The sequence below is a fragment of the Streptomyces sp. NPDC050617 genome (assembly GCF_040654795.1).
Classification (GTDB): domain Bacteria; phylum Actinomycetota; class Actinomycetes; order Streptomycetales; family Streptomycetaceae; genus Streptomyces.
Genome location: NZ_JBFAIS010000042.1, coordinates 1 through 56,872, shown reverse-complemented (window position 1 = coordinate 56,872; position 56,872 = coordinate 1). Strand labels below are relative to the sequence as shown.

Sequence of the window (56,872 nt, the reverse complement as noted above, 5' to 3'; positions counted from 1 at the left end):
GGGGTGGCCTCCGGCAACGGCAAGGGCCAGATCTTCGTGAAGGGCGAGGTCATCAAGACCGTCCCCGAATCGAAGATCGTCGAGACCCTCATCGACGAGGCGATGAAGATCGCCGAGCAGATGGAGAAGGACGGCGTCATGTCCGGCGAGCCCGCCGTGAGCGTCGGCTGACCTTTCGCCGGCCGACGCCTTCGGGGGCCCTGGTTCCGGCCCCGTGAGCCTTCGCCTGCGCGACGGTACGGGCCTCCGCCCTTACGGGCACGCCGGGCCCGGACCGGGCCTCCTACGCGCCTCCGTAAGGCCACCGGCCCGTACGCGTTCCGCTACGAGGACCGCGGCGTACGAGCCGCGGTACGGCCCCCGCGGCCGCACACGGGTCGGCTACGGGCCACACGGCCGTACTGACGCCCGTAACGGCCCCCCGTGGCCCATGCGCCCCGCGCCCACCGCGCGGGGCGCTCTCGCGTCCGGCCGCGCGCCCGGTGCGCCGCCGGAATCGCGAGGTACAGTGCCAAGACCTGATCCCCCATGGCCCGCGGCCCGAACCGGTGAGGCAATCCGACACGTGTTGACGACGACCACCACCAGGGTCCTGGAGCCCGCAGAGCTCGACGCGGCGCTCGCCGTACTGGACCGCGACCCGGTCGCCAACGCCTTCGTCGCCGCACGCGTACAGGTCGCCGGGCTCGACCCGTGGCGGCTGGGCGGCGAGATGTGGGGCTGGTACACGGACGGCAGGCTGGAGTCCCTGTGCTACGCGGGCGCCAACCTGGTGCCCATCTGCGCCGGCCCCGCCGCCGTACGGGCCTTCGCCGACCGCGCCCGCCGCAGCGGCCGCCGCTGCTCCTCCATCGTGGGCCCCACCGAGGCCACCGCGGAGCTCTGGTCGCTGCTGGAGCCCAGCTGGGGACCGGCCCGCGAGGTCCGCGCCCACCAGCCGCTGATGGCCACCGAGACCATGCCGCCGGACATCGCCCCCGACCCGCTCGTCCGCCGCGTCCGCAAGGACGAGATGGACGTGATCATGCCGGCCTGTGTGTCGATGTTCACCGAGGAGGTCGGCGTCTCGCCGCTGGCCGGCGACGGCGGGCTCCTCTACCAGGCGCGCGTCGCCGAACTCGTCAGCGCCGGCCGGTCCTTCGCACGCGTCGAGGACGGCCGCGTCGTCTTCAAGGCCGAGATCGGCGCGGCCACCCCGCGCGCCTGCCAGATCCAGGGCGTCTGGGTCGCCCCCGAGTTCCGCGGCCGCGGCCTCTCCAAGAGCGGCATGGCGGCCGTCTTGCGGTACGCCCTGCGCGACGTCTCCCCGGTCGTCAGCCTCTACGTCAACGACTTCAACACGGCGGCCCGCGCCACGTACCGCGGCGTCGGCTTCCAGGAGGTCGGCGCGTTCATGAGCGTGCTGTTCTGAGGCGCCCGGCCGGAGCGCCCCGCAGGCGGGGCCGCGGGGCGGACGCGCACGGCGCCGCACCGGTAGCCTCCCCGCATGGATGACATCGTGGTCGGTCCACTCGACCTCGCCGCGCGCGTGGACGACGCCCTCGCCGTGCAGGCGCTCGCCTTCGGGCTCACCGACGACGAGATCGGCGTACGCCGCCAGATCGTGCTGCGGCACCTGCTGAACCCCGGGGCCCGCGCGCTCGGCGCGACCAGAGAGGACGGCCGGCTCGTCGGCTTCGTCTACGGGATGCCCAACGACCGCCACCACTGGTGGGCGACCGTCGTCGAACCGTATCTGCGCGGCGAGGGCAACGACGCCTGGCTGGACGACGCCTTCGTCATCACCGAACTGCACGTGCTCCCCGCCTACCAGAAGCGGCGCATCGGCCGGACCCTGATCACCGCCATCACCGACGGCGCCGACGAACCGCGCTCGATCCTCTCCGCCATCGACGCCGACAGCCCCGCCCGAGCCCTCTACCGCAGGCTCGGCTACCGCGACCTGGCGCGGCCGGTGCACTTCCCCTCCGCGCCCAGCGCCTACGCGGTGATGGGCGCGCCGCTGCCGCTGCCGAGATGAGATGAGGGGAACCCATTTCCCGGCTGTCGGCGGCGGCGGCTAATCTCCTGGGAATCCCACTTCGCACGCAGGAGATCACCATGGCCCACGTCCAGCGCATGTCCACGATGATGCTGAAGACATTGCGCGACGACCCGGCCGACGCGGAGACCGCCAGCCACAAGCTGCTGGTCCGCGCCGGTTACGTCCGCCGCACCGCCGCGGGGATCTGGACCTGGCTGCCGCTCGGCAAGAAGGTGCTGGAGAACGTCTCGCGGGTGGTGCGCGAGGAGATGGACGCCATCGGCGGCCAGGAAGTGCTGCTCCCCGCGCTGCTGCCCAAGGAGCCGTACGAGACGAGCGGCCGGTACGAGGAGTACGGCGACCTGCTCTTCCGCCTCCAGGACCGCAAGGGCGCCGAATACCTGCTCGGCCCCACCCATGAGGAGATCTTCACCCTCACGGTCAAGGACCAGTGCACGTCCTACAAGGACCTGCCCGTGATCCTCTACCAGATCCAGACGAAGTACCGCGACGAGGCCCGCCCCCGCTCCGGCGTGCTGCGCGGGCGCGAGTTCCAGATGAAGGACTCGTACTCGTTCGATGCCTCGGACGAGGGGCTGGCCGAGGCGTACCGCCTGCACCGCGAGGCGTACACCCGCATCTTCGCCCGGATCGGCCTGGACTACCGCATCGTCTCCGCCGTCTCCGGCGCGATGGGCGGCTCGGCGTCAGAGGAGTTCCTGGCCCCCGCCGCGGCCGGCGAGGACACCTTCGCGGACTGCCCCGCCTGCGACTTCTCCGCCAACACGGAGGCGGTCACCGCGGTCGTGCCGCCCGTGCCCGAGACCGAGCACGGCCCGGTCGAGGAGCTGGACACCCCCGACACCCCGACCATCGAGACCCTCGCCGAGCACCTCGGCGTGCCGGCCTCGGCGACGCTCAAGAACCTCCTCGTGAAGGTGGACGGCGAGATCACGGCCGTGGGCGTGCCGGGCGACCGGGAGGTGGACCTCGGCAAGCTGGGCGAGCACCTCGCGCCCGCCGTCGTGGAACTGGTCACGGCCGAGGACTTCGTCGGCCGCCCCGACCTCGTGCGCGGCTACGTCGGCCCGCAGGGGCTGGCCGGCAAGGCGTTCCGCTACATCGCCGACCCGCGCGTGGCGCCCGGCACGTCCTGGGTCACCGGCGCCAACAAGGCCGACACGCACGCCCGCAACGTGGTGTGCGGCCGGGACTTCGACGTGGACGAGTACCTCGACGTGGTCGTCGTCGAGGAGGGCGACCCGTGCCCCCGGTGCGGCGCGGGCCTGAAGCTGGACCGGGCGATCGAGATCGGCCACATCTTCCAGCTCGGCCGCAAGTACGCCGACACGTTCGGGCTCGACGTGCTCGGGCAGCAGGGCAAGCCGGTGCGCGTCACCATGGGCTCGTACGGCATCGGCGTCTCCCGTGCCGTCGCCGCGCTCGCCGAGCAGACCCACGACGGCTCCGGGCTCTGCTGGCCGCGCGAGATCGCCCCCGCCGACGTCCACATCGTCGCGGCCGGCAAGGCCCGGCAGACCGAGCTGGCGCTCGACCTCGCGGAGCGGCTGAACGCGGCCGGGACGCGGGTGATGGTCGACGACCGGGCGGGCGTCTCGCCCGGCGTGAAGTTCACCGACGCCGAGCTGATCGGCGTGCCGACGATTCTGGTCGTCGGGCGGCGGGCGGCCGAGGGCGTCGTGGAGCTGAAGGACCGGCGCACGGGGGAGCGGGAGGAGCTTCCGGTCGCCGAGGCCATCGCCCGCGTGACGGGCTGACGACGACCTGACGGGCGGGGTCGGGGCGCTGCCCTGGCCCCGGCCCTCCGGAAGGCGCCCCCGACGGGCCGGAGTCCATGCGGGCGGCTACAGCAAACCCGCGAACTCCAGCAGGAGTTCGCCCTGCTGGCGGTGGCCCTGGGAGAGTCTTCGGAGGGCGGCCTCCGTGGTGCGGAAGTGCGACCAGCCGCGGAGGCGGTCGCGGTCGATGTCGAGGGAATCGGCCAGTTTGGAGACGCGTCGGCGGGCGGCGGAGGCGGCGCCCGAGGAGGCCAGGAGGGTGTCCGAGCGGTCGCGTACGAGCCGGGCCAGGTCATACGCGCGCTCACCCACCAGCGGCTTCGGGTCGATGGCCAGCCACGGGACGCGGTCGCCCGCGAGCACGTTCCCCTGGTGGTAGTCGCCGTGCAGCAGCGCGTCGCCGGGCGCGTCGGCGATCAGCGCGTCGCGCAGCTCCAGCGCCTCGTCGATGACGGCCTCGGCGTCCGCCGCCCACGGCTGGGCGCGGTGCTCGCGCACCGCGTCGGCCAGCGCGGCCGTACGGCCGGCGACGGAGGCGAAGCGGTGCCCCTCCTCCGGGTTCACCCACAGCCGCTGCAACGTGGCGGCGGCCTCCAGCATGGCCTTCGGGTCCGGCAGCGAACGCAGGCTGACGTCCCCGTGCAGCCGCTCCAGGAGCAGCGCGCCGCCCTCCGGGTCCGCGCGCAGCAGCCGCGCCGCGCCCCAGCCGTTCCACTGGGTGAGCGCCGCGTGCTCCTGGGCGGTCTCCTCGTCGAGCAGGCCGAGCTTGAGCGCGGCCGGCGTGCCGTCGGACTGCCGGACGAGGACGACCATGCTGGCCCGGCCGCCGGGCCGCTGGACCCGCTCGGGCGTCAGCTCCCAGCGCTCCAGGTAGTGCGCGGCCCGGCCGGGCAGGGCTTCGAGCCAGTCCCGCGCCGCGTCGCCGGCCGGTCCCCGGCGGGCGCTCAGGGTGCGTACCAGCCGCTCCGGCGGTTGGAGGCGGTCGTTCGCGTCGGTCATCCCTGAGCTGTCCCTTTCAGACGGGTCGGTTTCGGACGGGTCGGTTTCGGACGGGCCGGTTCCGGGCGGGTCGGGTGCGACAACGGCCGGTCGCGACGGGGTCGGGCGGGGCGGCGGGGCTCACATCGCGTCGGCGCTGCCGCTCGCGGAGCCGGGCGTCGCCGACGCGTCCGGCGTACCGGCCCGTTCGGCGAGCCCTGGGAAGGCTACGCTCCCGCCCCGCCACCGCACCGCACGCACCGTCGCCTCGCGCATGGCGTCTGCGGCGCTGCGGCGCAGCCCGCCCGTGGCGGCCCGTACGAGGTCGGCGTAGACGCCCGTGACCCGGTTCTCCAGCTCGGCCGCGAGCCGCACCGCGGCCTGCGCGTCCGGCACGGCGAAGGGCAGCGTGTAGGCGGCGGCCGCGGGCTCGGGCGTGCCGCCGAGATCCTGCACGGTGCGCCGCATCGCGTCCCGCCGGGCGCGGTGCGCGTCGTACCCCTGGCGCGCCTCGACGGCGCGCGCGCTGTCCACGCGCCCCCCGACGACGCCGTAGCCGTACACGGCGGCGTGCTCGGCGGCGAGGGCGGCCTGGGCCGCGGCGAGGGCCTCGGCCTCGGGGCCGCCGGAGGGGCTTCCGCTGGGGCGCGGTGTCGCGTCGGCCATGTCAGCTGCCCTCCGTGAGGAGATAGACGTGCGCCGCGCCTGCGGCGGCGACGGAGGCGAGGAGGCGGGCCAGCTCCGGGGGCGCGTCCGCGAGAGCCGCCAGCCGGGCGTCGGCGGTGCGCCGCTCGGCGGCGACGAGCGCGCCGAGGGCGCCCTTCTCGTCCTTGGGCACGTCCGTACGGGCTGTGGGGGAGGCGGTCGAAGAGGGCGAGGCGGACGCGGACGGCGCGGCCGATGCCGTCGCGCGCTTCTCGGGCGCCCCGAACGCCCGCGCGTGGAGCGCGACTTCGGCGCGCAGCGGCGCCAGCCGCCCGGCGAGCCCCGCGTGCGCGGCCAGCGTCGCCTCGTAGCGGTCCAGCAGCGCGTCGGAGTCCCGCGCGGCGCGTGCGCGCAGCCGTTCGCCGGCCCGGGCGCGCTTGTCGCCGCCGGTCTCCCCGTGCTCGGAGCAGCCGGCGAGCAGCGCCGCCGCCCCGAGGGCCGCGGCCCCGGTCAGCACGGTGCGTCTGTGCGGGCCGGCCGGGCCCCGCGTCGTCGTCGTGAGCGGCACGTTCCTCTTTCCGCCTCGGTCAGGAATGATCTCGGGAATGATCCGGGAATGATCACCGCACGTGAGCGTACCGGCGCGGTGACAGGGGTCCGGGGAGCGGCCGCCGAATCGTCAGCCGGCTGCCGGAACAGCTAGGCTCTGTCCTGACACGCGACTTTCCCACAACAGCACACGCGGCCGAGGAGTCACCCGGATGAGCACCACCCAGAGCGAGAGGCTGCGCGCATTGCTGGCACCTCTCGTCAGCGCGCGAGAGCTGGATCTGGAAGAGGTCGAGGTGACGCCGGCCGGGAAGCGGCGCGTACTGCGCATCGTGGTGGACTCCGACGACGGCGTGCTGCTGGACACGTGTGCCGAGCTGAGCCGGGCGGCCTCCGAGCTGCTCGACGAGACGGACGCGATGGGCGGAGCCCCGTACTCCCTGGAAGTCACCTCACCCGGCGCCGACCGGCCGCTGACCGAGCCGCGCCACTACCGGCGCGCCGTCGGCCGCCTCGTCAAGGCGCAGCTGACCGCCGGCGGCGAGCTGATCACGCGCATCATCGCCGTGGACGACGAGGGCCTCGACACCGAGGTGCCGGGCGTGAAGGGGCGCAAGCCCACCGCCCGCCGCCTGGAGTTCTCCGAGATCGCCAAGGCACGGGTCGAGATCGAGTTCAACCACAAGCACAGCAGGACCAACAACAGCGACGCCAACGACACGGACGACGCGAACGACACCGTCGACGCGGGCGACGACGCGAACGACGAGAACCAAGAGGAGGCGTAGCCGTGGACATCGACATGAGTGCCCTGCGGGGTCTGGTACGGGAGAAGGAGATCTCGTTCGACCTGCTGGTCGGGGCGATCGAATCGGCCCTCCTCATCGCGTACCACCGCACCGAGGGAAGCCGCCGCCGGGCCCGCGTGGAGCTGGACCGCAACACCGGCCATGTGACGGTGTGGGCGAAGGAGAACGCCGAGGACCTCACGGACCTGGAGGAGGGGCAGGAGCCCCGCGAGTTCGACGACACCCCCTCCGGCTTCGGCCGGATCGCGGCGACCACCGCGAAGCAGGTCATCCTGCAGCGGCTGCGCGACGCCGAGGAAGAGATCACGTTCGGCGAGTACGCGGGGCGCGAGGGCGATGTCGTCGCGGGCATCGTGCAGCAGGGCAAGGACCCGAAGAACGTGCTGGTCGACATCGGCCGGCTGGAGGCCATCCTGCCGGTGCAGGAACAGGTGCCGGGCGAGGAGTACAAGCACGGCACGCGGCTGCGCACCTATGTCGTCCGGGTGGTCAAGGGCGTGCGCGGCCCGTCCGTGACGCTCTCGCGCACCCACCCCAACCTGGTGCGCAAGCTCTTCGCCATGGAGGTCCCGGAGATCGCGGACGGCTCCGTGGAGATCGCGGCCATCGCCCGCGAGGCCGGTCACCGCACGAAGATCGCCGTCCGGTCCACCCGGTCCGGGCTCAACGCCAAGGGCGCCTGCATCGGCCCGATGGGCGGCCGGGTGCGGGCGGTCATGGCCGAGCTGCACGGCGAGAAGATCGACATCGTGGACTGGTCGGACGACCCGGCCGAGCTGGTGGCGCACGCGCTGTCCCCGGCCCGCGTCTCCAAGGTCGAGGTCGTGGACCTGGGCGCCCGCTCCGCGCGGGTCACCGTCCCCGACTACCAGCTCTCGCTCGCCATCGGCAAGGAGGGGCAGAACGCCCGCCTCGCCGCCCGGCTCACCGGATGGCGCATCGACATCCGGCCGGACACCGAGCAGCCCGGCGACCGGGACGGCGACCGCGACCGGGATCAGGACCGGGACCGGGACTGAGCGCGGCCCCGTACGAGCGGGGCCGGGCACGGGACGACCGTACGGCCGGAGCCCCGCGGCCGGGGTCCGTACGGCCGGGACCGGGAACGGACCGAAACGAATAAGCGCGCGATCAGTAACCCGAAGGGGTTATGTCGTCGCGGGGAGGTAGACTTAAGCAGTGTCTGGTCGGACGCACGCCCGAGCATGCCCAGAGCGAACCTGTGTGGGTTGCCGGGAGCGAACGGCCAAGAGCGAACTGCTGCGCATCGTGGCGGTCGAGGGCGCTTGCACCCCCGATCCTCGCGGTACGCTGCCCGGCCGGGGTGCCTATCTGCACCCCACAGTGGTCTGTTATGACCTGGCGGTCCGCCGCCGGGCGCTGCCCCGGGCCCTCCGCTATCAGGGGGACCGGGGACCGCTCGACACCGCGCGAGTGCGTGGTTTCGTCGAGCAGGCAACGCCGTAAGAAGAGAACGGCACGGGAAAGCCGTGCGGTCAGGTACCTCGCGAGTCGGAAGTAGGTCGAGATTGCGATGAGCACTCGATGAGTACGCGATGAGTACGCCCATGAAGTAGCGACGGTCCGGCGTGAACCCGGACCTAAAAGGAGCGAAGTGGCTAAGGTCCGGGTATACGAACTCGCCAAGGAGTTCGGAGTGGAGAGCAAGGTCGTCATGGCCAAGCTCCAAGAACTCGGTGAATTCGTACGTTCGGCGTCCTCGACGATCGAGGCGCCGGTTGTTCGCAAGTTGACCGACGCACTGCAGGGGCCCGGCGGCAACGCCGGCAAGTCCGCTGCGAAGCCCGGGGCGCCCCGCAAGGCGTCCCCCGCCAAGCCGGCCGCACCCGCCCCGGGTCCGTCGGCGCGTCCCGCTGCCCCGGCTCCCAAGCCGGCCGCGGACGCCCCCGCCAAGCCCGCCGCGGCCTCGGGAACCGGCTCCGCGCCGACGCCCGGCCCGCGTCCGGGTCCGAAGCCCGCGCCGGCCAAGCCCGGCCCGGTCGCCCCGGTGCCCGCCGCGGAGTTCTCCGCCCCGGCTCCGGCCCAGCCCGAGCGCCCGGCCCAGCAGGAGCGCCCGGCCCAGCAGGAGCGCCCCGCCGCGCCCGCCCCGCGCCCCGGCGCCACCCCCGGCCCGCGCCCCGCGCGCCCGGCCCCCGGTGGTCAGCAGGGCGGCGGCCAGCAGCGTGACGGCGGCCAGCAGGGCGGCGGCCGCCCCGAGCGGGGCCCCCGCCCCGGCGGCCAGAACCAGGGCCCGCGCCCCGGCGGCGCCCGTCCGTCCGGACCCCGTCCGGGCAACAACCCCTTCACCTCCGGCGGTTCCACGGGCATGGCCCGTCCGCAGGCCCCCCGTCCCGGCGGCGCCCCGCGCCCCGGCGGCCAGGGCGGTCCCGGCGGTGCTCCGCGTCCGCAGGGCGGCCCCGGCGGCGCCCCGCGTCCCCAGGGCGGTCAGGGCGGCGCCCGGCCGACCCCGGGCGGCATGCCCCGTCCGCAGGGCGGCGCGCGTCCCGGCCCCGGTTCCGGCGCTCCCGCCGGCAACCGTCCGAACCCCGGCATGATGCCGCAGCGTCCGGCTGCCGGCCCCCGTCCCGGCGGCGGCCCCGGCGGCGGCCGCGGTCCCGGCGGCGCGGGCCGTCCGGGCGGCGGCGGTCGTCCCGGTGGCGGCGGCGGCTTCGCCGGTCGTCCCGGTGGCGGCGGCGGTGCCGGTCGTCCCGGTGGCGGCGGCGGCTTCGCCGGTCGTCCCGGTGGCGGCGGCCCCGGCGGCTTCGGCGGTCGTCCCGGCTTCGGCGGGCGTCCGGGCGGTCCCGGCGCCCGTGGCGGAACGCAGGGCGCCTTCGGCCGCCCCGGCGGTCCCGCGCGGCGCGGTCGCAAGTCGAAGCGGCAGAGGCGCCAGGAGTACGAGGCCATGCAGGCCCCGTCGGTCGGCGGCGTGATGCTGCCGCGCGGCAACGGACAGACCGTCCGCCTGTCGCGTGGTGCGTCCCTCACCGACTTCGCGGAGAAGATCAACGCCAACCCGGCGTCGCTCGTCGCCGTGATGCTCAACCTCGGCGAGATGGTCACCGCGACCCAGTCGGTCTCCGACGAGACGCTGCAGCTGCTCGCCGACGAGATGAACTACGTCCTCGAGGTCGTCAGCCCGGAGGAGGAGGACCGCGAGCTCCTGGAGTCCTTCTCCATCGAGTTCGGCGAGAACGAGGGCGGCGAGGAGATGCTCGTCTCCCGCCCGCCGGTCGTGACCGTCATGGGCCACGTCGACCACGGCAAGACCCGACTGCTGGACGCGATCCGCAAGACGAACGTCGTCGCGGGCGAGGCCGGCGGCATCACGCAGCACATCGGTGCGTACCAGGTCGCCACCGAGGTCAACGGCGAGGACCGCGCGATCACCTTCATCGACACCCCGGGTCACGAGGCGTTCACCGCCATGCGTGCCCGCGGTGCGAAGTCGACCGACATCGCGATCCTCGTGGTGGCGGCCAACGACGGTGTGATGCCCCAGACGATCGAGGCGCTGAACCACGCCAAGGCGGCCGACGTGCCGATCGTGGTCGCGGTCAACAAGATCGACGTCGAGGGCGCCGACCCGACCAAGGTGCGCGGCCAGCTCACCGAGTTCGGGCTGGTGGCCGAGGAGTACGGCGGCGACACGATGTTCGTCGACATCTCCGCCCGCAAGGGCGAGAACATCGACGCCCTCCTGGAGGCCGTCGTGCTCACCGCCGACGCCTCGCTCGACCTGCGCGCCAACGCGGAGCAGGCCGCGCAGGGCATCGCGATCGAGGCCCACCTCGACCGCGGCCGCGGCGCCGTGGCCACCGTGCTGGTCCAGCGCGGCACGCTGCGGGTCGGCGAGACGATGGTCGCGGGCGACGCCTACGGCCGCGTCCGGGCGATGCTCGACGACAAGGGCAACAACGTCGAGGAAGCGGGTCCCTCGACCCCCGTCCTGGTCCTGGGTCTCACCAACGTCCCCGGCGCCGGCGACAACTTCCTCGTCGTCGACGAGGACCGTACGGCCCGGCAGATCGCCGAGAAGCGCGCGGCGCGCGAGCGCAACGCGGCCTTCGCCAAGCGCACCCGCCGGGTGTCCCTCGAGGACCTCGACAAGGTGCTCAAGGCCGGCGAGATCCAGCAGCTCAACCTCATCATCAAGGGCGACGCGTCCGGTTCGGTCGAGGCTCTCGAGTCCTCGCTGCTCCAGCTCGATGTGGGCGAGGAGGTCGACATCCGCGTGCTGCACCGCGGCGTGGGTGCGGTCACTGAGTCCGACATCAACCTGGCGTCCGGCTCCGACGCGATCGTCATCGGCTTCAACGTCCGCGCCGAGGGCCGTGCCACGCAGATGGCCGAGCGCGAGGGCGTCGACGTCCGGTACTACTCGGTCATCTACCAGGCGATCGAGGAGATCGAGGCGGCCCTCAAGGGCATGCTCAAGCCGGAGTACGAAGAGGTCGAGCTGGGCACGGCGGAGATCCGCGAGGTCTTCCGTTCGTCCAAGCTGGGCAACATCGCCGGTGTCCTCATCCGCTCCGGCGAGGTCAAGCGCAACACCAAGGCGCGCCTCGTCCGCGACGGCAAGGTCATCGCGGAGGACCTCAACATCCAGGGCCTGCGCCGCTTCAAGGACGACGTCACCGAGATCCGGGAAGGGTTCGAGGGCGGTATCAACCTCGGCAACTTCAACGACATCAAGATCGACGACGTCATCGCGACGTACGAGATGCGCGAGAAGCCTCGCGGCTGATCGTCCATGAGCGACCCGGGGCCGGTCGGCGGAGCGTTATTTCCGTCGATCGGCCCCGGCCGTTGCGTGTACGGTTCGAAGAGCTCGTACACCAAATGCCTCACGCCTCCCGGGTGGGCTTCACCCGCACCGCATGTATGTAGGGACGCTCTCCTTCGACCTGCTCCTGGGCGACGTACGGTCGCTGAAGGAGAAACGCTCCATCGTGCGCCCGATCGTCGCCGAACTGCGCCGCGCGTACGCGGTCAGCGTGGCGGAGGTCGGCGACCAGGACCTCTACCGCAGGACCGAGATCGGCCTCGCGGTGGTCTCCGGGGACACGGGACACCTCGTGGACGTGCTGGACCGCTGTGAACGCTGGGTCGCCGCCCGTCCCGAGGTGGAACTGCTGTCCGTGCGGCGGCGGATCCACGGCGACGACGAGTGACGACTGATGAATGAACCGAAGAAGAAAGAAGTAGGCGCATGACCGACAACGCGCGGGCGCGCAAGCTGGCCGACCGCATCCGGGAGATCGTCGCGGAGACCCTGCAGCGCCGGATCAAGGACCCGCGGCTCGGCTATGTGACCATCACGGACACCCGGGTCACGGGCGACCTGCGGGAGGCGACCGTGTTCTACACGGTCTACGGCGACGACGAGGAGCGCGCGGCCTCCGCGGCCGCCCTGGAGAGCGCCAAGGGCGTGCTGCGCTCCACGGTCGGCCGGGAGACCGGGGTGCGGTTCACCCCGACCCTGACGTTCGTCCCCGACGCCCTGCCCGACAACGCCCGCACCATCGAGGACCTGCTCGCCAAGGCCAAGGCCAAGGACGCGGAGGTCCGCGAGGTGTCCTCCGGCAAGTCGTACGCCGGCGACGCCGACCCCTACCGCAAGCCGGGTGAGGACGGCGCCGACGCCGACGCGGAGACCGACGGCGACGCGCAGGGCAAGGGGACCGCCGCCGAATGAAGCGCGCACCATCCACCTGTCCGGACGGCCTGGTCATCGTCGACAAGCCGGCCGGCTTCACCTCCCACGACGTCGTGGCCAAGATGCGGGGCATAGCCCGGACCCGCAAGGTCGGGCACGCGGGCACGCTCGACCCGATGGCGACGGGCGTCCTCGTGCTCGGCGTCGAGCGGGCCACGAAGCTCCTCGGTCACTTGGCGCTGACCGAGAAGGAGTACGTCGGCACGGTCCGGCTCGGCCAGACGACGGTGACCGACGACGCGGAGGGCGAGCTCATCGCGTCCGCCGACGCCTCCGGCATCGCGCGCGAGGCCGTCGACGCCGGGGTCGCCAAGCTGAGCGGCGACATCATGCAGGTGCCGTCGAAGGTCAGCGCCATCAAGATCGACGGCAAGCGGTCGTACGCGCGGGCGCGCGAGGGCGAGGACTTCGAGATCCCCGCGCGGCCCGTGACGGTCTCCTCCTTCGTCGTGCACGCGGTGCACGACGGGGTCGCGGAGGACGGCACGCCCGTACAGGACCTGCTGGTCTCCGTGGTCTGCTCGTCCGGTACGTACATCCGCGCGCTCGCCCGCGACCTGGGCGCGGACCTGGGCGTCGGCGGCCACCTCACGGCGCTGCGGCGCACCCGCGTCGGCCCGTACGGACTGGACGCGGCCCGCACGCTGGAGCAGCTCCAGGAGGAGCTGACGGTCATGCCGGTCGCCGAGGCCGCCGCGGCGGCGTTCACCCGCTGGGACGTGGACGAGGAGCAGGCCCGGCTGCTGGCCAACGGCGTACGGCTGCGGATGCCGCCGGCCGTCGCGGACGGGCCCGGTCCGGTCGCCGTCTTCGGGCCCGACGGCGCGTTCCTCGTGCTCGTCGAGAACCAGGGCGGCAAGGCCAAGAGCCTGGCGGTCTTCGCCTGACGCGGGGACCGCCGCGGCGGTACCCCAGGCGGCTCGGTCCCCATCCGTGGGGCGGGCGGGCGCGGTTCGCGCGCTGCCCGCCCCACGATCCCCCTCACCGGCTCTCTATCCGGCCCACGGCCCTGATTCACCCCATCGAGCAGGCGCTCGGAGTGAACCGCGGGGGTGCGAGGGGGCGCGTTCGCGGTGCGAGGTGTTTCCGGCGATCACTCGCCGCATACCGTCTGAGTACGGGCGGCGGGGCGCGGGGAGGCACGGCGGATGGCGTTGCGGCGTACGGATCCGGACGAGGCGCTGGTGCGCATCCGGGACCTGGCCGGGCGGCCGCGCGGCACCGGCTTCCTCGCGGACGGCCACGGCACCCTGATCACCAGCCACGAGGCGGTCGACGGCCTCGCGCGCGTCGTGCTGCACGCCTCCGGCGAGCAGACCTGCCTGGTCGGCGACGACGCCGTGCTCGCCCTCCCGGAGGCCGATCTCGCGCTCGTACGGACCGAGGGGCTGAGCGCGCCGCCGCTCGCCGTCTCCGCGTCCGCCGCGATCGAGCCGGGCGCGGGCGTGCGGCTGCGCACGCGGCGCTGGCTCGACGCCAGGGTGGTGGGCGGCGCGGCCGTCACCTACACCGCCACCGACCGCTTCCACCTGCTGGGCTCGGCGCTGGAGCTGACCGTGGGGGACCGGGAGGGGGTGCGGCTCGGCGAGCGGGCCGCGGGCGGGCCCGTGCTCGACGCGCGGACCGGAGCGGTCGTCGCCGTCCTCGGTACCGCCCTGCACACCGGCCGCCGGGCGGGCGGCTTCGCGATCCCGCTGCGCGCCACCGCCGAAGCGGACCCCGGAGGCCCGCTCGCCGCGCTGCTGACGCGCAACGGCGCGACCGTGCCCGCGTACGGGCCGGACCTCAACCTCGCGGGCGCGCTCCAGCTCACCGCCCTGTCGCTCGGCCCGGCGGCCGGCCCGCGCCCCTGGGGCGAACCGGCCGAACGCTCCGACACCGCCGAGGAGTTCACCGCCTTCCTCGACGGCGACGCCCCGGTGCTGGGACTCGTCGGGGACCCCGGCACCGGCCGGACGACGGAGCTGGCCGCGCTCGCGGCGCGCCGGGCCCGAGGCGCCGCGCCCGCCCCGACGGTGTGGCTGCGCGGCGCCGACCTGTGCGCGGGCGACGCGGGCGTACGGGACGCCGTCGCCCGCGCCCTGACAGCGGCGGGCCGCGTCGTCACGGCGTCGGCGGGGGCGGCCGGGACGGTCGGCGACACGGCGGCCGTGACCCCCGAGTCCATCGCACGGCTCACGCGCGCCGCCGGGCGCCCGCTGCTCGTACTCCTGGACGGGCCGGAGGAGATGCCGCCCGCGCTCGCCCGCGAGTTGTCCGGCTGGACGGCCGCGACCGCCGAGTGGCTGCGCGCCTCGGGGGCCCGGCTGATCGTCGCCTGCCGCCCCGAACACTGGGAACAGGCCGGCGCGCTCTTCCCGCCGGACGCCCTCCACCACCCCGCGCACGCCGCTTCCTCCCTCTCCCGCGCCCTCCCGCCGTGCGCCCGGCTCACCGATCTCACCCCGCGGCAGAGGGACCAGGCGTACGTCCGGTACGGCCTGCCGGTCGGCGCCGTGGCCTCGGCGGACGACGGCCATCCGCTGACGCTGCGGCTGGTGGCGGAGGTACGGGCGGCTCTGCCGGGTGCTGAAGGGGAAGGGGAAGGGGACAGCGCGGGGCGTGCGCCGGCGCACGAGGCGCACGCCCCCGGCGCGTGCGACGATCCGGGAACGGTTCCGGAGCCGGGCGCCCCCGACCGGTGGGAGGTCTTCTCCGCTTACCTCGACCTGCTCTGCCTGCGCGTCGCCGTTCGGCTCGCCGCCGACGAACGGCCCCCGAAGTGCGGCCCGGCCGTGCGCCGCCTCGCCGCCCGCGTGGCCGGACAGGCCCACGAGGCCGCCCGGCGCTGCCTCGGCCCAGGCCAGGGCGAACTGGACCGTACGTCGTTCGAGGAACTGTTCCCCTGGCGCACGGGCTGGGCCGCCGCCGTCCTGGCGGAGAACCTCCTCGTCCCGGCCGGCTCCGGCTACCGCTTCGCCCACGAGGAGTTCGCCGACTGGCTGCAAGGACAGCACCTCGACCTCGACATGGCGCTGAACGCCTTGGTGCACCGCTGGTGCGAGGTGAGAGGTGAACGGGGCGACGCGCGGGCTTGGCCGGGGGAGGCGCCTGTTGGCCGGGGGGAGGTGCGGGCCGGGTGGGGGGAGACGCAGGTCGGTCAGGGGGAGGTGCGGGCTGGTTGGGGTGAGGCATCGGCAGGGCAGGGGGAGGTGCGGGCTGGTTGGGGTGAGGCATCGGCAGGGCAGGGGGAGGTGCGGGCTGGTTGGGACGGGGCATCGGCAGGGCAGGGGGAGGTGCGGGCTGGTTGGGACGGGGCATCAGCCGGGCAGGGAGAGGCGCGGGCTGGTTGGGACGGGGCATCAGCCGGGCAGGGAGAGGCGCGGGCTGGTTGGGGTGAGACATCGGCAGGGCAGGGGGACACGGGGGCTCGGTGGGGTGAGATGCCTGGCCGTCAGGGAGACGCGCGGGGGCGGTGGAGTGAGACGCCTGGCCGTCCGGATGACGCGCGGGGCCGGTGGAGTGAGACGCAGGCCGGACACGATGACGCGCGGGACCGGTGGGGCGAGACGCCGGTCGGGCAGGGCGAGGCGCGGGCCCGGTGGGGCGAGGCACTGGCTGGTCAGGGCGGTACGCGGGTTCGTCGGGACGACACGCCGACCCGTCAGGACGACACGCCGACCCGGCGGGGTGGGGCGTCGGTTCCGGAGCCGGAGGTCGCCGTCCGGCTGCCGTCCCGGCCGGGGGCGGCCCCCGCGCGCCCGGAGGAAGCCGCCGCCCCCGCGCCCGTACGCAGATGGGGCAGGCGGTCCGCCCGCCAGCGGCCCGCCCCTGCCCCGGCACCCGCGCCGCCGCGCCCCCTGCCCGTACCCCGGCACCGCATCGGCCCCGTACTCCACGCCCTGCTCCTCCTCGGCCGCCGCTCCGGCCCGGCCGAACTCGCCCGCCGCCTCACGGAGCTGGTCCACGCGGTGGACGCGCTCGGCGCGCCGTTCCCGCAAGCGCCTCCGGCCGCCCGGCCCGCCGAGTGGGGGGAGCCCCCGCCCGCGGACGGCGCGGCTGCGGAACGGGGCGGCGACGCGGACGGGGGTCCGGGCCGGGCGCAGGACGGGGCCGACGCGTGGGACGTTTCCGAGAGCGGGGACGCACGCCGAGGGGCGGCGACGGGCGACGGACCGCCCGTACGTCCCGACCAGCGGTCCGCCTCGCTCGCGGACGATGCCTGGACTGTGACCGCGGACGGCCGTCTGCGCCGGGCACCGGGCGGCGGCGCATGGGCTGATTCCGTGGGCTGGGGAGCGCGCCGAGGGGAGGCGGTCGGCGACGGTCCGCCCGTACACCCTGATGAGCGGGCCGTACCGGCTACGGATGGCACCGCCGCGGAGCGACCCGGCGGTGCGCGACCCGCCTCTGCGGGGTGGGGAGCGCGTCGACGGGCGGCGGGCGGGGGCGATTCGTCCGTGCGCGCCGACGGGCGGGCCGCCCCGGCTGCGGACGGCGCCACCGCGGAGCGGCCCGGCGGTGCGCGAGCTGCTTCCACGGGCTGGGGCGCACGCGGAGAGGCAGCGGCGGGGGACGGGCCCGCCGGTCAGGCCGTGGCAGCGGAGCGGCGCCGCAACGCCTCCTGGTGGGCCGCCCACCTCCTCGGCGAAACCTTGCTGCGGGTGCCCGACGCCACGCCCTACCTCGGGGTGCTGCGGCTCCTCGCCGGCCGGGTGGCGGCGCGCTCGCTGCGGCACGGCGGGTTCGGCGAGTTCGGCCCGTGGTTCTGGCTGCGGCTCGGGCTCGCCCTGCCCGACCGGCTCGAACTGCTGCGGCTGCTGCTGCCCGCCGACGCGCCGCCGGGCAAGGACCCGGCCGGGGCGCCGGAGCGGTTCCTGCCCGCCGTCGCGACGGTACTGGCCGAGGACCCCTGCGCCGCCCAGCTCCTGCTCTGCCGTTGGTTCACCGACGACCGTCCGCTGCGGGCCGGCGCCGCGCCGGACGGCGATCTCCCCCTCCGGCCCACCGTCGCGGTCGCGGCCCAGGCCCTGCTCCACACCCACCGGCGGCACGCCGTGGACGATCTCGCCGAGGCGCTCGTGGCCGCCGCCCATGCGCTCGCCGACGAGCTGCTGGCCGCGCTCGCCGAGGACGAGCCGTCCGCCGTCTGCCGCGCCGTCGACCGCTGGGCGCACGACCCCCGCGGCGAGCGCCACGTGGCCGCGGCCACGTACGGGCTCCTGGCCGCCCCGCACATCACCACCGGCGCCGACCGCGAACTGCTGCGCTACGCCGCCCTCGCCCTCCTCGCGCGCCCCGCCGACCACTCCCTCCACGGCGCGGCCCTCGCCCTGCTCGTACGGGACCCGGAGACCCGCGTCAGACATCTGGAGCAGGCCCTCGCGCGGTTCGACGAGGGGGATCCGCACCTGTCGCCGAGTGCCCTCGCCGCGGCCCTGCCCACCCACCCCGAACCCGTGCTCCAAGCCCTCCGGGCCCGTCTGCGCAGGTCGGGCGAGGACCCGGACAGCACGCTGGAGACCATGCGCACGCTGGCCGACGTGACGGTTCCCGCGCTCGCCCGCCGCGCCGCCGAGCTCGTGCGCGAACACGCCGAGCACCGCCCGCAGGGCGCCCGGCACGCCGCGGCCTTCGTGGACCGCAGGCTCGAACACGGCCCGCCCGCCCGAGCGCTGCTCTTCCCGCTCGTCTCCGACATGCTGCGCGCCAGGTCGCCGCAGGCGCGCCGCGCCCTCGCGCCGGTGCTCGCCGCCCCCGGCACCCGCCTCTCGCGCCCCCTGCGGCACGAGTTGCTGGAGGTGCTGCTGGAGCACGAGGGGCACGGGCAGTACGGCCGGTACGGGCAGTACGTGCCCGACGCCGACACCCTCGACGCGCTGCTCCGTACGGCCGCGGAGGGCGCGGCCGAGCGGGGCCCGGCCCGTACCCGCGATCTCGTCCACCGCACCGGCCTGCTGCTGGCCCGTACGGCGGAGGGCGCGGCCTGTTTCGACCGGCGGCTCCTCCAGCTGGCCTGCGACGTGCCCGGCTTCGCGGCCCTGGTGCGCGGCTGGCTGGAATCCGCCCCCGCCGAATGGGCGGCGGTCGTGGGCCCGCGGGCCCGCGTCCAACTGGCGGGCGCAACGCCCGATGCGTGACGCGAGGACCCGGCATGGCACTCTTAGACCTGCGTATTGGACAGACAAAGGTTCGGGCGAGGAGCGGGCACAGTGCAACGCTGGCGTGGCTTGGAGGACATCCCCGAGGACTGGGGACGCAGCGTCGTCACCATCGGCTCCTACGACGGGGTGCACCGCGGACACCAGCTGATCATCGGCCGGGCGGTGGAGCGGGCGCGCGAGCTCGGCGTGCCGTCGGTGGTGGTCACCTTCGATCCGCACCCCAGCGAGGTCGTACGGCCGGGCAGCCACCCGCCCCTGCTGGCCCCGCACCACCGGCGCGCGGAGCTGATGGCGGAGCTGGGCGTGGACGCGCTGCTGATCCTGCCCTTCACCACCGAGTTCTCGAAGCTGTCGCCCGCCGAGTTCGTCGTCAAGGTGCTGGTCGACAAGTTGCACGCGCGGCTCGTCGTCGAAGGGCCCAACTTCCGGTTCGGACACAAGGCGGCGGGCAACGTCGAGTTCCTCATCGAGCTCGGCTCCACCTATGACTACGAGGTCGAGGTCATCGACCTGTTCGTGAGCGGCGAGGCGGGCGGCGGTCAGCCGTTCTCCTCGACCCTGACCCGGCGGCTGGTCGCCGAGGGCGATGTCGCGGGCGCGATGGAGATCCTCGGGCGGCCGCACCGCGTCGAGGGCGTCGTCGTGCGCGGCGCGCAGCGCGGCCGCGAACTGGGCTACCCGACCGCCAATGTGGAGACGCTGCCGCACACCGCGATCCCGGCCGACGGCGTCTACGCCGGATGGCTGACCGCGGACGGCGAGACGATGCCCGCGGCGATCTCGGTCGGCACGAACGTGCAGTTCGATGCCACGGAGCGGACGGTCGAGGCGTACGCCATCGACCGCGTCGACCTCGATCTGTACGGGCTGCACGTGGCCGTCGACTTCCTCGCCTACCTGCGGGGGATGGAGAAGTTCGACTCCATCGACACGCTTCTGGAGCGCATGGCGGGCGACGTGAAGCGGGCCCGGCAGCTGGTCGAGGCGGAGGACGAGGACGAGCGGTAGGCCGCTCAGAGCAGACGCAACTGGGCGGGGGCCGCGCACTCGATGCGCGGCCCCCGCCTGTTTCGTTCCCTGTGAACTGCTACTGCTACTGCTGCTGCGGCGGTGCCGGGGGCGGCGGGTAGCCGTAGCCGGGCTGCGGCTGCTGCTGCGACGGCTGGGGCTGCTGAGGCGACTGCTCGGGCTGGGGCTGCTGTTCCGGCTGTCCCTGCTGGCCCGGCTGCGCGCCAGGGTAGGCCGGGGGCTGCTGCGGCTGCTGTGCCTGCTGCTGCGGCCAGCCCGGCATCTGCGCCTGGCCCGGCTGCGGCTGGTACGGGGGCTGCGCCTGAGGCTGCTGCTGCCAGCCGGGCGGTACGGGGCCGGGCCGGCCCTGACCGGGTACGGGCGCGGGCCCGGCGGGCGCTGCCTGCTGCCAGCCTCCGGGCTGCCCCGGCTGCCCCGGCTGCTGGTACGGCTGGGGCTGCTGAGGCTGCTCGCCGTACGGGTTGCCATAGGGGTTGCCGCCGTACGGACCGCCGGGCGCACCCGGCGCCTGGCCGGGTGCCTGGCCCTGGCCGGGGAACTGCCCCGGGAACTGGCCGGGGTGCTGGCCCTGATCGGGGCCGGGCGCGTAACCGCCCTGCACGGGCGAACCCACGTGCCCCGGCGGGTTGTTGGCGTCCCCGGTCCACAGCCCTTGCTGCTGCTGGGCCCGTACGAAGTCCTCGGCGACCATGGCCGAGAGATTGAAGTACGACTCGCGCGTCTTCGGCCGCATCATGTCGAGATCGACCTCCGCGCCCGCCGCCAGGTGCTCGTCGAACGGCACGACGACGACACCGCGGCAGCGCGTCTCGAAGTGCGACACGATGTCATCGACCTTGATCATCTTGCCGGTCTCGCGGACCCCGGAGATCACCGTGATGCTGCGCGAGACGAGATCGGCGTAGCCGTGCGCGGAGAGCCAGTCCAAGGTGGTGCTGGCGCTGGACGCGCCGTCGACCGACGGCGTCGAGATGATGATCAACTGGTGCGCCAGGTCCAGGACCCCGCGCATCGCGCTGTAGAGCAGGCCGGTGCCCGAGTCGGTGAGGATGATCGGGTACTGCTTGCCCAGCACGTCGATCGCGCGCCGGTAGTCCTCGTCGTTGAAGGTCGTGGAGACCGCCGGGTCCACGTCGTTGGCGATGATCTCCAGTCCGGAGGGCGCCTGCGAGGTGAACCGGCGGATGTCCATATAGCTGTTCAGGTGCGGGATCGAGTGCACCAGGTCGCGGATGGTCGCGCCGGTCTCGCGGCGCACCCGGCGGCCGAGTGTGCCCGCGTCCGGGTTGGCGTCGATCGCGAGGATCTTGTCCTGGCGCTCGCTCGCCAGCGTCGAGCCCAGGGCGGTGGTGGTCGTCGTCTTGCCGACGCCGCCCTTGAGGCTGATGACGGCGATGCGGTAGCAGGAGAGGACCGGCGTACGGATCAGCTCCAGCTTGCGCTGCCGCTCGGCCTCCTCCTTCTTCGCCCCGAACTTGAACCGCGAAGCCGCGTTGCCGCCCTGCTTCTTGGGCTTCTGCTTGCCCCTGATCAGCCGGTCGGAGGAGAGCTCCACCGCCGCGGTGTACCCGAGCGGCGCCCCGTGCACGGAACGCTGCCGTTGCTCGGGGGTGACGGTCGGCCAGCCGCCGGCCCGCGGGTCGACGGGCGAACCCGGCTGCGCCCCCTCGTAGCCGGGCCCCGGCTGCGCCGGGTCGGCCGCTGGGGGCATGGCGCCGGGCTGTTGGGCGCCGGCCTGCGGCTGCGGGTAGCCGTAACCGCCGGGCGCGGCAGGGGCGTTGGCGGCGGCTGGGGGCTGCTGTGCCCCCGGCCCGGGGTAGCCGTAGCCGTCCTGGGGCACCGGAGCCGGGGCCTCTGGCGGCGCGGCCGGGGCGGGGGGCTGCTGGGGAGCGTACGGGCCGGGCTGGGGTGCGGCGGGAGCGCCGGGCGTGCCGTGGGCGGCGGGCGTGCCGGACTGGGGGAAGCCGTAGCCGCCCTGCGCCGCGGGCTGACCGGCTGCCGGGCCCGGATATCCGTAACCAGCTTGTGGGGCAGGGGAGTTGGGGCCAGAAGCCGCCGCCGGGGCGGAGCCGTCGGCGGGCGGGGGCGGCCAGGGGGAGCCCTGCTGTACGGGACCGGAGCCGGGAGCGCCCGTCGGCGCGTACGGCCCCGGCGCCGCCTGACCCGCCGCGCCCGGCTGCTGTTCCGGGGCGGGCTGCGCCCAGGGGGCCCCGCCGGTCGGAGCGGCGGCGGCCGGAGGGGCCGGCGGGGACTGAGGGGGCTGGGAGGACTGAGGGGGCTGAGGGGCTTGAGGGGCCGCGGGCTGGAAGTCCGGCGGCAGGGGCGGCAGCCCGCCGGGCGGAGCGGGCGGCGGGGCCCATGCCTGCGGGGGAGCGGGGGCGGCGGGGGTGTTCGCGTCCTCCGGGGCGGTCGGAGTGGGCGGAGGTGTTGGAGAGGTCGGAGAGGTCGGAGAGGTCGGTGTGGGGGCGTCCGAGGGCTCGGCGACCGGCTCCTCATGGCGCGGCGCCGCGGCCGAGAACTTCATCGTCCCCTCGCTGCGCACGTCACCCTCGTCGCGCTCTCCCTCCTCGTCGCCGTCGCTCTCCTTGACCGGGGTGGTGCCGGGGGAGGCGTCGGAGGGAGCGTCGGATGCGGCGGCGTTCAGCGGGGTGCGGTCGGCTGGTTCTCCGTCGCTGTCGCCCGTACGCTCCGCGGCCTCACGACGCAGGTCGGCGCTGGAGAACCGCATGGTGGAGCCGCCGAGCGGCACCCCGCCGCTACCGGCATCGTCATCACGATTGCTGCCGCTGCCGCTGGCAGTTCCACGGCCGCCGCCGTTGCCGCCGTCGGGTGCCTCTGCGTCCTGCCGGCCGCGGCTGGGGGAACTGTCGGAGTCGGCGGCGCTCCCGGAGCGTTCCGTATCCCCGGCGTTCTCCTCGTAAGCCCCGTTCCTTCCGTTCACCGCCGCCTGCAACTCGGCGAAGCTGGGCAGCTTCTTCTCCTCCGCCTCTGGCGCGGGCGCAGGAGGCGGAGGTGTGGACGCGGGCGGCGAGGCCGGCACGGGCGGTGCTGCGACCGGAGGCGTCGACGCGGAGTTCGCGGGAGCCTGCGGCGGCACGGGCGGCTGCGCCACAGGGGGCTGAGGGGCAGGCGGCTGAGGCGCGGGCGGCTGCTGAGCGGCCGGCGGCTCGGCGGCCGGCTGCGGCGTCCACGCGGGCTGGAACCCCCCGCCCGGCGGTGTCCCCGGACCCGGCAGCGGCATGCCGGACGGGGGCGGAGGCGTCGACGCCCCGCCCTGATCGCCCGACGCGTTCTGCGTGTACCAGGCAGGCGGCGTGTAGTCGATGGTGAACTCGCCCGTGTGCTCGTGCTCGGCGTCGGACCGATCCTCGCCGGCCGTCTTCCCGCCAGCGCGGCTCTCGTCCCGATCGCTGCTCACAATGCCTCCTGCTGGTGTGGTCTAGCGCCCTTGAATTTCTTGTCGGGGCCGACCGTTCCCGTCGTCCGACTGCCCGGGTTTCCCCCGTATGTGACGCAGAAGCCCTGCACTCGGACTCTCCTGCGCGTACGTACACCAAGACTAATCATCATCAGCGGTGCTATGGCAGGCCCGCCCCCGCCCTTACCGGTATCCGATGATTCACCTGCCCGCGTGCGGCCGTTCCAGTGCGACCCAGGGGGCGAGTAGTGGCAATTGGTGCACATCGGAGCGCGGAACCGCCGCTTCACTTCCGTAACTTGGCGGTATTCCTGCCCGATTCGGGTATTTCCGGTGGTTTGCGCCGCGCGCTGTCGGCGCACTCGGTCGTCCGGGCAGCAGGCGGCGCACACCCCTGACCGAATACGACCGGCCCGCCGCCCAGCCGACCGCCCCCATGCCACGTACCGCGACGGAGCCATGCACCACAGGGGAGCCGGCCACCACGGCGGAGCCGCCCACCCCCACCGAAGAGCAGCCCCTCGCCCCGAACCCTCACCCCGTACCCCCGTACCCCTGCCCCAGTACTCCGCGCTTTCGCCCCCCAATCGGGTGCGAGGACGGACCCCTCAGTCCATCCGGCGAGCCCCGCCCAGCAGCCCCGTCTCGGGATCGGTCGGCTGCGTCGCCACGTACACCCGCGAGCGGCGCGTGCACCAGAGCGTGACCCCGTCCTGAAGTGTGGACAGCGCCTCGACATCGGCCTGCGGCAAGGCCATGGCCCTGCCGATCTGACGCGCCTCGTCCGGCGAGACCCGCTGGATGCCGACCAGGCCCGCGCTCTCCATCAGCCGGGGCGCGACGGGGCTGAGATAGGGCAGCAGCGTCAGCACCGACTGCCAGGGCGCGGCGCTCACCCGGCCGCGCGGCGGCCGCATGCCGCAGTCGCGGACGATGAGCACCGGGCTGTGCACCGAGGGCCCCTGCGGCGGCACCCGTCCCACATCGTGCAGCGTGACGCACTGCTGGCCGCTGTTGGCCGCCTGCGCGAGCGCCGTCCACATCTGCTGGCGGCCCGTCTCCACCGTGACCCGGGCGCCCGTGCCGACCGTACGCAACGCGATCACCTGCGACGTCCACAGGCCGCCGATCAGCAGCACCTCGAAGGGCGTCGGCCGGCTCAGGCCCAGTACGGACGCCTGGCCGCGCGCGTCCTGCCCGATGACCACGCCGTCGTCGCCCACGGGCAGCGCCAGCGACTCGAACTGCTCCGGGGTCAATTCGTGCCGCTGGCGGCGCGGCCCGATCAGCCCGAACCCGAAGCGGGACGTCCGTATCCGCGGGGCGGGCGGCGCCGGCGCCGGGCTGAGCGCGTCGGTGCGCCCGGCGCCCGGGAAGCCCTGCGGGCCGCCGGCGGGCTGAGCGGCGGCCGGGGCGGTCATCGGCGTGGCCATCAGCGGGTACCTCCGAGGGGCAGTGTGGCGAGGACGCCGGGAACCTGTTCGCGATCCAGCCGTACGAGCCCGACCTTCACCCCGCGCGCGGTGCGCTCCATCTCCCGCCGCACGGCGACCAGTTCATCGGCGCTGCGGCCCGTGATCCGTACGTGGCCGGTCACCGTCGGGGCGTGCCGCCCGCTCTGCGTGCCGCCCCGCCCCAGGGTGAGGCTCAGCGTCGTGGACAGCGCGGGCAGCGAGGTCAGCAGCGCCGCCAGCTGCGGCAGCGGCGTCGCCGACGGCCCCAACTGCGGCCAGCGGCCGACCCAGTACGTGGTGTGCCACCGGTCGTCGCAGCGCCAGGTGCGCGAGCTCTCGACGGTCCGCCGCGTGGGCGCGTTCGTCCGCCCCGCCTGCGCCGTGGCCATCGGGTTCGCGCTCGCGGCGGTCGCTATCGCCGCCGTCAGCCCTTCCTCCGTGAGCACCGTCACCCCGAAACCGGCCCCCTGCAACCGGCTCGCCAGCTGATCGGCGGCTCGCAGCACACACCGTCGCGCGCCCTCCAGACCGCCGCCCCTGGCCTCCACGGCCTCCGGGCAGAGCTCGGGGTTGAGCTTCAGCGCGATCCAGGTCAGCCGCACCGCGGGGGCCCCGGTCTGCGCCTGCAACGGCACGTAGTTGCGGGCCGCCACCGCCTGCTCCGGCAGATGCGGCGCGGGCGCGGGCAGCGCGCTCTGCACGATCTGCACGGACTCCAGCCGGACGCCGTCCACCTCCATCGCGTCCCGCAGCAGCGCCAGCGGCAGGGGCCGCTGCGTGCGCTGCGGGCGCAGAGGGGAGTCCACGGCCTCGACCTGGAGGACCGCCGTCAGGAACGTCCCGTCCCCGACCATGCCGACCGACCGCCGCTCCCGGTCCGTGAAGGTGCTCGTCGCCAGCGCGGGCTCGCACTCCACGGCGGGCGCGAAGCTCGGGTCCGTACCCGCGTCGAGCGGCTGCGCCGCCTGCCGCTTCCGCCGGCGCAGCGCGAGCGCCGTCGCCAGCCACTCCGCGATCGGCCGGCGCCCGCGGCGTACGAGCGCGAGCAGCACCAGCACCACGGCCACCACCGAGGCCGGGATCAGCGCCATCTTGTCGATGGCCCAGCCCACGAGGACGACCGCGGCCGCCACCTCGATCAGCACGAGCTGCTGTAGCCGCAGCGGCCCCATGCTGCCGGGCCGCGAGGAGGTCCGCGGGACCACCGCGCCCGTGGAGGCGGCCGGCGCGGAGGCGGCCGGAGCGGTCGTCCGCGACGAGCCCCGGCGGCCCGGCCGCCGCCCCGGAGAGCCTCCCGCGCCCCCCGTGTTCCGCGAAGTCCGTACGCGCGTCCCGGCAGTCATCCCCGCCAATGCCCCCTCAATGTCCGAATCGCACCAGCCTGGAGCAGTCGCTGTCCGTATCGAGACGGTCCCCCGGCACCATGCGTCAATCGTCTACGGGCATAGTAGAGGGTCCGTATGACAGGGGGACCGAGGGCGGCGCCCGTCAACCGAGGCCGAACAACGGGGAGAAACGGCTAGACATGGCATCACGGCGGGACGAGCTCAATGCCTACACCTTTGCGAAGAAGCGGACAGTCGCCGCGTTTCTGCAACCCTCGCCCACCGGCACCGAGGAAGGAGCCCCACGCCCGCTGCGCACGGTCCTGCCGAGCGTCGTCGTGGGAGCGCTGATCCTCGCCGGTTTCGGCGCCTGGGGCATGTTCAAACCCACCGCCCCCAAGGGCTGGGACGACGTCGCGGCGCACGTGATCGTCGGCAGCGACTCGACGACCCGCTATGTCGTACTGAAGACGGACAAGAAGAAGCAGCTTCACCCCGTCCTCAACCTCGCCTCCGCCAAGCTCCTCCTCACCCCCGACAAGTCCAGTGTGATCAAGGTGAAGGAGTCCGAGCTCGACAGCGGAAAGATCTCCCGCGGTCCCACGCTCGGCATCCCGTACGCGCCGGACCGCATGCCCAGCGCCGACGAGGCGGGCAAGAAGAAGCAGTGGGCGGTCTGCGAGCAGCCCGGCGGCAACGGGAAGACCACCCAGAAGGCCGTCTTCCTCTTCGCCGACCGTGACCCCAAGGCGAAGCAGCTCAACTCCCACCGCCTGCACGGCAGCCAGGCCCTGTACGTGGAGGGCCAGGACCACGCCCGCTACCTGGTCGACCCGAGCGGCACCAAGTACCTCCTCGGCGGTCCCGACTGGAGGACTCTGTCGAACGCCGACTACAACCTGCTGCTCCGCTCGATCTTCCGGGACGGCACCCAGCCGCAGCACGTCACCAAGGACTGGCTGGCCACCTTCCACGACGGCGCGCCCATCACCTTCCCCGAGGTCCCCGGCCAGATCGGCGCCCCGGCCGGAGTGTCCACCCTCGACGCCAAGGCCAACCGCGTGGGGATGGTCCTGGAGGCGCCCACGGGCACCGGCACCCAGAAGTACGTCGTGCTCCAGGGCAAGGTCCAGCGCGTCTCCGACTTCGTCGCCAACCTGCTGCTCAGCAGCCGCGGCCTCAGCAAGTTGGGGCAGGCGGGCACGGCCGAGCGGGTGGGGGCCGCGGACTTCACGCCGGACACCGACGAGTACTACGGCCAGTACCACTGGCCCGCCGCGATCCCCGACAAGGCGAACTCCATCGACCCGGCCGCCGGCAACGGCGCCAAGAACACCGTGTGCAGCATCTTCAACGGAGTCGACGCCAAGGGCACCCCGCAGCTCGCCGCCTGGGCCGGCACCGACTACCCGGCCACCCTCCCCGACGGCGCCACCAGCGCGTACGTCACTCCGGGCGCCGGCATCCTCTACCGTCAGGTGACGGGGCGTCAGACCAAGAGCGGCTCGGTCTTCCTCGTCACCGACACCGGCCTGCGCTACGCCGTCCAGTCGAACAACGACAGCGGCACCGACAAGTCGAAGATCGGCAACGACGACGACGCCAAGAACGGCGGTCAGCAGGCGGGGGACGCGGGGGAAGCCGAGGAGGGCGGCGAGTCCGCGGCCCCCGAGCAGCCGGCGGCCAACCAGGCCCAGACCCGGCTCGGCTACCAGAACGTCAACCCGATCCCCGTACCCGCCAACTGGTCGGAGTTCCTGCCGACCGGGCCGCGGCTGGACACCAACAGCGCCAAGCAGCCGCAGGGCTCGTAGGGGATGGGCATGAGGACAGCCAACATGACGACGCCCGCCGCCCTCCTCGCGACAGCGGCGACTCTGACCGTGCTGACGGCGACCGGAACGGCTGCCGCCGCCGAGCCGGCCGGCGCACCCGCGCCCGCGTCCCGGCTCGACGGCAGCGGCCAGTGCACCTACCCCGCCAAGCAGATCAAGGGCACGCCCTGGTCGCTCCAGCGCGTCCTGCTGGACCAGCTCTGGAAGGACACCACGGGCAAGATCCTCACGGGCAAGGACAAGGGCAAGCCCGTGCGCGTCGCCGTCATCGACACCGGCGTGGACATCAAGAACCCGCAGCTGAAGGAGGCGGTCGACGCCAAGAGCGGCGCCGACCTGCTCCCCAAGCCGAAGGACAAGAACAAGGAGAGCCCGCCCGGCGGCGCCACGACCGACGTCGTCGGCCACGGCACCAAGGTCGCCGGCATCATCGCGGCCCGCAAGGCGCCCGGCACCGGCTTCGTCGGCATCGCCCCCGAGGCGACGATCATCCCGATCCGGCAGAACGACGAAAAGGGCACCGGAAACACCACCACCATGGCCACCGGCATCGAGAAGGCCGTGGCCGCGGGCGCCGACGTCATCAACATCTCCCAGGACACCGCCACCCCCCTCAAGGCCGACAGTGCCCTGGAACGCGCCGTCGAGAAGGCCATCGCCGCCAAGGTCGTCGTCGTGGCCTCGGCCGGCAACGACGGCCTCGACGGCAAGGTGAAGCAGACCTACCCGGCCGCCTACGAGGGCGTCCTCGCCGTCGGCGCCTCCGACCGCAACAACGAACGCGCCGCCTTCTCCCAGTCCGGCGACTTCGTCGGCGTAGCCGCCCCCGGCGTCGAAATGGTCTCCACCGTCCCCAAGGGCGGCCAGTGCGTCGACAACGGCACCAGCTTCTCCGCCCCGTACGTGGCCGGGGTCGCCGCCCTCATCCGCGCCAAGCACCACGACTGGACGCCCCGGCAGGTCGTCGCCCAGATCGAGCAGACCGCCGAACGCGCCGTCAACGCCCACGACCGCTACATCGGCTGGGGCGTGGTGGACCCCGTCCGCGCCCTCAACGAGGACTCCCACCCCATCGACCACGTCACCCTCAACCAGGGCCCCGCCCACAACGTCGAGGCCCCCCAACCCGCCGCCCTCGCCGTGGGCGAGACCCCCCAACAACGCGAGGAACGCCTGGCCACCTACGCCCTGGGCGGCACCGCCGTCATCGTCGCCGTCATCACCGGCGCCGCCATCATCACCCGCGACCGCAAACGCCGCCGCGGGGCTTGAGCCGGGATCGGGAGGGGACGCAGGAGATCGCTGACTCATGACACAGCCACCACCCGAGCCGCCTCGGGACGGCTCGCACCACCCGCCTCAGGACGGCTCGCACCGTCCGCCTCAGGACGGCTCGCACCGTCCGCCTCAGGACAGTCCGCACCGTCCGCCCCAGATCTGGGACACGCGCCTCGCCCCTCAGTCAGCCACCCAGCCTCAGCCCGCGCCATCGCCCGCACCGCCGCCCTCCTCTCCGCCTTCGCCTTCGCTCGCGTCCGAGCGGCCCCTGGCCGACCGCCCGACCGCGCCGGGCTTCGGCAGACCGCAGCTCTCCCCCTTCACGGCCTCGGCCCTGGCCGACGGCTCCGCGGGCGGCCTGCGCCGGAAGCGCCGTACGGGCATGGCGATCGCGCTCGCTCTGCTGCTCGTCGCCGGAGCGGTGACGGGCGGGCGGCTGCTGTGGGGCGGGAACGACGACGGGCCGGTCGCCCGTAAAACGAGTCGGCCGCACCGCGTCGACTCCCGGCTCGACTGGGTCGTTCCCGCACCGAAGGCGCCCCTCAGCCGCGCCGACACGGCGGCGGCGTGGTTCGCCCACGGCAATCTGATCCAGGCGGACAAGAACAACGTCGTCGCCTATGACATGGACGGCGGCGGCAAGCGTTGGAGCCTTCCGGTACCGGGAGACGTGTGCGGCACGTCGAGAGATTTCGACGGCGACACGGCGGTCGTTCTGTACGGCGCGGCCGGGCGCCTCGAATGCGACCAGATCATGGCCGTGAACCTCAAAGAAGGCACGAAGCGCTGGGCGCATCCATTGCCCGAGGACGGGACGTGGGATTCGTCCTCGATTTCCCTGAGCGACGGCGTCATCAACATGGCGAGCGTGGGGGCTTGGGCCAGTTACGCGGCGCAGGACGGGCACGAGGTGCACCGGACGAACCTCCTCGCGGAGGGCTGCGCGGATCGGGGCTCGGTGATCGACCGGACGATGCTCACGCATGTCGAGTGCAAGTCGACGGCGAATTTCCTGGTGCGGGTCGACCGCGCGTCGGGAAAGGAGCGGTGGATCTGGAAGGCCCCCGAGGGAACCGAGATCAAGAACGTCATCTCGACCGAGCCCGCCGCCGTCGTGCTCGCGCTGTCCGCGCGAGAGGGCTTCGGCGACATCGTGGTCCTGAACGACAAGGGCCGCATGGGGTCCAAGATTTCGCTCACCGCGGGCCCCTACGACCCGGACTGCGAATCGGTGCGGCTGAACAGCTGCCGCCGGATCGTCGTCGCGGACGGAATCCTGTACATCCCGACGAAGCCCACGAGCGGTCCGGGCGGTGCGCGCCGCAATGAGATCGCGGCCTTCGACCTGCGGTCGGGGAAGAAGCTGTGGAGCACCGACGTCGGCGGCGGCCGCGTGAACCGTCCCGTGGCCCTTCACGAAGGCCGACTTCTGGTCTATCAGGACGCGCTCCAGGACGAAGGCGGCAAGGTCGCCTCACTCGACCTGAAACAGGGCCGCGCGGAACCGTACATGCGGCTCCCGGCCGAAAGCGCCGACAAGGAACACCGGCTCGCCGGCCTCGGTTCGGTCTACTTCCGGGACGGCAAGCTGATCGTCACCGGAGAAACCACCGGAAGCGGCGAACCTTACGTGCTGGCTTTCCGATGAGGGCGTGTATGACGAGGTCCAACGGTACGAGCGAGAACGGACGGGAAAGCGACAGTGTCGGAACCACCACACTACGGAGCTCCGCCGGCGCCGCAGGGCCGGCCCGCACCTCCTGCTTTCCCGTCCGGGTACGGGCCGGTGAGGCGAGCACGGCGTAAGCCGCTCGTCCTCGCCCTGGTTTTCGTCGTCCTGCTCGCGGCGGGCGGCGCCGCGTATTTCTTCACGACCAGCGGAGAAAAGGACGGCGACGCCCCCGATAAGGCGGCGAAGGGCCCCGCCGCCGGCGAACTCAGCTGGTCCGCCGCCGCCCGTACGACGCCGGTCAAGGGCTCGAACATGGCGTTGGGCACCTGGTTCACCGACGACACCGTCGTCAAGGCCGAGCCGAATACCGTAACTGCCTACAACCTGGCGACCGGCGAGAAGAAGTGGTCGTTCATCCTGGCGGACACGCTGTGCGCCGTCTCCGGCAACGCGGACAAGAACACCGCCGTCATCGTCACCCAGTTCGACGGCGCCTGCACTCGGCCCACGGCATTCGACCTCCGCACCGGCGACCGCGCCTGGACGAAAGACCTGATGGGCGACGGAGAACGGGCCGGCCCCGAACTCAAGCCGGCGAAATGGGAGGCGCTGGCGCAGCTCCGCGTCGCCGTCAGCGGCGGATACGCGCTCCTCACCTGGGCCACGGGCGAGCAGACCTTCCGGCTCAGCGACGGCAAGAGGATGACGTCGGCGAAGCGAAAGGCGTGCGGCGTCATCGCGGCCGCCGGCGGAAAGGAACTCCTCTCGGCGACCTCATGCGGCGGCCGGGGCCAGGTCCGCTCGCTGAACCCCGCTGACCCGAAACGGCCGAAGTGGACATGGACCGCGCCCAAGGGCGTCTGGGTGCGGGGAATCCTCTCCACGACCCCGACCGTGCTCCAGACAGACAAGGACACGGACGCGAGCAGCGAACTCACGGTCCTCGACCAGGGCCATGGCCACGCGGCCAGACGAATTCCCTATGGCAACGACTGGGCCCTGGGATCATGCCTCCAAGGGGCGGACGGCTGTGTCGGGGGCCTCGTCTCCGGCGACGCCTTCTATGTCGCGGGCAAGGGGATGACGGCGGCCTATTCGCTGAATACAGGCAAGGAACGCTGGGTCCACAAGGATGACGCCAACCGGGAAGCCAAACCCATTGCCGTACGCGATGGTGAACTCGTCACCTACGTCCAGGCCACCGCGGAACGTCCGGGACATCTCTCCTACGTGACAGTCGATTCCGGCAGAACAGCCCACAAGCAGGATCTCGCGATGAGCATCCGCAAACGCGAGTACGCCATGGAATCGGTCCGAACAGCCACCCCCTACTTGCGGAGCGGACGCTTCCTGCTCGTGGCCGACGGCATGCTCGACTCCGAGGACGACGACGTCATCCTCGCGATCGCTTCCGGCGAGGCCCCGACCTGACGCCCCACACCCCGCGTATTCCCGGCCGCCCAGCCCCCGTTGACGGCAGAGCCGCAGGTCAAGCGGTACGCCCGGGGAGGGCGTCAGCAGGAACCTGTTACAGATCTGACAACATGCTTTGACCATTTTGAAGTTGGGACCCGAGCGACGAGTGGATAGAGTGTTCCAGCGGCGTCGCCGGTAACAGGGGGAGGAACAAGGTGGAGCTGAGAGCGCTGAGCGCGTCGGTGCAGACTCCGTTCGGCAAGAACCTGGTCAAGGAAGCGGAGACACTGGCCAAGTTCAAGAGCCGTGTCGACAAGGTCCTTGCCGATCTTGAGAAGTCGCCCGCCTCGCAGAAGAGCATCGATCACCTGACGATCCCTGCGAGCGCATACGGAGACTTCGACTCCGCCAAGAAATTGTCCACCACGTATGCCGCGATGCACGCGCGTCTCTCGACGCTATCCAAGATTTTCGGCAGTCAGATCGAAGCGATGGGCTTGACCGCGCTGGTGGCCGAGAAGGGCTACGCGGGCATTGATGCGGAGCAGGCGGCGCGACTGAGGGAGATCCAGGCGCAGGCGAGCGAGCATTACCAGCCGCCGAAAGCGACTGACGAGCGCGGGCAGAAGCGCACTGGTGAGAAGGATCTCGGGGACCAGAAGGCCTGACGGGGGGCGAAGATGGGGAAGTTCGACGGCGAGAGCCACGAAGCGCTCTACAGCATGATCGCTAATGCTCAGCCGAGCCGATTCAGTGACGCCGAGACCGCGCTGCACAAGGCGTACACCGACATCAACGCCATTGGCGAGGAGTTCCGGGCGCATGTCGAGCGGGTGAAGTGGGAGGGCGAGGGCGGCGATGCCTTCCGCACCTGGGGCGCCGAAATGGCGAAGCAGACCCTCGTGCTGGCCGAGTACACCAAGGGTGTCGGCGAGGGGATCGGCCATGCCGGGAAGGGCTTGAGCCTCGGCCAGAGTCAAATGCCGCCGGTGGATCCGTGCTACGCGGACCCGGAGAGGGACGCGGAGCGGAGGGCCTCTTCGGACAAGAAGCGCCAAGACGCCATCCAAGCGATGGTGAAGACGGACTCCTATGTGACTGTCGCACAGGAGCAGCTGAACGGGCTCGCGGAGCCCAACTTCCCGCCTCCGCCCTCCGACATGTTCGGCGTCGGCGAGTTTGAGCGTCCGCAAGGAGGGTCACAGCCCGTCGCGGCCGTCCCAGGCGGCGGGGGAGGTTCCTCTTATGCCGCTTCTCTGCACCACGTGCCTGCTGTGGATGGTGGGACGGACCCGACGTCAACGTCGCACCACGACGGAGCGGGCGGAGTTCACCACCTCACCGAGTCCGGTCGACACCGAGTCGAGACAAGTGGCACGGCAATCGACTCCACGGTCACGGTGCCGTCTCCCGATACTGCCAAGCACATCGTTCCTGACCACACGGGGCCCACGAACACCACGGGGCCCCTGGTGCCGGGACCGTTGCCTCCGAGTATGCCGACCACTCCTCGGGGCAACGCGAAGTTCACGCCGGGCCGGACCGGTCTGCCGGAAAGCAACGTGAACACGCCCCGGTCGACGAGCGTCCCGCGTATCGGGAAGAGCGACGGAGTCTTCGGCGGCACACCTGCGGAACGGCCTGTGCAGTCCACCGGTCCGCGCCTTCCGCGCGGCTTGGTCGTCGGTGAGGAGCGGACCCCCACGAGTCGAGCGCCTCTGGGGCGAGCGCCCATGGGCGCAGGGGGTTACGGCACCGGTGCAGGCCAGCCGGGAGCGCCGGCCCATATCCCCGGACGTCGACCGACGCCGGAAGTGGGCGGTTCAGCAGGCGTTCCGCGTACCTCGCGCGAGGTACGTTCCGAATTTACTCAGGGCGGTTCGGGGCTCGTACGCGGCGCTCAGGCCACGGGCGCGATGCCCCACTCCCGGGCTCAGGCCCCGGGCAAGCCCGGCCGACGCGGTGGGAACAGGCCCGACTATTTGACAGAGGACGAAGAGACGTGGACGAGCGGGCGGCGCGATACCGTTCCGCCGGTCATCGACTGACTCATCTGCCAGCCGTACCACGCCGAGGAGAGCGCCGACGCATGCCCATCCAGATCCGGAAACTACGTCAACGCGCCTTGCCGATCATGGCGTTGTGCGGTGCCGCACTCGTCTCCGCCGGGGGTACCGCCCCCGCTGCTGTTGCCGCGGACATCCGCTCCCAGCAGTGGTACTTGCAAGACATGCAGGCGGAGAACATGTGGAAGACGAGCAAGGGCAAGGGAGTGACGGTCGCCGTCATCGATTCGGGGGTCAATACCGAACTCCCCGAGCTACGGGGGCAGGTGCTGGCGGGGGTCGATTTCAACAAGAATCCCACGGGTGCGCACAAGGATGAAGATGGGCACGGATCCAATATGGCCGCCCTCATCGCCGGCACGGGGGCCGAAGGCGGTATTCAAGGTCTCGCGCCCGAAGCCAAGATTCTCCCGCTGAAGGTAAAGATGTACGCGAACTCCGGAGTCATTGACAAAATGCTGTCGGACGCCGTGCGCTACGCGGCCGACCACGGTGCTCGCGTCATCAACGTCTCACTGGCGGGGAAAGGCGTTCCTGCGTACTACGCCAAGACCCAGGCAGCCGTGACGTATGCGCTCATGAAAGGCAGCTTGATCTTCGCTGGCGTAGGCAACAATGGAGACAAGGGTAATGTCCCCGAATATCCAGCCGCGCTGCCGGGAGTGGTGGGCGTCGGCGCCATGGACCGCCATGGTTCGGTGACGAAGTGGTCGGCCCATGGCAACCAGGTAGCGCTCGTCGCTTTCGGAGATGAACTGTCGGAACACTGCACGAAGAGCGAGGGGATCTGCACGGCTGGTGGCACGAGCCAGGCTACAGCGATCACCTCCGGCGCAGCAGCCTTGATCAGGGCAAAGCATCCCGAGTGGACCAACAACCAGGTACTGCGGGTGATGATGGAAACTGCGGGCAAGCCCGCGAAAGCCAAAATGCCCAGCACATACCTGGGATACGGCAGCATCCGCCCCCGCAAGGTGCTCGTCGATGGCGAGGGAAATCCCGGCCCGCCCGACATCAACCCCCTCACCAACGCCAAGACCTCCACCTCCGCTTCCCCCTCGGCTGCCGCCACCGAAAGCAAAAACGGGGACAAGGCACCGGCGCCCTCGGCCGAGGGCGCTGACGCCAAGACTGTGGCGTCCAAAGGAGGCCACACAACCGTGTGGCTCGCCATCGGCGCAGGCGTAGTCGTGCTCGCCGGCCTGGCTGTCACCCTCGTCCTGAAGCGACGTCGGGGCAGCGCGTAAGCCGCGGGCCGCTGTGCCGAGTCGGGCATCGCCCTGACGGCGCCGCCGAAGACCGGGCGGGTATTGCCCCTCCGTCTTCGGAACTCCTGAAGAGAAACCATCAAACGCAAGAACGATCACGAAGAGAGGAAGGAAAGAGCTATGAGCCTGAAGGTCGGCGATGAGCGGATCCGGAAGCTTGAAGGTCACATCGACAGCGTGATCTCCAGCATGAACGGCCAGGTGAGCGACCTGGAGTCCGTGATCGAGATGCTCGCGGCCCACTGGCGCGGTGACGGTGGAGGTCAGTACCGCAAGGCGCAGACCGACATCAACACGTACCAGCGCAACCTGACCAAGATCATGCGCCAGGTCAAGGACGCCGTCGAGGCCACGCGTACGAGCCACGGCAAGAACGACCAGGGCGTGGTCGACGCGATGCGAGGCATCGACCTCAACGGCAGCGCGGCGGGCAACGGCATGGTCGCCGCCGGTTCGTACGGGGACACCGGTAAGGGCATGGAGCAGTACTCCAAGCTGGACGCTTTCTGATCCCGCGCGCCACCACGATCCACCGCGCAACTCAACGTAAAGCCTGAAAAAGAGAAGGAGGCTCCATGACCGCGAACAGCCTGGGCGAAATCGCCGTACAGTACGGTTCCCTCGCCAACGCCGCAGAGAGCATCAGGAATTCCGCCAAGCGCCTCCGGGGAGACATCGAGGTTCTCCAGGGAGAGGTCGGGCAGGTGGCCGAGGCATGGGAGGGCGAAGCCCACTCGGCCTGGGCCCAGGTCCACACGAACTGGGACAAGCAGGCGGACGGCCTGTACAACACGCTCATGAAGATCGCCGGCATGGTCGAGCAGGCGAGTGGTGACTACAAGACCACCGACAAGAAGGCTGCCACGTACTTCGACATCTAAGTCGGAGCCATAAGTTCACAGGCAGCGGTACAAGATGGGGCGGGTGCGCGCGGGAGGCACCCGCCCCATCGCCGTACCTCACTTCAGGTCGAACTCACCATCCCGCGCCCCGAGTACGAACGCCCGCCACTCGCCTTCCGTGTACCGCAGCACCGTGTCCGGATCCGCCGACGACCGCATGGCCACCGCCCCACCCGGCAGATAGGCGATCTCCACCCGCTCCTCGGCCGCACCACCCGGTGCGCTGAGCCACTCGGCATCGGAGATGTCGAGTGCGTACAACTCGTCCTTCTCACGTTCATCAGACATCGGTCAGGCACTCCTTCTACGGGCGACGCGGCTCGCGCCGGATGGCGACAGCGACGAGTCTAGGGCTCGTCGAGCTGCTGTTCAGGACTTACCGCAAGGAAGCATCTCTAGGACCTTTTCCGTGTATGCCTGAATGAGTTTGCCCAGTACGTCATGGGATTTGTCGTGGTCTTTGATCGTCTGCGTGGCGATGGTGAGAGAGTAGAGATTGGCTCGATATTTGGGGTTGGGGCACTCGACCAGGGTGAGTGCACCGCTGGGCCAGGTAGCTGCGGGGTATTTTCCCGGCACTCTTTCTGCCTTATAAGGGCCGTGCTCCGCGACGAGGGTGGCCAGCGTCGGTTGAGGGGTGATTGTGCGGTCGGTCCACAGTCCACTCACCGTGATTTTGACGAACCCGTCGATGTACACATTGCACTGTTCGTGATCCGCTTCCCCCTTGATTGGATCTTCTTGTTTTTCTTGCTTTCCGGCGGGGAAGATGGGGGCGTAAAGAGACTTGTCCAGTCGAATTCCGCAGAGTTTAGATGGCACGGCGTATTCACGCTGTGGATCCGAGCATGCAGTTAGGGGAGCTAGGAGAGCTACAGCAGTGGCGGCGGCCACCCCGGTGTGTCGCCCGATTTTTCTGTGTCGGCGATGCGGCTGCGCGCAGTCCGCGGGTGTAGAGGTCATGAGTGAGTTCCGTTTCTGGCCTGCTGCCAGTTCGACCCTTCGCCGTGGCTGTTTCCAGCTTGAGTAGCGGCAGCTCTCTTCAAGTCCTCAATCGTTTCCGTGTCCATATGCGCATGCTCTGCTGCATGCTGCACTGCGTATCTGGAGGAATCGATGATGGCCGCGCGACCGTTTGCGAAATTGTAGCCAGCCTGATCCCGGGCGGCATCGGTCGTGTCCTGCTTGATAGAAGCCATGATGGACTCATTGATGTCCTCCTGGATCCAACCGATAGGCGCAGCGAATGGCGCGGCTCCCGGTAGCTTTTCCAGGCCGGCGCCCAGCCCATACCCTACGAACCGATTCACCCACTTGCTGGCAAGCCCCGCCCTCTCATTGAATTCCGCATCCCCGACAATATGCTCCTCGTGAATGCCCTCCGCCCGCCCCTCGCTCATGATCCCCGCAATCACGCCCCCAGGCGCCACCGCGTTCTGCACCCGCTGTTCCAAGGAAACCTGCGACGTGCTGTGGCCGTTGATGACGTCGTTTACCAGGTTGCCCGTGTACGTCTGTTGGGCAGCCGTGATGGCTCCATAGGCATGTGGGTCCCGGCCGACGGCATCCAGGAATGGTTCCAGCTTTACCGATGAGGAGCCCAGGTGGGCGCTGGAGCCGTGGATTGGGAGGTGGTCGCTGGAGTACATGGCTCGTTGGACGTCGCCCATGTAGTCGGCTGTCATCTTGCCGAGGTTCCCGCGGATGTCGGCGAATGCTCCGTCCTTCTTGATCAGTGCAGGGTCGTCGCCGAAGATTTTGACGGTCTCGTGCATTACCGCGGCGTTGGCAGCTGAGTGACTGTACGGATGCGCGCCCGCGGCGCTTTCCGGCAGTCGCCCCGTCGCCGCTGCCTGCAAGGCTGCTGTGAAGCCCTTATGGCCGCCCTCCGGCGCCACGTCGGCGATGGTGTGCTCGATGTTGCCCTGCCAGCTCGTCGCCTTCGTGATGTTCCAGTCACGGTCCTTGACCAGGTAGTGCAGCCGGTCGTTCCTCTCGGACTTGCCATCCGCGGGGTTCGGGTCGGAGTTGGGGTCCAGGTAGGCCGCCGAGGCCGCCGGGTCGTGGCTCATGATGCCGAGCAGGCCGTCCATGGGGTCCTGGACGAACCCGCGGTCGGCCTTGTCGCCGAACTTTCCGTAGAGGTCCCAGATGTCAGGGTCGCCGCCCTGCTTCTTGTCCTCCGCCGCGCGGATGTCGTCGCCGAGGTCGGACAGGAACTGGGTGGAGTAGCCGTCACCGTGCTTCATGAGGGTGATGAGGCTCTGGTATCCACGGACTTGTTGACCGTGGTAGCGGCCGAGAGAATTGGCCTTGTGGGTGACCGAGTCCCGGTCGTACTGGGCCACGCCCGCCTTCTTGAGCCCCTCGCGCCAGTTCTTGTAGAAGCTCCCGCCGGAGCTGCCGAGCCATTCCGTGTAGGCCCGCGAGTATTCCTTGGAACCGAACCGCAGGGCCTTTCCGTTCGTTCCCTTGAAGGTGGGGACGCGGGTGGCGGTCGCCAGGGAGGTGGCCAGGCCGTCGCGTACCTTCAGGTAGTCCTGCTGGTGTTTCTTGTCGCTGCCTACGAGGTCGTCGAGCTTGTTGGTGAACTTGACGGCGCCCTGCGGACCGAGGCCGGCCAGGAAGGTCTGGCTGAACGCCTTGTCGTGTTCGTTGTCGCGGAACAGACGCTGCATCTCCGCCAGTTCCTTGGCGTCCAAGTAGCCCGTGGAGTTGAGCTTGGTCGCCAGTTCGGCAGCCTCTTGGGCTTCCACCTTCTCGATGTCGCCGACGGCCCCGGCGTTGAATCCCGCGGGTGCGCCGAAGCGGGTGTCAGGGTTCTCGACCGCCTTGCGCAGAGCGAGTTTCACACCCTGGTCGGCGTCGTCGACGGCACGTACCGCGTCGTCCACCCTCCGGGTCCAGGACGCCTCGATGCGGGGCAGGTCGGGGTCGTGGCGCGCGGCCTCATCGTCTTTCGCGTAGCGCGCGACTCCGTGCTCGTTCACCTCGAAACCGTGCTTCTTGGCGTCGGCGACGGCGGACTTCACCTTGCCCCGTAAATCGACGAACTGGGCGTGCGCGTCGCGCAGGAGGGAGGCGATCGCGCGTGCCTCCTTGGGAGCCGCCGCGAATTGGGCGGAGGTCTCCGCCATGGCTGAACCAGCGGATACCGCGGATAAGCCGTTCCAGGAGCCGTCGGTTCCCACGCTCTTGACCTGGCCGTCGTAGATCTTCCGTACGGCCTCGAACTTCTTGGCGGCCGTCTCCCACTGATCGGCTGCCGTGGTGAGCAGCGACAGATCCGTGGTCATCACATCGTGGTAGGTGAGCACTGTTCTTCTCCGTCTCGCACCGGATCTCCCCGGTTTCGTCGCGGATCCGTCGCCGCGTTCAGTAGTCCGACACGCGTGACGGATATGGAACACCGGCAGGGCCGTTCGGTGTGTACGGGCCCGGAAGCGCAGGCGGCGCGAGGAGCCGGGCGGTGTCGTGGTCGGTGTTCCGGAACAGGTTGCCGGCGCTGCCCAGCGCTGCCTTCTCCCCTGCGAGCCGGTTCTGAAGCGCCGTCACGGCAGCGCCCCATCCCTCAAGGGCGTCAGTGATGCCCGCCGCGGTCTCCCACCCCTTGAAGCCCTTCGTGGCGGCGTCCGCGGACGCGTCGACGCATCCGCCCGCCGCCCGGGTATCGGGTTCGACATGGTTCTGCAGAGCCGAGACGGCCGCCTTCTTCTTGACGGCGGACGATGAGAAGTCGGGCTGGTCGCCGCCCGGCCCCGCCGCGAGATGGTTGATCCGGGTTTGGCTACGGGCCGCCTCCTGTCGTGCGCTCGCGTCGGTGCGGAGCCGGGCCCATTCGTCCTCGAACGTCATGCTTCCCCAGGTCAGATGGTCGAGCGGATAGTGCCGATGCCGCAGGGGGACCGCCTGCGGCAGGCGCGTACGCGAAGCTATCAAGGGGACACGCTGCGTCGCACCCCCGATGTCTGGTGGCGAGCCCCGCCGCCTACTGCTCCGGCAGCCACCCCACCTGCACCAGCGGAACCCCCCGCTTGCGCGATACGAAGAAGCCGCGGCCCGGAGGCATCGGGCGGGGGCGGACGCCGCCGAGGAGGTCGCCCTCGCCGGGGTCGCCCGATAGGACGATGCCCTGCGCGCCGAGCTCCTTGATGCGCTGCATGAAGGACTCGTACATCGAGCGGGAGGCGCCGGCCGTGCTGCGGGCGATGATGAAGCGGATGCCGACGTCGCGGGCGAAGGGGAGGTTCTCCGTGAGGACCGCCAGGGGGTTGCCGCTGCTGGTGGAGACGAGTTCGTAGTCGTCGACGATGACGAAGAACTGCGGGCCCGTCCACCAGCTCCGGTCGCGCAGCTGCTGCGGGGTGATGTCGGGCTTCGGCGCGCGGCGCTCCATCAGGCCGTTCATCGCGCCCGCGTGGACGGTGAGCGCCGAGGCGATCGGCGCGTACTCCAGCAGGTGCGACTCCGGGATGACGTCGAGGAGCGAGCGGCGGTAGTCGCCGACCACGATCTTCGCCTCGTCGGGGCCGTACCGCTCGGTGATCTGCTTGGCGAGGAGGCGCAGCATCGCGGTCTTGCCGGACTCGCTCTCGCCGAAGACGAGGAAGAACGGGTCGGTCTCGAAGTCCACGAAGACCGGTTCGAGGTTGGTCTCGTCGATGCCGATGGCGACGCCGTGCTGCGGGTATTCGAACCCCTTCGGGAGTTCGTCCGCGCGGAGCCTGCGGGGCAGCAGCCGGACGCCGGGGGCGTGCGGGCCGGACCAGGCGGCGTCGACCGCGCGGATCATCTCCGTGGTCGCGTCCGTCATGGCGTCCGCGTCGCTGCCGGCGTCGATGCGCGGCTGCGCGCCCATGAAGTGCAGCTTTTCGGGGAGTTGGCCGCGGCCGGGCACGCCCGCGGGGACGTTCGCCGCGACCTTGCGGTCGAACTCGGAGTCCATGGTGTCGCCGAGCCGCAGTTCGAGCCGGTTCAGGAGCTGGTCCTTGAGGGAGGCGCGGACCTCCATGTTGCGGGAGGCGGTCACCACGACGTGCACGCCGTAGCCGAGACCCCGGCCGGCGATGTCGGTGACGATCGCCTCCAGCATCTCGTACTCCTGCTTGAAGTTGCCCCAGCCGTCGACGATGAGGAAGACGTCGCCCCACCCCTGGTCGGCGTGGTGTCCGGCCGCGCGCTGCCGCCGGTACGTGGCGATGGAGTCGATGTTCTGGGAGCGGAAGTACTCCTCGCGCCGGCTGAGCACGCCCGCCACCTCCGCGACCGTGCGCCGCACCTTCTCCGGGTCGAGGCGCGAGGCGATGCCGCCGACGTGCGGCAGGTCGGCGACGGCGCTCATGCCGCCGCCGCCGAAGTCGAGCCCGTAGAACTGCACTTCGGCCGGGGTGTGCGTGAGCGCGAAGGACGAGATGAGCGTGCGCATGAGCGTCGACTTGCCGGACTGCGGGCCGCCGACGACCAGCATGTGGCCGGCCGCGCCCGAGAAGTCGCGGTAGAGGACGTCACGGCGCTGCTCGAAGGGCTTGTCGATCAGGCCGAGCGGTACGACCAGCCCGCCGAGGCGCGGATAGTCCGCGGACGTCAGGCCGCGCCCCTCCACCGGGGCCAGCCCCGGCAGCAGCTGGTCCAGCGACGGCGCCTCCTCCAGCGGCGGCAGCCAGACCTGGTGCGCGGGCGCGCCCTGGCCCTCCAGCCGGCGGACGATCACATCGAGGACCGTGTCGGCGAGCGCGTCATCGCCGCTGGGCGCCGGGTCCGGCGGCGCGACCGGGTCCGGTGCGGTGTAGGTCACCGGCACCGGGGCCGCCGTGAACAGCACGGGCCGCCGCTCGATCGGCAGCGGCGCGCCGCCGAGGTCGGCGGTGCCCGTGCGGTACGTACCGGAGACGTACGCGGCCTTGAAGCGCGTCATCTCGTCCGTACCGAACTTCAGATAGCCGGAGCCCGGCACCGAGGGGAGGTGGTACGCGTCCGGGACGCCCAGCGCCGTACGGGACTCCGCCGCGGAGAAGGTCCGCAGACCGATCCGGTACGAGAGGTACGTCTCCAGCCCGCGGAGCCGGCCCTCCTCCAGCCGCTGCGAGGCGAGCAGCAGGTGGACGCCGAGCGAGCGGCCGATGCGGCCGATCTGGATGAACATCTCGATGAAGTCGGGCTTCGCCGTCAACAGCTCGCTGAACTCGTCGATCACCAGGACGAGTGAAGCCAGCGGCTCCAGGGGGGCGCCCGCGGCCCGCGCCTTCTCGTAGTCGTGCATGTTGGCGTAGTTGCCCGCCGCGCGCAGCAGCTCCTGGCGGCGCTGCAGCTCACCCGTGATGGAGTCGCGCATCCGGTCGACCAGCGTCAGGTCGTCCGCCAGGTTGGTGATGACCGCCGCGACGTGCGGCAGCTGCGACATGCCCGTGAAGGTCGCGCCGCCCTTGAAGTCCGCGAGCACGAAGTTCAGCGACTCCGACGTGTGCGTCACGGCCAGGCCCAGCACCAGCGTCCGCAGCAGCTCCGACTTGCCGGAACCCGTCGCGCCGACGCACAGCCCGTGCGGCCCCATGCCCTCCTGCGCCGCCTCCTTGAGGTCCAGCATGACCGGCGTGCCGTCCTCGCCGACGCCGATCGGCACCCGCAGCCGCTCCGCGAGCGTCCGCGGCCGCCAGGTGCGCGACACATCGACCGACCCGGCGTCGCCGAGCCCGAGCAGCTCCGTGAAGTCGAGATTGGCCAGCAGCGGCTCGTCATCGTCGCCCCCGCCCCCCATGCGCAGCGGCGCGAGCTGCCGGGCGAGCGCGTCCGCCGCCTCCATCGACAGCGTGTCCGGCACGCCCTCGTACACCGCGACCTGCGACAGCAGCTGCAGCCGGCCGGGCCGTACGACCACCGACAGCCCGCCCCGCAGCTCGTCCAGCTCGCCCGGCACGACCTCGACGATCGTGACGCCCTGGAGCCCCTCCTGCGCCGCGAACGCCGAGTCCGGCGGCACCATCGCGCCGTCCAGTATCAGCAGCACCTGCGGCTGGTCGAGCAGCGGCTGCCCGTCCCGGCTGAAGCGCGTACGCCCCTCCAGCCGCGGCTTCAGCAGGTCCTCCAGCTCGCTCAGGTCGTCGCTGATCAGCCGCCGCGCGCCCGCTCCGTCCACCGCGCCGGGCAGCTGCACATGCGGCAGCCACTTCGTCCACTCCCAGTACGAGGCCGCGCCGCGCGCCGCGACCACCGCGATCACCAGGTCGTCCGGCGAGTGCAGCGTGGCGAGCTGGGCCACCAGCGAACGCGCCGCCCCATGCACCGTCTCCGGCTCGCCCGACAGCGTCACGTGGTAGAAGGCGCGCAGCGACACCGCCATCGGCATCCCGTCCAGCGACCCGTGGACCGCCAGGAAGTGCTGCATCGCCCCCGCGGTCAGCGGCTCCAGCTCGTCGACCGGCGCGGTCTCCGGCGCCACCAGCGGCGTCGCGAGCTGCTGCGAGCCGAGCCCGAGCCGGGCCTGCCCGAAGTCGTTGTCGCTCATCCGCCGCTCCCACACGCGGCTGCCCTCGGCGACCACCGCCCACAGCTGCTCAGGGGAGGGGTGCAGATAGAACTGCGCGTCACGCTGCGCCCGCGCCGTCTTGCGCACCGTCCGCCGCGTCTGCGCGAGGTATTTGAGGTAGTCGCGGCGCATGTCCGCCATCTGCCCCTGTGAGCCCTGACGGTGCCGCATGAACATCGCGATGGTCATGCCGAGCGTCGAGAACATCATCATGACGCCCATGATCTTCATCATCGGCGCGGCGCCCGGCATGAAGAAATAGACCATCGACGAGGCCATGCCCAGCGTGGGCAGCAGCTGCATCAGCACGCCGTCCTGCTGGCCGCGCGGCAGCTCCGGCGGCGATTCGAGACGGAGCTCCTCGCTCGGCACCTCGGGCGGCAGGGCCCGCGGCTGGCGCTTGACGACGACCTGGCTCAACGGTCCTTCAACCCCCATCACGCGGAAGGACAGTTCCAGTCCGGCGCCCCCGTGGCGACGGCCTCCCTCCGCGAGACGGCGATCCTATCGATGGGGGCCGACACCGGCCCCGGTAGGGTGGCCGCCGCGCGTACGCACGAGCGAAGCACGCCGTATGCACGAGCGCACCGAGCAGAGCGATTCAGGGGGCCTTTAACGTGAGTACGTCCGCTACGACCGGCTTCTGCAGGGTGACCGTCGTCGCCCCCGACAGTCGGATCGATGTCGCACTCCCGGAGGACATCGCGGTCGCCGACGTCTACCCGGAGATCCTCCGGCTCACCGGCCAGACCCAGGCCGCCGGCGAACCCACCGGCTACCACCTCGTACGCCGCGACGGCGCCGTCCTCGACAGCTCCCGCTCCCTGGTCGCCCAGCAGATCCTCGACGGCGAGCTCCTCTCGCTGCGCCCCTTCGCCGAATCCCTGCCGCCCGCCGTCTACGACGACGTGTCCGACGCCGTGGCCTCCGCCGTCACCCGCGACCGCACCCTGTGGAACAACCAACTGCTGCGCGTCTGCGGCCTGTTCGGCGGCGCCCTGCTGCTCGTCCTGATGGGCTTCGTGCTCTGGTTCGCCGACCCCGTCCGGCACGACATGCACGGCCTGCCCGGCGTCATCGCCGCGGCCGTCGGCGTGCTGCTGGTCGCCCTCGCGGGCGTACGGGCGCGGATCTACGCCGACCGGCCCTCGGCCATCGCCCTCGGCCTCGCCGCCCTGCCGCACCTTATGATCGCGGGATCCGGCATCCTCGCCCCCGCCGCCGGCGAGGGCATCGGCCGCCTCCAGTTCCTGCTCGGCTGCGTCACCGTCCTCGTGGCGTCCGTCGCCCTCGTCGCCGCCATGCCCACCGGGGACGCGCCCTTCGTCGCCACCGTCTTCGCCGCGACCGTCGGCACCCTCGCCACCTTCTGCGCGATCCTCACCGAGGCCGACGTCACCGGCACCGCCGCCGTCTGCGCCGTCGTCGCCATCGGCGCCATCGCCTTCCTGCCCGGCCTCTCCGCCCGCGTCGCCCGGCTGCCCATCGGCTACGCCGCGCCCCGCTCCGCCGCCGCCGACGACCTCGACGCCGCGCCGGGCGGCGCCACCGCGGAGCCCGTCGACGCCGACCGCATCGCGGCCCAGGCCCGCCGCGGCCACGAGATGCTGCTCGGCCTCGTCGGCGGCTGCTCCGCCGTCGTGGTGGGCGCCGCGGCCGTCCTCGGCTTCTCCGCCGATCTCTGGGGGCAGCTGCTGGCCCTCGCCGCGGGCCTCGCGATGCTGCTGCGCGCCCGGCTCTTCCGCTACACCGCCCAGGTCGCCGCGGTGCTCGGCGCGGGCCTCGCCGCCCTCGCCCTGCTCGTACTCGGGCTGTCCCTGAACCCGCCCGCCGACGCCGTGCTCAAGCTGCTCACCGAGCACGACCACGGCCCGCTCGACGTCCGTACGGTCTGGCTCGCCGCGGCCGTCACCGCCGGCGCCGCCCTGATCATCGGCATCGCGCTGATCATCCCGAAGAAGGGGCTCTCCCCTTTCTGGGGCCGGCTGTCCGACATCGCGGAGTCCGCCCTGCTGCTCGCGCTCGTACCGCTGTGCCTCGCGGTGCTCGACGTGTACGCCTCGGCCCGCGGGCTCGCCGGCAGCTGACCGCGGGGGTCTGCGGGACCGCGGGGGTCGGCCGGACCGCGGGGGAGGGGCCGCGCGACCCGGCTGGTACTGTGGGTGGCGGCCGTTTGTGTACGCGCCTCCGGAGCACTCTGGGGGCAGCGCCCAGCGGACCCCGCCTCCCGAGTCATGGAAGCTCCCCTGCGATCGAGACCAGGGGCACTCGGTGGCCACTACAGAATTTGAGGAGTACCGCGTGTCGCTCGACGCCGCTACGAAGAAGCAGATCATGGCCGAGTTCGCCACCAAGGAGGGTGACACCGGTTCCCCCGAGGTCCAGGTCGCGATGCTCTCCCGCCGCATCTCGGACCTGACCGAGCACCTCAAGACCCACAAGCACGACCACCACTCCCGCCGTGGTCTGCTGCTGCTGGTCGGCCAGCGCCGCCGGCTCCTGCAGTACCTGGCGAAGAAGGACATCACGCGCTTCCGTGCGCTGGTGGAGCGCCTCGGCATCCGTCGCGGTGCGGCCGGCGCCAAGTAAGCCGTCGTGAAGGGAGCGGTTCCCACGGATTGGGGGCCGCTCCCTTCGCGTATCTCGTGGGAAGCGGAAGCTTTGTAGGCTGGTCCCACAACGGCATGACGAAAATCGCATAGCGAATGAGGAGGAGCGTCCCGCTCGCCGCCGGTCCTCGGTAGTGGCCCCCGGAACACAGAACCCCGGGTGCTTCGATCGAAGACCGGCCCCGCACGGAGGACGCCCTCCACCACCGTCCCGCGCCACACGGGCGCCGGGACGCAGACGAGGAGATATCCCTGGTGGAGAACGAGACCCACTACGCCGAAGCCGTCATCGACAACGGCACCTTCGGCACCCGCACCATCCGCTTCGAGACGGGCCGCCTGGCCAAGCAGGCCGCCGGCTCCGCCGTGGCGTACCTGGACGACGACACCATGGTGCTGTCGGCGACCACCGCTTCCAAGAAGCCCAAGGACCAGCTCGACTTCTTCCCCCTGACGGTGGACGTCGAAGAGCGCATGTACTCGGCCGGCAAGATCCCCGGCTCCTTCTTCCGTCGCGAGGGCCGGCCCTCCGAGGACGCGGTCCTCACCTGCCGCCTGATCGACCGCCCGCTGCGCCCGTCCTTCAAGAAGGGCCTGCGCAACGAGATCCAGATCGTCGAGACGATCATGGCGCTCAACCCCGACCACGTCTACGACGTGGTCGCGATCAACGCCGCCTCCTGCTCCACGCAGCTCGCGGGCCTGCCCTTCTCCGGCCCGATCGGCGGCACCCGCGTCGCCCTGATCAAGAACCAGTGGGTGGCGTTCCCGACCCACAGCGAGCTGGAGGACGCCGTCTTCGACATGGTCGTCGCCGGTCGCGTCCTGGAGGACGGCGACGTCGCGATCATGATGGTCGAGGCCGAGGCCACCGAGAAGACCATCCAGCTGGTCAAGGACGGCGCCGAGGCGCCGACCGAGGAGGTCGTCGCCGCCGGTCTGGAAGCCGCCAAGCCCTTCATCAAGGCGCTGTGCAAGGCCCAGTCCGACCTCGCCGCCAAGGCCGCGAAGCCGACCGGCGAGTTCCCGGTCTTCCTCGACTACCAGGACGACGTCCTGGAGGCGCTGACCGCCGCCGTCCGCGGCGAGCTCGCGCAGGCGCTGACCATCGCCGGCAAGCAGGAGCGCGAGGCCGAGCTGGACCGCGTCAAGGCGCTGGCCGCCGAGAAGCTGCTCCCGCAGTTCGAGGGCCGCGAGAAGGAGATCTCCGCCGCGTACCGTTCGCTGACCAAGACCGTGGTCCGCGAGCGCGTCATCAAGGAGAAGAAGCGCATCGACGGCCGCGGCGTCACGGACATCCGTACGCTCGCCGCCGAGGTCGAGGCCATTCCGCGGGTGCACGGCTCGGCGCTCTTCGAGCGCGGCGAGACCCAGATCCTGGGCGTCACCACGCTGAACATGCTCCGCATGGAGCAGCAGCTCGACACGCTGTCGCCGGTCACGCGCAAGCGCTACATGCACAACTACAACTTCCCGCCGTACTCCACCGGTGAGACCGGCCGCGTCGGTTCGCCGAAGCGCCGCGAGATCGGCCACGGCGCGCTCGCCGAGCGCGCGCTGGTGCCGGTGCTGCCGACGCGCGAGGAGTTCCCGTACGCGATCCGCCAGGTCTCCGAGGCGCTGGGCTCCAACGGCTCGACGTCCATGGGCTCGGTCTGCGCCTCCACCATGTCGCTGCTGAACGCCGGTGTGCCGCTCAAGGCCGCCGTCGCCGGCATCGCCATGGGCCTGATCTCGCAGGAGATCGACGGCGAGACGCACTACGTCACCCTCACCGACATCCTCGGTGCGGAGGACGCGTTCGGCGACATGGACTTCAAGGTCGCCGGCACCAAGCAGTTCGTGACCGCGCTCCAGCTCGACACCAAGCTCGACGGCATCCCCGCCTCGGTCCTGGCCGCCGCGCTGAAGCAGGCCCGTGACGCCCGTCTGCACATCCTGGACGTCATGAACGAGGCCATCGACGTCCCCGACGAGATGTCCCCGAACGCCCCGCGGATCATCACCGTCAAGATCCCCGTGGACAAGATCGGCGAGGTCATCGGCCCCAAGGGCAAGATGATCAACCAGATCCAGGAGGACACCGGCGCCGACATCACGATCGAGGACGACGGCACCATCTACATCGGCGCCGCCGACGGCCCGGCCGCCGAGGCCGCCCGCTCCACGATCAACTCGATCGCCAACCCGACCATGCCGGAGGTCGGCGAGCGCTACCTGGGTACGGTCGTCAAGACCACCACCTTCGGCGCCTTCGTCTCCCTCATGCCCGGCAAGGACGGTCTGCTGCACATCTCGCAGATCCGCAAGCTCGCCGGCGGCAAGCGCGTGGAGAACGTCGAGGACGTGCTCGCGGTCGGCGCCAAGGTGCAGGTCGAGATCGCCGAGATCGACCAGCGCGGCAAGCTCTCCCTGATCCCCGTGGTCGAGGACGACGAGAACGCCGCCGAGCAGAAGGACGACGCCGCCAAGTGACGTCCCGTAGCTCACAGGCGACGGCCCGCACCTCCACGGAGGGGCGGGCCGTCGCCCGTACCCAAACGCTTCTCCAGGGCGAGAACGGCATCGGCACGGTCCGCAAGACCACCCTCCCGGGCGGCCTGCGCGTCGTCACCGAGACCCTGCCGTCCGTACGCTCCGCCACCTTCGGCATCTGGGCGCACGTCGGCTCCCGCGACGAGACGCCCTCCCTGAACGGCGCCACCCACTACCTGGAGCACCTGCTCTTCAAGGGCACCGAGTGGCGCAGCGCGCTCGACATCTCCGCCGCCATAGACGCGGTCGGCGGCGAGATGAACGCCTTCACGGCGAAGGAGTACACGTGCTATTACGCGCGCGTGCTCGACACCGATCTGCCGCTGGCCATCGACGTGGTCTGCGACATGCTCACCGGCTCGCTGATCAAGCCCGAGGACGTCGAAGCCGAGCGCGGCGTCATCCTCGAGGAGATCGCGATGACCGAGGACGATCCGGGCGACTGCGTGCACGACCTCTTCGCGGAGACCATGCTCGGCGACACCCCGCTGGGCCGCCCCGTCCTCGGCACCGTCGACACGGTCAACGCCCTGACCCGCGATCGCATCGCCCGCTTCTACAAGAAGCACTATGACCCGACGCACCTGGTCGTGGCCGCCGCGGGCAATGTCGACCACGCCAAGGTCGTACGCCAGGTCCGCCGCGCCTTCGAGCGGGCCGGGGCCCTCGGCCGTACGGACGCGACGCCGATCGCCCCGCGCGACGGCGCCCGCACCCTGCGCACGGCCGGCCGCGTCGAGGTGCTCGACCGCAGGACCGAGCAGGCGCACATCGTCCTCGGCATGCCGGGCCTGGCCCGTACGGACGACCGGCGCTGGGCGCTCGGCGTGCTCAACACCGCCCTCGGCGGCGGCATGAGCTCCCGCCTCTTCCAGGAGATCCGGGAGAAGCGCGGACTGGCGTACTCCGTCTACTCCTACACCTCCGGCTTCGCCGACTGCGGCCTCTTCGGCGTCTACGCGGGCTGCCGCCCGAACCAGGTCCACGACGTCCTGAAGATCTGCCGCGACCAGCTCGACCAGGTCGCCGAGCAGGGCCTCGACGACGAGGAGATCCGCCGCGCCGTCGGCCAGCTCGCCGGCTCCACCGTGCTCGGCCTGGAGGACACCGGCGCGCTGATGAACCGCATCGGCAAGAGCGAGCTGTGCTGGGGCGAGCAGATGTCCGTCGACGACATGCTGGCGCGCATCGCGGCCGTCACCCCGGACGACGTACGGGCGGTCGCCCGCGATGTACTGACCCGGCGGCCCTCGCTGTCCGTCATTGGACCGCTGAAGGACAAGCAGGCGGCCCGCCTGCACGACGTCGTCGCGTAACCGGCCGGCCGACGCCTCCGGGCCCGTAAGCCGATCACCTGATCGGACCCCATCAGCCGAGAAGTCGAAGGAAGCAAGCACGATGAGCAAGCTGCGCGTGGCAGTCATCGGCGCCAAGGGCCGTATCGGCTCCGAGGCCGTACGGGCGGTGGAGGCCGCCGACGACATGGAACTGGTGGCGGCGCTGGGCCGGGGCGACAGCCTGGACGCGCTGACCGGCGCCGGCGCCGAGGTCGCCGTCGAGCTGACCAACCCGGACTCGGTCATGGACAACCTCGACTTCTGCGTCCGCAACGGCATCCACGGCGTCGTCGGCACCACCGGCTGGACCGACGAGCGCCTCGACCAGCTGCGCGGATGGCTCGACGCCGCACCGGGGACCGGCGTGCTCATCGCGCCGAACTTCTCCATCGGCGCCGTGCTGACCATGCGCTTCTCCCAGCAGGCCGCCCGCTACTTCGAGTCGGTCGAGGTCATCGAGCTGCACCACCCCAATAAGGCCGACGCCCCGTCCGGCACCGCCACCCGCACCGCCCAGCTGATCGCGGCGGCGCGGAACGAGGCCGGCTGCGCGCTGCAGCCGGACGCGACGGTCACCGCGCTGGACGGCGCGCGCGGCGCGGACGTCGACGGCGTCCCGGTGCACTCCGTCCGCCTCCGTGGCCTCCTGGCCCACCAGGAGGTCATCCTGGGCGACACCGGCGAGACCCTCACCATCCGGCACGACTCGCTGCACCACAGCAGCTTCATGCCGGGCATCCTGCTGGGCGCGCGCCGCGTCGTCGACGCGCCGGGGCTGACGTTCGGCCTGGAACACTTCCTGGACCTGGGCTGACACCGTGCGCGCAAAGATCGTCTATTTCGCCCTGGCCGCCGTCCTGGTCGTCTACTTCGTCCTGGTCGGCAGCCGCGGCGTGCTGCTCATAGAGCAGGGCACCGTGGTGACCGTCGTCTTCGGCGTCGCGGTGCTCATCCTGCCGTTCATCGGCGCCTGGTTCCTGTGGCACACCACCAAGTTCGCGCGCGACGCGGGCCGGCTCGCGCGGGAGCTGGAGGCCGAGGGCGGACTGCCGGTGGACGAGCTCGTACGGACGCCCGGCGGCCGCATCGACCGCGACTCCGCGGACGAGGTCTTCGCCAGGCGGCAGGCCGAGACCGAGGAGGCGCCCGGCGACTGGCGCTCCTGGTTCCGCCTCGCGGTCGCCTACCACGACGCCCGCGACACCCCGCGCGCCCGCAAGGCCATGCAGCGCGCCATCGCCCTGCACGACGGCAAGCCTGTACGGGCCTGAGCCGGGCGGAGACAGCCGACCGCCGGGCGGAACGGGATTCCCTGGTTCCGCCCGGCGGTCGGCTGTCCGCTACGGGCGTCCGCTGTACTCCGCGGCCCAGCCCTCGATGGCGTCGGCCGCCATGTCGAAGGCCTCGGGGCGGGACAGGAAGTCGCCGTTGTGGTCGGTGAGCACCGTACGCACCGGCTGGCCGCCCCGCCGCCCCACGACCAGAGCCTGGCCCTGCACGGTGCGCGGCAGCCCCAGCCACCGCACGGGCTGCTGGACGGTCCGCACGGACGCGACGTCTTGCCACCGCACGGTCAGCGAGGAGAACAGGCCGGCCTGGCGCAGCCCCTGGGCGCTCACCCAGATGCCGACCCGCACCAGCTGGACGGCGAAGGCGATCACCAGCACGGCGACGGCCAGGCAGATTCCCGCGCCGGTCAGCGAACCGGCGGCGGCGATGACCACGGCGCAGAAGAGAACGTACGAGGCGAGCAGCAACAGCAGCGCGGCGCCGCCGACCCGCCAGGGGCCCGGCCGGTACGGGCGCCGCCAGCGGTCCCGGTCTTCGAAGGGGAGGGGGACAGCGGCCGCGATCTCGTCGTAGTCGCGTTCGGCTGTCAGGAAGGGCAGGGGCACAACTTGTCCTCACTCACAAGCACACTCGAATGGGCTGTGCTCGGTGAGGTTATCCATGCACGCGGGCCCGGACCACCCCAGGGGGCGGTCCGGGCCCGAGGAACGCCCGATCAGCGGCCGTTCGACGCCTCCGACTGCTGGGCGTGCTGGGTGCTGTGCCCCCCGGGCTCGAGCGAGGGCATCCCGAACAGCAGCGCGCCGACCAGACCTGTCGTGACGGTCAGACCGACCAGGACACGTCCGGCGAGCTGCGACCGGCTCGCGCGTTCTCGGGGCGGCGGCGTGATGTTGCTGCGGTAACGCTCGGCTTCGGCGACGAAGGCGAACGGCACGGGCTCTCGCCGGCGGAACATGAAGGGCTCTCCTAGGAACCTCGTAGTGGGCACTCACACATACAGACGATCGCCGGCCCGTTTTGGTGCCCGTTTTCGGCAACTTTCTGTGAAAAATATCAACTCTCGCTCCGGCTGCTCCCGATGGTGCGCCCCTTGGCCGGCGGCGACGGAACGGGGCCGGCGGGCGGCCCGGCGAACTCCCTGGTGACGGCGGCTCCGGCCGGTCGTCGGGGCGGTGGTGTCAGTGGCGGCCCGTAGGCTGGGCGCCGCCCGAACCATGCGATTGGAAGGACCCCCGCCGGTGAGCGACACCCCCACCGAGAGCGCCGCACCCAGCTTCCGCAGCGACGTCACCGTCGAGCTGGTCAAGCACAGCGCCGCCGACTCCGACGTGCTGTTCGCCGCCCGCGTCTCCACCGCCGGCGAGCAGTCCCTGGAGGAGGTCACCAAGGACCCGGAGCGCTCGAAGGGGCTCATCAACTTCCTGATGCGGGACCGCCACGGCAGCCCCTTCGAGCACAACTCGATGACCTTCTTCATCAGCGCCCCGATCTTCGTCTTCCGCGAGTTCATGCGGCACCGCGCCGGCTGGTCGTACAACGAGGAGTCCGGCCGCTACCGCGAGCTCCAGCCGGTGTTCTACGTGCCGGGGGAGTCCCGCAAGCTGGTCCAGGAGGGCCGCCCCGGCAAGTACGTCTTCGTGGAGGGCACGCGGGCGCAGCACGAGCTGACGGGCCGCGTGATGGAGGACTCCTACCGCGCCTCCTACGAGGCGTACCAGGAGATGCTGGCCGCGGGCGTGGCCCGCGAGGTGGCGCGCACGGTGCTCCCGGTCGGCCTCTACTCCTCGATGTACGCGACGTGCAACGCCCGCTCCCTGATGCACTTCCTCGGGCTGCGCACCCAGCACGAGGCGGCGACCGTCCCGTCGTTCCCGCAGCGCGAGATCGAGATGGTCGGCGAGCAGATGGAGGAGGCGTGGGCCAAGCTCATGCCGCTCACGCACGCGGCCTACAACAAGAACGGGCGGATCGCCCCGTAGTGCACGTTGTGCACAGGTGTACGGGCTCAGCAGGGGAAGTGTCCGTATTGCGGTATTTCGCTACCTTCATCTAGGCTGACATACGGACTCGGCGCTGTCTGAACCCCCGAGCAGGCAGCGCCGGGATCCATAACGCACTCCCCAAGGGAGCACCTCACGGTGAGCAACGAGTAGCGTGGCCCCCATGGCTCCGACCTCCACACCGCAGACGCCCTTCGGGCGGGTCCTGACCGCGATGGTCACGCCCTTCACCGCTGACGGCGCCCTCGACCTCGATGGTGCCCAGCGACTCGCCACCCATCTGGTGGACGCCGGCAACGACGGACTCGTCGTCAACGGCACCACGGGCGAGTCCCCGACCACCAGCGACGCGGAGAAAGCCCAGCTCGTACGGGCCGTGGTGGAAGCGGTCGGCGACCGGGCCCACATCGTCAGCGGGGCCGGCACCAACGACACCCGGCACAGCGTCGAACTGGCCCGCGCCGCCGAACAGGCGGGCGCCCACGGACTGCTGGCCGTCACGCCCTACTACAGCAAGCCGCCGCAGGAAGGCCTCCTGCGGCACTTCACCGCCATCGCCGACGCCACCGAACTGCCGGTGATGCTCTACGACATCCCCGGCCGAAGCGGCGTCCCCATCAACACCGAGACGATCGTCCGGCTCGCCGAGCACCCGCGCATCGTCGCCAACAAGGACGCCAAGGGCGACCTCGGCCGCGCCAGCTGGGCCATCGCCCGCTCGCGACTGGCCTGGTACTCCGGCGACGACATGCTCAACCTCCCGCTGCTGTCGGTGGGAGCCGTCGGATTCGTCTCCGTCGTCGGCCACGTGGTCCCCTCGGAGCTGCGCGCCCTGCTGGAGGCGCACACCGGCGGCGACGTCCAGAAGGCCGTCGAGATCCACCAGAAGCTGCTCCCGGTCTTCACCGGCATGTTCCGCACCCAGGGCGTCATCACCGTCAAGGCCGCGCTCGCCCTCCAGGGCCTGCCCGCCGGCCCCCTGCGCCTGCCGCTCGTGGAGCTCTCCCCGGAGGAGACGGAGCAGCTCAAGCGCGATCTGTCCGCCGGCGGGGTACAGCTGTAGCCACAGACTTCACAACTGCATACCGACAACAACTGCAAGTGCACGAATGTCACGCGCGCCATGTGTCCCAGGGGGACATGTGGCGCGCGTGGTGAGGAGAGTCTTTTGAGTCATCCGCACCCTGAACTCGGTCCGCCGCCGAAGCTGCCCGAGGGCGGCCTGCGCGTCACCCCGCTCGGCGGTCTCGGCGAAATCGGCCGCAACATGACGGTCTTCGAGTACGGCGGCCGCCTGCTCATCGTCGACTGCGGGGTGCTCTTCCCCGAGGAGGAGCAGCCCGGAATCGACCTGATCCTGCCGGACTTCACGTCCATCCGGGACCGTCTCGACGACATCGACGGCATCGTCCTCACCCACGGGCACGAGGACCACATCGGCGCCGTCCCCTACCTGCTCCGCGAGAAGGCGGACATTCCGCTCATCGGCTCCAAGCTGACCCTCGCGTTCATCGAGGCGAAGCTCCAGGAGCACCGCATCCGCCCGTACACCCTCGAAGTCATGGAAGGGCACCGCGAACGCGTCGGCCCCTTCGACCTCGAGTTCGTGTCGGTCAACCACTCCATCCCGGACGCGCTCGCGGTCGCCATCCGCACCCCGGCCGGCATGGTCGTGCACACCGGCGACTTCAAGATGGACCAGCTGCCGCTCGACGGCCGCCTCACCGACCTGCCCGCGTTCGCGCGGCTCGGCGAGGAGGGCATCGACCTGCTGCTCTCGGACTCCACCAACGCCGAGGTGCCGGGGTTCGTCCCGCCCGAGCGCGACATCTCCAATGTGATCCGCCAGGTCTTCGCCACCGCGGACAAGCGCATCATCGTGGCCAGCTTCGCCAGCCACGTGCACCGCATCCAGCAGATCATCGACGCCGCGCACGAGTACGGGCGGCGGGTCGCCTTCGTGGGCCGCTCGATGGTCCGCAACATGGGCATCGCCCGCGACCTCGGCTACCTGAAGGTCCCGGCCGGGCTCGTCGTCGACGTCAAGGCCCTCGACGACCTGCCGGACGACGAGGTCGTGCTCGTCTGCACGGGCTCCCAGGGCGAGCCGATGGCCGCCCTGTCCCGGATGGCCAACCGCGATCACCAGATCCGTATCGTCCAGGGCGACACGGTCATCCTGGCCTCGTCGCTCATCCCGGGCAACGAGAACGCGGTCTACCGCGTCATCAACGGCCTCACCCGCTGGGGCGCCAACGTCGTCCACAAGGGCAACGCCAAGGTGCACGTCTCGGGCCACGCCTCGGCCGGCGAGCTGCTGTACTTCTACAACATCTGCAAGCCCCGCAACCTGATGCCGGTCCACGGCGAATGGCGGCATCTGCGGGCCAACGCGGAACTGGGCGCGCTCACGGGGGTCCGCAAGGACCACATCGTCATCGCCGAGGACGGCGTCGTCGTCGACCTGGTGAACGGCGCCGCGCGGATCGTCGGCAAGGTCCAGGCGGGCTACGTGTACGTGGACGGCCTCTCGGTCGGCGACGTCACCGAGTCCTCCCTCAAGGACCGCCGCATCCTCGGGGACGAGGGCATCATCTCCGTCTTCGTCGTGGTGGACAGCACCACCGGCAAGGTCGTGGGCGGCCCGCACATCCAGGCGCGGGGTTCCGGCATCGAGGACTCCGCCTTCGCGGCGGTGCTCCCGAAGGTCGAGGAAGCCATCGCCAAGGCGGGCTCCGACGGCGTCGCGGAGCCGCACCAGCTCCAGCAGCTCGTACGCCGCACCCTGGGCAAGTGGGTCTCCGACAGCTACCGCCGTCGCCCCATGATCCTGCCCGTCGTCGTCGAGGTCTGACGCTGCGTCAACTCCCTGGACGGCCGCACCGATGCCGATTTGCATCCGGGCGCGGCCGTCCAGTACGTTTACGGCTCCACCGCAACGGGAACCGCGATCACTCACGTGTGAGCCGGACACCCCGCAAAGCGAATGGAAATCCGACCCAGGGAAACCTGATAAAGTCGGAAAAGCCGAAAGGCAAACCCCCTCCGACGGGGACCGGAAAAGAATTCGGACCGGAAACGGAACGGAAAACGGATCTGGTAGAGTCGGAAACGCGGAGAAGCCGAAAGGCCGAAACGCACCGGCGGAAATCAGGACCGCGAGGATCTGATAGAGTCGGAAACGCAAGAACGAAGGGAAGCGCCCGGAGAGACCGGTGAAACGGTCACGAAGGAAGCGTCCGTTCCTTGAG

At 71.4% G+C, this 56,872-nt stretch carries 43 protein-coding genes and 1 pseudogene; 31 read left to right on the top strand and 13 right to left on the bottom strand.

All coding sequences use genetic code 11. From position 1 onward, the window contains the following. The 4 genes and pseudogenes from AB0I49_RS35535 to AB0I49_RS35520 form a co-directional block, all read left to right on the top strand. Window positions 1–171, top strand: a pseudogene (locus AB0I49_RS35535) (4-hydroxy-3-methylbut-2-en-1-yl diphosphate synthase); the annotation flags it as partial. 394 nt (window positions 172–565) lie between these two features. Continuing rightward, window positions 566–1,411 carry a GNAT family N-acetyltransferase gene (locus tag AB0I49_RS35530; RefSeq protein WP_363231346.1) on the top strand — a complete coding sequence of 282 codons (846 nt, stop codon included), beginning with the start codon at window positions 566–568 and terminating at the stop codon, window positions 1,409–1,411. 75 nt (window positions 1,412–1,486) lie between these two features. Further along, complete coding sequence (locus AB0I49_RS35525; RefSeq protein ID WP_363231345.1) at window positions 1,487–2,020, top strand: GNAT family N-acetyltransferase; 534 nt, start codon at window positions 1,487–1,489, stop codon at window positions 2,018–2,020. A gap of 80 nt (window positions 2,021–2,100) precedes the next feature. Further along, entirely contained in the window at window positions 2,101–3,801 is a 1,701-nt protein-coding gene (locus AB0I49_RS35520; RefSeq protein WP_363231344.1) for a proline--tRNA ligase, read from the top strand. Between the two features lie 87 nt (window positions 3,802–3,888). Here the strand turns inward: AB0I49_RS35520 and AB0I49_RS35515 are convergent, their stop codons facing one another. The 3 genes from AB0I49_RS35515 to AB0I49_RS35505 all read right to left on the bottom strand — a co-directional run bounded on the left by AB0I49_RS35515 (window position 3,889) and on the right by AB0I49_RS35505 (window position 6,013). After that, the gene (locus AB0I49_RS35515; RefSeq protein WP_363231343.1) at window positions 3,889–4,821 is read right to left on the bottom strand and encodes an aminoglycoside phosphotransferase family protein; all 933 of its coding nucleotides are present in this window, start codon (window positions 4,819–4,821) and stop codon (window positions 3,889–3,891) included. 120 nt (window positions 4,822–4,941) lie between these two features. Further along, the gene (locus AB0I49_RS35510; RefSeq protein ID WP_363231342.1) at window positions 4,942–5,466 is read right to left on the bottom strand and encodes a ferritin-like domain-containing protein; all 525 of its coding nucleotides are present in this window, start codon (window positions 5,464–5,466) and stop codon (window positions 4,942–4,944) included. 1 nt (window position 5,467) lies between these two features. Further along, window positions 5,468–6,013 (bottom strand): hypothetical protein, encoded by a 546-nt coding sequence (locus tag AB0I49_RS35505; protein ID WP_363231341.1) that lies wholly within the window; start codon window positions 6,011–6,013, stop codon window positions 5,468–5,470. A 193-nt stretch (window positions 6,014–6,206) separates the two neighbouring features. On the opposite strand from AB0I49_RS35505, the gene rimP reads away from it, so the two are divergent. The 9 genes from rimP to AB0I49_RS35460 all read left to right on the top strand — a co-directional run bounded on the left by rimP (window position 6,207) and on the right by AB0I49_RS35460 (window position 19,670). Then, window positions 6,207–6,782, top strand: coding sequence for a ribosome maturation factor RimP (gene rimP / locus AB0I49_RS35500; protein ID WP_363231340.1), 576 nt, complete (start codon window positions 6,207–6,209; stop codon window positions 6,780–6,782). Window positions 6,783–6,784: 2 nt separating this feature from the next. Beyond that, window positions 6,785–7,822: a transcription termination factor NusA gene (gene nusA / locus AB0I49_RS35495; RefSeq protein WP_363231339.1), complete on the top strand. Its 1,038-nt coding sequence runs from the start codon at window positions 6,785–6,787 to the stop codon at window positions 7,820–7,822. Window positions 7,823–7,982: 160 nt separating this feature from the next. Further along, on the top strand, window positions 7,983–8,270 hold the full coding sequence (locus AB0I49_RS35490; RefSeq protein ID WP_363231338.1) for a YlxR family protein: 288 nt from the start codon (window positions 7,983–7,985) through the stop codon (window positions 8,268–8,270). Between the two features lie 148 nt (window positions 8,271–8,418). Beyond that, complete coding sequence (infB, locus tag AB0I49_RS35485) at window positions 8,419–11,547, top strand: translation initiation factor IF-2 (protein WP_363231337.1); 3,129 nt, start codon at window positions 8,419–8,421, stop codon at window positions 11,545–11,547. 133 nt (window positions 11,548–11,680) lie between these two features. Continuing rightward, window positions 11,681–11,974 carry a DUF503 domain-containing protein gene (locus AB0I49_RS35480; protein WP_363231336.1) on the top strand — a complete coding sequence of 98 codons (294 nt, stop codon included), beginning with the start codon at window positions 11,681–11,683 and terminating at the stop codon, window positions 11,972–11,974. Window positions 11,975–12,012: 38 nt separating this feature from the next. Continuing rightward, window positions 12,013–12,498, top strand: a complete 486-nt coding sequence (rbfA, locus tag AB0I49_RS35475) for a 30S ribosome-binding factor RbfA (RefSeq protein ID WP_363231335.1) — start codon at window positions 12,013–12,015, stop codon at window positions 12,496–12,498. After that, window positions 12,495–13,406 carry a tRNA pseudouridine(55) synthase TruB gene (gene truB, locus AB0I49_RS35470; RefSeq protein ID WP_363231334.1) on the top strand — a complete coding sequence of 304 codons (912 nt, stop codon included), beginning with the start codon at window positions 12,495–12,497 and terminating at the stop codon, window positions 13,404–13,406. Before rbfA ends, truB begins: the two co-directional genes overlap by 4 nt. A gap of 261 nt (window positions 13,407–13,667) precedes the next feature. Next, window positions 13,668–18,638 carry a hypothetical protein gene (locus tag AB0I49_RS35465; protein ID WP_363231333.1) on the top strand — a complete coding sequence of 1,657 codons (4,971 nt, stop codon included), beginning with the start codon at window positions 13,668–13,670 and terminating at the stop codon, window positions 18,636–18,638. Between the two features lie 72 nt (window positions 18,639–18,710). After that, window positions 18,711–19,670, top strand: coding sequence for a bifunctional riboflavin kinase/FAD synthetase (locus AB0I49_RS35460; protein WP_363231332.1), 960 nt, complete (start codon window positions 18,711–18,713; stop codon window positions 19,668–19,670). An 85-nt stretch (window positions 19,671–19,755) separates the two neighbouring features. On the opposite strand, the gene AB0I49_RS35455 is transcribed toward AB0I49_RS35460, so the two are convergent. The 3 genes from AB0I49_RS35455 to eccE form a co-directional block, all read right to left on the bottom strand. Next, window positions 19,756–23,109, bottom strand: coding sequence for an SCO5717 family growth-regulating ATPase (locus tag AB0I49_RS35455; protein WP_363231331.1), 3,354 nt, complete (start codon window positions 23,107–23,109; stop codon window positions 19,756–19,758). Window positions 23,110–23,717: 608 nt separating this feature from the next. After that, window positions 23,718–24,542, bottom strand: coding sequence for a hypothetical protein (locus tag AB0I49_RS35450; RefSeq protein WP_363231330.1), 825 nt, complete (start codon window positions 24,540–24,542; stop codon window positions 23,718–23,720). Further along, the gene (gene eccE / locus AB0I49_RS35445) at window positions 24,542–25,735 is read right to left on the bottom strand and encodes a type VII secretion protein EccE (RefSeq protein ID WP_363231347.1); all 1,194 of its coding nucleotides are present in this window, start codon (window positions 25,733–25,735) and stop codon (window positions 24,542–24,544) included. Before eccE ends, AB0I49_RS35450 begins: the two co-directional genes overlap by 1 nt. Before the next feature lie 353 nt (window positions 25,736–26,088). Between eccE and eccB the strand changes: the two genes are divergently transcribed. From eccB to AB0I49_RS35400, 9 genes are all read left to right on the top strand, one after another. Further along, a complete protein-coding gene (gene eccB, locus AB0I49_RS35440) occupies window positions 26,089–27,702 on the top strand; it encodes a type VII secretion protein EccB (protein ID WP_363231329.1) in 1,614 nt (537 codons plus the stop codon). 9 nt (window positions 27,703–27,711) lie between these two features. Next, window positions 27,712–28,995, top strand: coding sequence for a type VII secretion-associated serine protease mycosin (gene mycP, locus AB0I49_RS35435; RefSeq protein ID WP_363231328.1), 1,284 nt, complete (start codon window positions 27,712–27,714; stop codon window positions 28,993–28,995). 388 nt (window positions 28,996–29,383) lie between these two features. Further along, complete coding sequence (locus tag AB0I49_RS35430) at window positions 29,384–30,649, top strand: PQQ-binding-like beta-propeller repeat protein (protein WP_363231327.1); 1,266 nt, start codon at window positions 29,384–29,386, stop codon at window positions 30,647–30,649. Window positions 30,650–30,787: 138 nt separating this feature from the next. Then, window positions 30,788–32,104 carry a PQQ-binding-like beta-propeller repeat protein gene (locus tag AB0I49_RS35425; protein ID WP_363231326.1) on the top strand — a complete coding sequence of 439 codons (1,317 nt, stop codon included), beginning with the start codon at window positions 30,788–30,790 and terminating at the stop codon, window positions 32,102–32,104. Window positions 32,105–32,304: 200 nt separating this feature from the next. Then, on the top strand, window positions 32,305–32,757 hold the full coding sequence (locus AB0I49_RS35420; RefSeq protein ID WP_363231325.1) for a hypothetical protein: 453 nt from the start codon (window positions 32,305–32,307) through the stop codon (window positions 32,755–32,757). Between the two features lie 12 nt (window positions 32,758–32,769). Beyond that, a complete protein-coding gene (locus AB0I49_RS35415; RefSeq protein WP_363231324.1) occupies window positions 32,770–34,137 on the top strand; it encodes a hypothetical protein in 1,368 nt (455 codons plus the stop codon). Between the two features lie 41 nt (window positions 34,138–34,178). Continuing rightward, on the top strand, window positions 34,179–35,402 hold the full coding sequence (locus AB0I49_RS35410; protein WP_363231323.1) for a S8 family serine peptidase: 1,224 nt from the start codon (window positions 34,179–34,181) through the stop codon (window positions 35,400–35,402). Window positions 35,403–35,543: 141 nt separating this feature from the next. Beyond that, window positions 35,544–35,933: a WXG100 family type VII secretion target gene (locus tag AB0I49_RS35405; RefSeq protein WP_363231322.1), complete on the top strand. Its 390-nt coding sequence runs from the start codon at window positions 35,544–35,546 to the stop codon at window positions 35,931–35,933. A 65-nt stretch (window positions 35,934–35,998) separates the two neighbouring features. Further along, window positions 35,999–36,304: a WXG100 family type VII secretion target gene (locus AB0I49_RS35400; protein WP_363231321.1), complete on the top strand. Its 306-nt coding sequence runs from the start codon at window positions 35,999–36,001 to the stop codon at window positions 36,302–36,304. 78 nt (window positions 36,305–36,382) lie between these two features. Here AB0I49_RS35400 and AB0I49_RS35395 read toward each other — a convergent pair whose 3' ends face one another. The 5 genes from AB0I49_RS35395 to eccCa form a co-directional block, all read right to left on the bottom strand. Continuing rightward, complete coding sequence (locus AB0I49_RS35395) at window positions 36,383–36,613, bottom strand: DUF397 domain-containing protein (protein WP_363231320.1); 231 nt, start codon at window positions 36,611–36,613, stop codon at window positions 36,383–36,385. A gap of 81 nt (window positions 36,614–36,694) precedes the next feature. Further along, on the bottom strand, window positions 36,695–37,288 hold the full coding sequence (locus tag AB0I49_RS35390; RefSeq protein ID WP_363231319.1) for a hypothetical protein: 594 nt from the start codon (window positions 37,286–37,288) through the stop codon (window positions 36,695–36,697). After that, entirely contained in the window at window positions 37,285–39,642 is a 2,358-nt protein-coding gene (locus AB0I49_RS35385) for a DUF6571 family protein (RefSeq protein WP_363231318.1), read from the bottom strand. The genes AB0I49_RS35390 and AB0I49_RS35385 overlap by 4 nt, the downstream gene beginning before the upstream one ends. A gap of 58 nt (window positions 39,643–39,700) precedes the next feature. Then, on the bottom strand, window positions 39,701–40,180 hold the full coding sequence (locus tag AB0I49_RS35380; protein ID WP_363231317.1) for a hypothetical protein: 480 nt from the start codon (window positions 40,178–40,180) through the stop codon (window positions 39,701–39,703). Window positions 40,181–40,313: 133 nt separating this feature from the next. Beyond that, complete coding sequence (gene eccCa / locus AB0I49_RS35375; protein ID WP_363231316.1) at window positions 40,314–44,267, bottom strand: type VII secretion protein EccCa; 3,954 nt, start codon at window positions 44,265–44,267, stop codon at window positions 40,314–40,316. A gap of 197 nt (window positions 44,268–44,464) precedes the next feature. Here eccCa and eccD point away from each other — a divergent pair, with 197 nt between their 5' ends. From eccD to AB0I49_RS35345, 6 genes are all read left to right on the top strand, one after another. Then, window positions 44,465–45,934 (top strand): type VII secretion integral membrane protein EccD, encoded by a 1,470-nt coding sequence (gene eccD / locus AB0I49_RS35370; protein ID WP_363231315.1) that lies wholly within the window; start codon window positions 44,465–44,467, stop codon window positions 45,932–45,934. Window positions 45,935–46,148: 214 nt separating this feature from the next. Then, complete coding sequence (rpsO, locus tag AB0I49_RS35365) at window positions 46,149–46,436, top strand: 30S ribosomal protein S15 (protein ID WP_006602744.1); 288 nt, start codon at window positions 46,149–46,151, stop codon at window positions 46,434–46,436. A gap of 275 nt (window positions 46,437–46,711) precedes the next feature. After that, entirely contained in the window at window positions 46,712–48,931 is a 2,220-nt protein-coding gene (locus AB0I49_RS35360) for a polyribonucleotide nucleotidyltransferase (protein ID WP_363231314.1), read from the top strand. After that, complete coding sequence (locus AB0I49_RS35355; RefSeq protein ID WP_363231313.1) at window positions 48,928–50,307, top strand: pitrilysin family protein; 1,380 nt, start codon at window positions 48,928–48,930, stop codon at window positions 50,305–50,307. The genes AB0I49_RS35360 and AB0I49_RS35355 overlap by 4 nt, the downstream gene beginning before the upstream one ends. Window positions 50,308–50,389: 82 nt before the next feature. Beyond that, window positions 50,390–51,142, top strand: a complete 753-nt coding sequence (gene dapB / locus AB0I49_RS35350) for a 4-hydroxy-tetrahydrodipicolinate reductase (RefSeq protein ID WP_363231312.1) — start codon at window positions 50,390–50,392, stop codon at window positions 51,140–51,142. Window positions 51,143–51,146: 4 nt separating this feature from the next. After that, a complete protein-coding gene (locus tag AB0I49_RS35345; RefSeq protein ID WP_363231311.1) occupies window positions 51,147–51,599 on the top strand; it encodes a hypothetical protein in 453 nt (150 codons plus the stop codon). Window positions 51,600–51,668: 69 nt separating this feature from the next. Here the strand turns inward: AB0I49_RS35345 and AB0I49_RS35340 are convergent, their stop codons facing one another. Next, a complete protein-coding gene (locus AB0I49_RS35340) occupies window positions 51,669–52,223 on the bottom strand; it encodes a hypothetical protein (RefSeq protein ID WP_363231310.1) in 555 nt (184 codons plus the stop codon). 110 nt (window positions 52,224–52,333) lie between these two features. Beyond that, complete coding sequence (locus AB0I49_RS35335) at window positions 52,334–52,576, bottom strand: hypothetical protein (protein WP_363231309.1); 243 nt, start codon at window positions 52,574–52,576, stop codon at window positions 52,334–52,336. Between the two features lie 283 nt (window positions 52,577–52,859). Here AB0I49_RS35335 and thyX point away from each other — a divergent pair, with 283 nt between their 5' ends. The 3 genes from thyX to AB0I49_RS35320 all read left to right on the top strand — a co-directional run bounded on the left by thyX (window position 52,860) and on the right by AB0I49_RS35320 (window position 56,475). Beyond that, window positions 52,860–53,600 carry an FAD-dependent thymidylate synthase gene (thyX, locus tag AB0I49_RS35330; RefSeq protein WP_362164321.1) on the top strand — a complete coding sequence of 247 codons (741 nt, stop codon included), beginning with the start codon at window positions 52,860–52,862 and terminating at the stop codon, window positions 53,598–53,600. Window positions 53,601–53,784: 184 nt separating this feature from the next. Beyond that, window positions 53,785–54,684 (top strand): 4-hydroxy-tetrahydrodipicolinate synthase, encoded by a 900-nt coding sequence (gene dapA / locus AB0I49_RS35325; RefSeq protein WP_363135023.1) that lies wholly within the window; start codon window positions 53,785–53,787, stop codon window positions 54,682–54,684. A gap of 105 nt (window positions 54,685–54,789) precedes the next feature. Then, window positions 54,790–56,475 (top strand): ribonuclease J, encoded by a 1,686-nt coding sequence (locus tag AB0I49_RS35320; RefSeq protein ID WP_363231308.1) that lies wholly within the window; start codon window positions 54,790–54,792, stop codon window positions 56,473–56,475. Window positions 56,476–56,872: the final 397 nt, after the last annotated feature.

What these genes read in the sequence shown, in the direction of transcription:
- truB (WP_363231334.1), top strand. Translation starts at nt 12,495, where the DNA reads ATGAAGCGCGCACCATCCACCTGTCCGGACGGCCTGGTCATCGTCGAC.
- AB0I49_RS35520 (WP_363231344.1), top strand. Translation starts at nt 2,101, where the DNA reads ATGGCCCACGTCCAGCGCATGTCCACGATGATGCTGAAGACATTGCGC.
- AB0I49_RS35405 (WP_363231322.1), top strand. Translation starts at nt 35,544, where the DNA reads ATGAGCCTGAAGGTCGGCGATGAGCGGATCCGGAAGCTTGAAGGTCAC.
- AB0I49_RS35410 (WP_363231323.1), top strand. Translation starts at nt 34,179, where the DNA reads ATGCCCATCCAGATCCGGAAACTACGTCAACGCGCCTTGCCGATCATG.
- AB0I49_RS35390 (WP_363231319.1), bottom strand. Translation starts at nt 37,288, where the DNA reads ATGACCTCTACACCCGCGGACTGCGCGCAGCCGCATCGCCGACACAGA.
- AB0I49_RS35400 (WP_363231321.1), top strand. Translation starts at nt 35,999, where the DNA reads ATGACCGCGAACAGCCTGGGCGAAATCGCCGTACAGTACGGTTCCCTC.
- dapB (WP_363231312.1), top strand. Translation starts at nt 50,390, where the DNA reads ATGAGCAAGCTGCGCGTGGCAGTCATCGGCGCCAAGGGCCGTATCGGC.
- mycP (WP_363231328.1), top strand. Translation starts at nt 27,712, where the DNA reads ATGAGGACAGCCAACATGACGACGCCCGCCGCCCTCCTCGCGACAGCG.
- rimP (WP_363231340.1), top strand. Translation starts at nt 6,207, where the DNA reads ATGAGCACCACCCAGAGCGAGAGGCTGCGCGCATTGCTGGCACCTCTC.
- eccE (WP_363231347.1), bottom strand. Translation starts at nt 25,735, where the DNA reads ATGGGGCCGCTGCGGCTACAGCAGCTCGTGCTGATCGAGGTGGCGGCC.
- AB0I49_RS35510 (WP_363231342.1), bottom strand. Translation starts at nt 5,466, where the DNA reads ATGGCCGACGCGACACCGCGCCCCAGCGGAAGCCCCTCCGGCGGCCCC.
- AB0I49_RS35480 (WP_363231336.1), top strand. Translation starts at nt 11,681, where the DNA reads ATGTATGTAGGGACGCTCTCCTTCGACCTGCTCCTGGGCGACGTACGG.
- AB0I49_RS35465 (WP_363231333.1), top strand. Translation starts at nt 13,668, where the DNA reads ATGGCGTTGCGGCGTACGGATCCGGACGAGGCGCTGGTGCGCATCCGG.
- rbfA (WP_363231335.1), top strand. Translation starts at nt 12,013, where the DNA reads ATGACCGACAACGCGCGGGCGCGCAAGCTGGCCGACCGCATCCGGGAG.
- eccB (WP_363231329.1), top strand. Translation starts at nt 26,089, where the DNA reads ATGGCATCACGGCGGGACGAGCTCAATGCCTACACCTTTGCGAAGAAG.
- AB0I49_RS35415 (WP_363231324.1), top strand. Translation starts at nt 32,770, where the DNA reads ATGGGGAAGTTCGACGGCGAGAGCCACGAAGCGCTCTACAGCATGATC.
- AB0I49_RS35450 (WP_363231330.1), bottom strand. Translation starts at nt 24,542, where the DNA reads ATGGCCACGCCGATGACCGCCCCGGCCGCCGCTCAGCCCGCCGGCGGC.
- AB0I49_RS35395 (WP_363231320.1), bottom strand. Translation starts at nt 36,613, where the DNA reads ATGTCTGATGAACGTGAGAAGGACGAGTTGTACGCACTCGACATCTCC.
- AB0I49_RS35430 (WP_363231327.1), top strand. Translation starts at nt 29,384, where the DNA reads ATGGCGATCGCGCTCGCTCTGCTGCTCGTCGCCGGAGCGGTGACGGGC.
- AB0I49_RS35515 (WP_363231343.1), bottom strand. Translation starts at nt 4,821, where the DNA reads ATGACCGACGCGAACGACCGCCTCCAACCGCCGGAGCGGCTGGTACGC.
- AB0I49_RS35525 (WP_363231345.1), top strand. Translation starts at nt 1,487, where the DNA reads ATGGATGACATCGTGGTCGGTCCACTCGACCTCGCCGCGCGCGTGGAC.
- AB0I49_RS35380 (WP_363231317.1), bottom strand. Translation starts at nt 40,180, where the DNA reads ATGACGTTCGAGGACGAATGGGCCCGGCTCCGCACCGACGCGAGCGCA.
- AB0I49_RS35335 (WP_363231309.1), bottom strand. Translation starts at nt 52,576, where the DNA reads ATGTTCCGCCGGCGAGAGCCCGTGCCGTTCGCCTTCGTCGCCGAAGCC.
- dapA (WP_363135023.1), top strand. Translation starts at nt 53,785, where the DNA reads ATGGCTCCGACCTCCACACCGCAGACGCCCTTCGGGCGGGTCCTGACC.